This is a genomic window from Microvirga vignae, assembly GCF_001017175.1.
In the GTDB taxonomy this organism is placed as follows: Bacteria; Pseudomonadota; Alphaproteobacteria; order Rhizobiales; family Beijerinckiaceae; genus Microvirga; species Microvirga vignae.
In genome coordinates this window covers 1-53,893 of record NZ_LCYG01000062.1, presented here as the reverse complement: position 1 = coordinate 53,893, position 53,893 = coordinate 1, and the positions used below count along the sequence as shown (strand labels likewise).

At 60.1% G+C, this 53,893-nt stretch carries 64 protein-coding genes and 1 tRNA gene (1 of these 65 cut by a window edge); 24 read left to right on the top strand and 41 right to left on the bottom strand.

What is annotated here, in order from left to right; translation table 11 throughout:
• From rpmA to proB, 4 genes are all read left to right on the top strand, one after another.
• Positions 1–42 carry the final stretch of a 50S ribosomal protein L27 gene (rpmA, locus tag AA309_RS22705; RefSeq protein ID WP_047191304.1) on the top strand. Its footprint begins 225 nt before the window's first position, so the window shows 42 of its 267 coding nt (coding positions 226–267); the start codon falls outside the window, past its left edge; its stop codon occupies positions 40–42.
• A 179-nt stretch (positions 43–221) separates the two neighbouring features.
• Positions 222–872, top strand: a complete 651-nt coding sequence (locus AA309_RS22700; protein WP_047191303.1) for a GNAT family N-acetyltransferase — start codon at positions 222–224, stop codon at positions 870–872.
• A 100-nt stretch (positions 873–972) separates the two neighbouring features.
• Entirely contained in the window at positions 973–2,010 is a 1,038-nt protein-coding gene (obgE, locus tag AA309_RS22695) for a GTPase ObgE (RefSeq protein WP_047191302.1), read from the top strand.
• Positions 2,007–3,122 (top strand): glutamate 5-kinase, encoded by a 1,116-nt coding sequence (proB, locus tag AA309_RS22690; RefSeq protein WP_047191301.1) that lies wholly within the window; start codon positions 2,007–2,009, stop codon positions 3,120–3,122. Before obgE ends, proB begins: the two co-directional genes overlap by 4 nt.
• On the opposite strand, the gene AA309_RS22685 is transcribed toward proB, so the two are convergent.
• Complete coding sequence (locus AA309_RS22685; protein ID WP_084731536.1) at positions 3,092–3,964, bottom strand: DUF72 domain-containing protein; 873 nt, start codon at positions 3,962–3,964, stop codon at positions 3,092–3,094. The two genes, proB and AA309_RS22685, sit on opposite strands and share 31 nt — an antisense overlap.
• A gap of 94 nt (positions 3,965–4,058) precedes the next feature.
• On the opposite strand from AA309_RS22685, the gene AA309_RS22680 reads away from it, so the two are divergent.
• From AA309_RS22680 to AA309_RS37295, 9 genes are all read left to right on the top strand, one after another.
• Positions 4,059–5,300 (top strand): glutamate-5-semialdehyde dehydrogenase, encoded by a 1,242-nt coding sequence (locus AA309_RS22680; RefSeq protein WP_244470454.1) that lies wholly within the window; start codon positions 4,059–4,061, stop codon positions 5,298–5,300.
• A complete protein-coding gene (locus AA309_RS22675; protein ID WP_084731534.1) occupies positions 5,297–5,950 on the top strand; it encodes a nicotinate-nucleotide adenylyltransferase in 654 nt (217 codons plus the stop codon). Before AA309_RS22680 ends, AA309_RS22675 begins: the two co-directional genes overlap by 4 nt.
• A gap of 153 nt (positions 5,951–6,103) precedes the next feature.
• Positions 6,104–6,433, top strand: coding sequence for a ribosome silencing factor (rsfS, locus tag AA309_RS22670; RefSeq protein WP_244470453.1), 330 nt, complete (start codon positions 6,104–6,106; stop codon positions 6,431–6,433).
• A 15-nt stretch (positions 6,434–6,448) separates the two neighbouring features.
• Positions 6,449–6,943 carry a 23S rRNA (pseudouridine(1915)-N(3))-methyltransferase RlmH gene (gene rlmH, locus AA309_RS22665; protein ID WP_047191299.1) on the top strand — a complete coding sequence of 165 codons (495 nt, stop codon included), beginning with the start codon at positions 6,449–6,451 and terminating at the stop codon, positions 6,941–6,943.
• A 3-nt stretch (positions 6,944–6,946) separates the two neighbouring features.
• A complete protein-coding gene (locus AA309_RS22660; RefSeq protein WP_047191298.1) occupies positions 6,947–8,302 on the top strand; it encodes a murein hydrolase activator EnvC family protein in 1,356 nt (451 codons plus the stop codon).
• A complete protein-coding gene (locus AA309_RS22655; RefSeq protein WP_047191297.1) occupies positions 8,302–9,615 on the top strand; it encodes a S41 family peptidase in 1,314 nt (437 codons plus the stop codon). Before AA309_RS22660 ends, AA309_RS22655 begins: the two co-directional genes overlap by 1 nt.
• Positions 9,616–9,843: 228 nt before the next feature.
• Complete coding sequence (locus AA309_RS22650; RefSeq protein ID WP_047191296.1) at positions 9,844–10,383, top strand: RNA pyrophosphohydrolase; 540 nt, start codon at positions 9,844–9,846, stop codon at positions 10,381–10,383.
• A gap of 53 nt (positions 10,384–10,436) precedes the next feature.
• Positions 10,437–10,652, top strand: a complete 216-nt coding sequence (locus tag AA309_RS22645) for a hypothetical protein (protein WP_047191295.1) — start codon at positions 10,437–10,439, stop codon at positions 10,650–10,652.
• A 105-nt stretch (positions 10,653–10,757) separates the two neighbouring features.
• Entirely contained in the window at positions 10,758–11,411 is a 654-nt protein-coding gene (locus AA309_RS37295) for a DUF1236 domain-containing protein (RefSeq protein WP_084731532.1), read from the top strand.
• 93 nt (positions 11,412–11,504) lie between these two features.
• On the opposite strand, the gene AA309_RS34545 is transcribed toward AA309_RS37295, so the two are convergent.
• From AA309_RS34545 to AA309_RS22620, 3 genes are all read right to left on the bottom strand, one after another.
• Complete coding sequence (locus tag AA309_RS34545; RefSeq protein WP_150117696.1) at positions 11,505–11,696, bottom strand: hypothetical protein; 192 nt, start codon at positions 11,694–11,696, stop codon at positions 11,505–11,507.
• Between the two features lie 251 nt (positions 11,697–11,947).
• On the bottom strand, positions 11,948–12,313 hold the full coding sequence (locus tag AA309_RS22625) for a hypothetical protein (protein WP_047191291.1): 366 nt from the start codon (positions 12,311–12,313) through the stop codon (positions 11,948–11,950).
• A 17-nt stretch (positions 12,314–12,330) separates the two neighbouring features.
• Positions 12,331–12,624: a calcium-binding protein gene (locus AA309_RS22620; protein ID WP_047191290.1), complete on the bottom strand. Its 294-nt coding sequence runs from the start codon at positions 12,622–12,624 to the stop codon at positions 12,331–12,333.
• 292 nt (positions 12,625–12,916) lie between these two features.
• On the opposite strand from AA309_RS22620, the gene AA309_RS22615 reads away from it, so the two are divergent.
• Entirely contained in the window at positions 12,917–13,180 is a 264-nt protein-coding gene (locus AA309_RS22615; RefSeq protein ID WP_150117695.1) for a hypothetical protein, read from the top strand.
• 128 nt (positions 13,181–13,308) lie between these two features.
• Here AA309_RS22615 and AA309_RS22610 read toward each other — a convergent pair whose 3' ends face one another.
• From AA309_RS22610 to AA309_RS33400, 4 genes are all read right to left on the bottom strand, one after another.
• The gene (locus AA309_RS22610) at positions 13,309–14,151 is read right to left on the bottom strand and encodes a DUF1194 domain-containing protein (RefSeq protein ID WP_047191288.1); all 843 of its coding nucleotides are present in this window, start codon (positions 14,149–14,151) and stop codon (positions 13,309–13,311) included.
• A gap of 52 nt (positions 14,152–14,203) precedes the next feature.
• Positions 14,204–14,644: a c-type cytochrome gene (locus AA309_RS22605; RefSeq protein WP_160310524.1), complete on the bottom strand. Its 441-nt coding sequence runs from the start codon at positions 14,642–14,644 to the stop codon at positions 14,204–14,206.
• Positions 14,645–14,929: 285 nt separating this feature from the next.
• Positions 14,930–15,280 carry a DUF6894 family protein gene (locus AA309_RS35950; protein WP_200902031.1) on the bottom strand — a complete coding sequence of 117 codons (351 nt, stop codon included), beginning with the start codon at positions 15,278–15,280 and terminating at the stop codon, positions 14,930–14,932.
• A 92-nt stretch (positions 15,281–15,372) separates the two neighbouring features.
• Positions 15,373–16,179, bottom strand: a complete 807-nt coding sequence (locus tag AA309_RS33400; protein WP_084731530.1) for a hypothetical protein — start codon at positions 16,177–16,179, stop codon at positions 15,373–15,375.
• A 699-nt stretch (positions 16,180–16,878) separates the two neighbouring features.
• Here AA309_RS33400 and AA309_RS22590 point away from each other — a divergent pair.
• The 3 genes from AA309_RS22590 to AA309_RS22580 all read left to right on the top strand — a co-directional run bounded on the left by AA309_RS22590 (position 16,879) and on the right by AA309_RS22580 (position 19,796).
• Positions 16,879–17,430 (top strand): transglutaminase-like cysteine peptidase, encoded by a 552-nt coding sequence (locus tag AA309_RS22590; protein ID WP_052954933.1) that lies wholly within the window; start codon positions 16,879–16,881, stop codon positions 17,428–17,430.
• A 120-nt stretch (positions 17,431–17,550) separates the two neighbouring features.
• Positions 17,551–18,120 carry a pilus assembly protein N-terminal domain-containing protein gene (locus AA309_RS32400; protein ID WP_052954932.1) on the top strand — a complete coding sequence of 190 codons (570 nt, stop codon included), beginning with the start codon at positions 17,551–17,553 and terminating at the stop codon, positions 18,118–18,120.
• A gap of 305 nt (positions 18,121–18,425) precedes the next feature.
• Positions 18,426–19,796: a DUF6538 domain-containing protein gene (locus AA309_RS22580; RefSeq protein WP_047191285.1), complete on the top strand. Its 1,371-nt coding sequence runs from the start codon at positions 18,426–18,428 to the stop codon at positions 19,794–19,796.
• 650 nt (positions 19,797–20,446) lie between these two features.
• Here AA309_RS22580 and AA309_RS37290 read toward each other — a convergent pair.
• The 9 genes from AA309_RS37290 to AA309_RS22545 form a co-directional block, all read right to left on the bottom strand.
• Entirely contained in the window at positions 20,447–20,593 is a 147-nt protein-coding gene (locus AA309_RS37290) for an excalibur calcium-binding domain-containing protein (RefSeq protein ID WP_280136920.1), read from the bottom strand.
• Between the two features lie 435 nt (positions 20,594–21,028).
• Positions 21,029–21,883 carry a toll/interleukin-1 receptor domain-containing protein gene (locus AA309_RS32395; protein ID WP_052954931.1) on the bottom strand — a complete coding sequence of 285 codons (855 nt, stop codon included), beginning with the start codon at positions 21,881–21,883 and terminating at the stop codon, positions 21,029–21,031.
• 344 nt (positions 21,884–22,227) lie between these two features.
• A complete protein-coding gene (gene rnhA, locus AA309_RS22570) occupies positions 22,228–22,707 on the bottom strand; it encodes a ribonuclease HI (protein ID WP_047191284.1) in 480 nt (159 codons plus the stop codon).
• 99 nt (positions 22,708–22,806) lie between these two features.
• A complete protein-coding gene (locus AA309_RS22565) occupies positions 22,807–24,171 on the bottom strand; it encodes a hypothetical protein (RefSeq protein ID WP_047191283.1) in 1,365 nt (454 codons plus the stop codon).
• Positions 24,168–24,701: a hypothetical protein gene (locus AA309_RS22560; protein WP_150117694.1), complete on the bottom strand. Its 534-nt coding sequence runs from the start codon at positions 24,699–24,701 to the stop codon at positions 24,168–24,170. The genes AA309_RS22565 and AA309_RS22560 overlap by 4 nt, the downstream gene beginning before the upstream one ends.
• A gap of 390 nt (positions 24,702–25,091) precedes the next feature.
• Positions 25,092–25,511, bottom strand: a complete 420-nt coding sequence (locus tag AA309_RS34540) for a hypothetical protein (protein ID WP_150117693.1) — start codon at positions 25,509–25,511, stop codon at positions 25,092–25,094.
• Positions 25,504–25,839: a hypothetical protein gene (locus AA309_RS22555; protein ID WP_150117692.1), complete on the bottom strand. Its 336-nt coding sequence runs from the start codon at positions 25,837–25,839 to the stop codon at positions 25,504–25,506. Before AA309_RS22555 ends, AA309_RS34540 begins: the two co-directional genes overlap by 8 nt.
• A gap of 139 nt (positions 25,840–25,978) precedes the next feature.
• Positions 25,979–26,536 (bottom strand): recombinase family protein, encoded by a 558-nt coding sequence (locus AA309_RS22550; protein ID WP_047191280.1) that lies wholly within the window; start codon positions 26,534–26,536, stop codon positions 25,979–25,981.
• 552 nt (positions 26,537–27,088) lie between these two features.
• Positions 27,089–28,324: a reverse transcriptase domain-containing protein gene (locus AA309_RS22545; RefSeq protein ID WP_047191279.1), complete on the bottom strand. Its 1,236-nt coding sequence runs from the start codon at positions 28,322–28,324 to the stop codon at positions 27,089–27,091.
• 179 nt (positions 28,325–28,503) lie between these two features.
• Between AA309_RS22545 and AA309_RS37285 the strand changes: the two genes are divergently transcribed.
• Positions 28,504–28,638, top strand: coding sequence for a hypothetical protein (locus tag AA309_RS37285; RefSeq protein ID WP_280136919.1), 135 nt, complete (start codon positions 28,504–28,506; stop codon positions 28,636–28,638).
• Positions 28,639–28,940: 302 nt separating this feature from the next.
• On the opposite strand, the gene AA309_RS22540 is transcribed toward AA309_RS37285, so the two are convergent.
• Positions 28,941–29,025: transfer RNA gene (locus tag AA309_RS22540), tRNA-Leu, on the bottom strand.
• A gap of 152 nt (positions 29,026–29,177) precedes the next feature.
• Here AA309_RS22540 and AA309_RS22535 point away from each other — a divergent pair.
• Both AA309_RS22535 and AA309_RS22530 read left to right on the top strand, forming a co-directional pair.
• On the top strand, positions 29,178–29,759 hold the full coding sequence (locus AA309_RS22535) for a YqaA family protein (protein WP_047191278.1): 582 nt from the start codon (positions 29,178–29,180) through the stop codon (positions 29,757–29,759).
• A 12-nt stretch (positions 29,760–29,771) separates the two neighbouring features.
• The gene (locus tag AA309_RS22530) at positions 29,772–30,272 is read left to right on the top strand and encodes a disulfide bond formation protein B (protein ID WP_047191277.1); all 501 of its coding nucleotides are present in this window, start codon (positions 29,772–29,774) and stop codon (positions 30,270–30,272) included.
• A gap of 7 nt (positions 30,273–30,279) precedes the next feature.
• On the opposite strand, the gene AA309_RS22525 is transcribed toward AA309_RS22530, so the two are convergent.
• The 11 genes from AA309_RS22525 to lptM all read right to left on the bottom strand — a co-directional run bounded on the left by AA309_RS22525 (position 30,280) and on the right by lptM (position 40,390).
• A complete protein-coding gene (locus AA309_RS22525; protein WP_084731522.1) occupies positions 30,280–30,849 on the bottom strand; it encodes an HNH endonuclease in 570 nt (189 codons plus the stop codon).
• A 135-nt stretch (positions 30,850–30,984) separates the two neighbouring features.
• Positions 30,985–31,866, bottom strand: a complete 882-nt coding sequence (locus AA309_RS22520) for a 3-hydroxybutyryl-CoA dehydrogenase (protein ID WP_047191276.1) — start codon at positions 31,864–31,866, stop codon at positions 30,985–30,987.
• Between the two features lie 85 nt (positions 31,867–31,951).
• Positions 31,952–32,893: an electron transfer flavoprotein subunit alpha/FixB family protein gene (locus AA309_RS22515; protein ID WP_047191275.1), complete on the bottom strand. Its 942-nt coding sequence runs from the start codon at positions 32,891–32,893 to the stop codon at positions 31,952–31,954.
• A gap of 15 nt (positions 32,894–32,908) precedes the next feature.
• Complete coding sequence (locus tag AA309_RS22510; protein ID WP_047191274.1) at positions 32,909–33,658, bottom strand: electron transfer flavoprotein subunit beta/FixA family protein; 750 nt, start codon at positions 33,656–33,658, stop codon at positions 32,909–32,911.
• 104 nt (positions 33,659–33,762) lie between these two features.
• On the bottom strand, positions 33,763–34,512 hold the full coding sequence (locus AA309_RS22505; protein WP_047191273.1) for a rhomboid family intramembrane serine protease: 750 nt from the start codon (positions 34,510–34,512) through the stop codon (positions 33,763–33,765).
• Between the two features lie 9 nt (positions 34,513–34,521).
• A complete protein-coding gene (locus AA309_RS22500) occupies positions 34,522–35,097 on the bottom strand; it encodes a cob(I)yrinic acid a,c-diamide adenosyltransferase (protein WP_047191272.1) in 576 nt (191 codons plus the stop codon).
• Between the two features lie 26 nt (positions 35,098–35,123).
• Positions 35,124–35,714: an acyloxyacyl hydrolase gene (locus AA309_RS22495; protein WP_047191271.1), complete on the bottom strand. Its 591-nt coding sequence runs from the start codon at positions 35,712–35,714 to the stop codon at positions 35,124–35,126.
• A gap of 105 nt (positions 35,715–35,819) precedes the next feature.
• Entirely contained in the window at positions 35,820–36,011 is a 192-nt protein-coding gene (locus AA309_RS22490) for a twin transmembrane helix small protein (RefSeq protein WP_047191270.1), read from the bottom strand.
• A gap of 97 nt (positions 36,012–36,108) precedes the next feature.
• Positions 36,109–38,691: a TIGR02302 family protein gene (locus AA309_RS22485; protein ID WP_047191269.1), complete on the bottom strand. Its 2,583-nt coding sequence runs from the start codon at positions 38,689–38,691 to the stop codon at positions 36,109–36,111.
• 177 nt (positions 38,692–38,868) lie between these two features.
• The gene (gene lysA, locus AA309_RS22480) at positions 38,869–40,137 is read right to left on the bottom strand and encodes a diaminopimelate decarboxylase (RefSeq protein WP_047191268.1); all 1,269 of its coding nucleotides are present in this window, start codon (positions 40,135–40,137) and stop codon (positions 38,869–38,871) included.
• A gap of 10 nt (positions 40,138–40,147) precedes the next feature.
• The gene (lptM, locus tag AA309_RS22475) at positions 40,148–40,390 is read right to left on the bottom strand and encodes an LPS translocon maturation chaperone LptM (RefSeq protein WP_047191267.1); all 243 of its coding nucleotides are present in this window, start codon (positions 40,388–40,390) and stop codon (positions 40,148–40,150) included.
• A 124-nt stretch (positions 40,391–40,514) separates the two neighbouring features.
• Between lptM and tlpA the strand changes: the two genes are divergently transcribed.
• Entirely contained in the window at positions 40,515–41,219 is a 705-nt protein-coding gene (gene tlpA, locus AA309_RS22470) for a thiol:disulfide interchange protein TlpA (protein WP_425286899.1), read from the top strand.
• A 41-nt stretch (positions 41,220–41,260) separates the two neighbouring features.
• Here the strand turns inward: tlpA and AA309_RS22465 are convergent, their stop codons facing one another.
• The 8 genes from AA309_RS22465 to purC form a co-directional block, all read right to left on the bottom strand.
• Entirely contained in the window at positions 41,261–41,578 is a 318-nt protein-coding gene (locus AA309_RS22465; RefSeq protein WP_052954930.1) for a hypothetical protein, read from the bottom strand.
• Between the two features lie 201 nt (positions 41,579–41,779).
• Entirely contained in the window at positions 41,780–42,115 is a 336-nt protein-coding gene (gene grxD / locus AA309_RS22460; RefSeq protein WP_047191266.1) for a Grx4 family monothiol glutaredoxin, read from the bottom strand.
• Between the two features lie 104 nt (positions 42,116–42,219).
• A complete protein-coding gene (locus tag AA309_RS22455; protein WP_047191265.1) occupies positions 42,220–42,456 on the bottom strand; it encodes a BolA family protein in 237 nt (78 codons plus the stop codon).
• Positions 42,457–42,468: 12 nt separating this feature from the next.
• Entirely contained in the window at positions 42,469–44,679 is a 2,211-nt protein-coding gene (gene purL, locus AA309_RS22450) for a phosphoribosylformylglycinamidine synthase subunit PurL (protein ID WP_047191264.1), read from the bottom strand.
• 23 nt (positions 44,680–44,702) lie between these two features.
• Entirely contained in the window at positions 44,703–45,401 is a 699-nt protein-coding gene (gene purQ, locus AA309_RS22445) for a phosphoribosylformylglycinamidine synthase subunit PurQ (protein WP_047191263.1), read from the bottom strand.
• Positions 45,402–45,525: 124 nt separating this feature from the next.
• Positions 45,526–45,765, bottom strand: coding sequence for a phosphoribosylformylglycinamidine synthase subunit PurS (gene purS / locus AA309_RS22440; protein ID WP_047191262.1), 240 nt, complete (start codon positions 45,763–45,765; stop codon positions 45,526–45,528).
• 65 nt (positions 45,766–45,830) lie between these two features.
• Positions 45,831–46,343, bottom strand: coding sequence for a hypothetical protein (locus AA309_RS22435; RefSeq protein WP_150117690.1), 513 nt, complete (start codon positions 46,341–46,343; stop codon positions 45,831–45,833).
• 56 nt (positions 46,344–46,399) lie between these two features.
• Positions 46,400–47,194, bottom strand: a complete 795-nt coding sequence (purC, locus tag AA309_RS22430; protein WP_047191260.1) for a phosphoribosylaminoimidazolesuccinocarboxamide synthase — start codon at positions 47,192–47,194, stop codon at positions 46,400–46,402.
• Positions 47,195–47,454: 260 nt separating this feature from the next.
• Here purC and AA309_RS22425 point away from each other — a divergent pair, with 260 nt between their 5' ends.
• Both AA309_RS22425 and AA309_RS22420 read left to right on the top strand, forming a co-directional pair.
• A complete protein-coding gene (locus AA309_RS22425; RefSeq protein WP_047191334.1) occupies positions 47,455–47,778 on the top strand; it encodes a DUF1476 domain-containing protein in 324 nt (107 codons plus the stop codon).
• 64 nt (positions 47,779–47,842) lie between these two features.
• The gene (locus AA309_RS22420; RefSeq protein WP_047191259.1) at positions 47,843–48,616 is read left to right on the top strand and encodes an HpcH/HpaI aldolase family protein; all 774 of its coding nucleotides are present in this window, start codon (positions 47,843–47,845) and stop codon (positions 48,614–48,616) included.
• 139 nt (positions 48,617–48,755) lie between these two features.
• Here AA309_RS22420 and AA309_RS22415 read toward each other — a convergent pair whose 3' ends face one another.
• Positions 48,756–49,403, bottom strand: coding sequence for a DNA-3-methyladenine glycosylase family protein (locus tag AA309_RS22415; protein WP_047191333.1), 648 nt, complete (start codon positions 49,401–49,403; stop codon positions 48,756–48,758).
• Positions 49,404–49,435: 32 nt separating this feature from the next.
• On the opposite strand from AA309_RS22415, the gene gluQRS reads away from it, so the two are divergent.
• Complete coding sequence (gluQRS, locus tag AA309_RS22410) at positions 49,436–50,332, top strand: tRNA glutamyl-Q(34) synthetase GluQRS (protein WP_047191258.1); 897 nt, start codon at positions 49,436–49,438, stop codon at positions 50,330–50,332.
• Here gluQRS and AA309_RS22405 read toward each other — a convergent pair.
• The 3 genes from AA309_RS22405 to AA309_RS36130 all read right to left on the bottom strand — a co-directional run.
• The gene (locus tag AA309_RS22405; RefSeq protein WP_047191257.1) at positions 50,311–51,228 is read right to left on the bottom strand and encodes an AEC family transporter; all 918 of its coding nucleotides are present in this window, start codon (positions 51,226–51,228) and stop codon (positions 50,311–50,313) included. The two genes, gluQRS and AA309_RS22405, sit on opposite strands and share 22 nt — an antisense overlap.
• Positions 51,229–51,233: 5 nt before the next feature.
• Positions 51,234–53,273, bottom strand: coding sequence for a M23 family metallopeptidase (locus AA309_RS22400; protein WP_084731520.1), 2,040 nt, complete (start codon positions 53,271–53,273; stop codon positions 51,234–51,236).
• Between the two features lie 368 nt (positions 53,274–53,641).
• Positions 53,642–53,893, bottom strand: a 252-nt coding sequence (locus tag AA309_RS36130; RefSeq protein WP_047191256.1) for a hypothetical protein, incomplete at its 5' end; no start/stop codon positions are given.

Below are 53,893 nucleotides of genomic sequence, written 5' to 3'. Positions count from 1 at the left end.
GCATTCGTATCGGTCATTCCGGCCCAAGAGGCCGCAGAGTAAACGGCGAGAGCAAAACGAAGGAGCTCCCGCCGGCATCACACCGACCCGGCGGATCTAAAGCTCCAAATAGGCCCAAAAAGCCAAGCTCAGATCCGAAAACCAACAGGGGAGGTGGGATGTCCACCTCCCCTTCGTGTTTTCCGGGCCAGGGAGGCCCAATTCGGATCGGAGCAAGAACCATGTTTCCCGACCTCACCCGTGACGATGTTTTCCGTCTCGAGACTCGCCGCCTGTGGCTGCGTTGGCCTCGCCTTGCGGATGCACAAGCCGTCGTACGCCTTGCCGGTGAGAAAGCTGTCGCGGACATGACGGCCCGAATTCCGCATCCGTACCACCCGGACCAAGCCGAGAGGTTCATCTTCCAGGCCCGGCGGTCCAACGCTAACGGCGAGGGGCTGCAGCTAGCGATCACCCCCAAGGGCAAGCCCAACAGTCTCATCGGCATGGTGGGCATCGGCCCTGACCCCGAGACGGGCAAGCCCAATCTCGGCTATTGGCTCGGGATGCCCTCATGGGGCCAGGGCTATGCCACGGAAGCGGCGCGCGCTTTGATCGATGCCTTCTTCGCCTATGGCGAGGGGGACGAGATCACGGCCTGCGCCCGGGTGATCAACCCGGCGTCCCGGCGTGTGCTGGAGAAGTGCGGCTTTGCCTACCAGGGCGCGGGGCTCTCGCAACTGCCCGCCCGGTGCGGCCTCTATCCGGTCGACCATTTCCGTCTCGACCGGCGAACCTGGGAGAGCCTGAAGGCCTGGGGGCATACGGGCTTCATCCCTGAGCCCGCCTCCGTCGAGGTCGAGATGGACCGCTCCATCTCGCTCGCGAGCTAACCAGGGCTTAAAATCCTGAGGCGCTCCCGAAACCATTCGGGGGCGCTTCTCTTTTGTCTGCGTTGCTCGCGCCCATGTTGTCCCCTAAAGGATACGGGTTATGAAATTTCTCGACCAAGCCAAGATCTATATTCGTTCCGGCAATGGCGGCGCAGGCGCCGTGTCGTTCCGCCGTGAAAAGTTCATCGAGTTCGGCGGGCCGGACGGCGGCGACGGCGGCCGCGGCGGCGACGTGTGGGCCGAATGCGTGGAGGGGCTGAACACCCTCATCGACTATCGCTATCAGCAGCATTTCAAGGCAAAGACCGGCGGTCACGGCATGGGCAAGAACCGCGCCGGCGCCAAGGGCGCGGACGTGGTGCTCAAAGTGCCGGCCGGCACGGAGATCCTGGACGAGGATGGGGAGACCGTCATCGCCGACATGACCCATGTGGGCCAGCGCGTGCTGCTCGCCAAAGGCGGCAACGGCGGCTTCGGCAATGCCTATTTCACCACCTCCACCAACCGCGCGCCGCGCCGGGCCAATCCGGGGCAGGAGGGCATCGAGCGCACGATCATCCTGCGCCTGAAGCTGATCGCAGATGCAGGCTTGGTGGGGTTGCCGAATGCAGGCAAGTCGACATTCCTCGCCACCGTCACCTCGGCAAAGCCCAAGATCGCGGATTACCCGTTCACCACGTTGCATCCGGGCCTTGGCGTCGTGCGTATCCATGGCCGCGAATTCGTGCTGGCCGACATTCCGGGTCTCATCGAAGGCGCGTCGGAAGGCATTGGCCTCGGCGATCGCTTCTTGAGCCATGTGGAGCGTTGCCGCGTGCTGCTGCATCTGGTCGAGGGCACGAGCGAGGATGCGGGCGAGGCCTACAAGACCGTACGCCACGAGATCGAGGCCTATGGCCATGGGCTTGCCGACAAGCCTGAGATCGTCGCTCTCTCGAAGGCCGATGCGCTCGATGAGGAGACGCTGAAGGAGCAGCTCAAGAAGCTGAAGAAGGCCTGCAAGCGCACGCCCCTCGTGGTCTCCTCCGCATCGAGTCAGGGCGTGCAGGAGGTCCTGCAATCTTTGCTTAACGTGATAGACAAGGCGAAGGCCGAAGAGCAAGAAACCGTCGAGACCCAGGAAGAGTGGCATCCGTGAGCCCGCAACTCAGCCAGTTTCGCCGCGTTGTTCTGAAAGTCGGCTCCGCGCTTCTCGTGGACCGCGCGCGCGGCCGCTTGAATCACGCATGGCTTGCGGCCCTCGCGGAGGATATTGCCGATCTTCACGCGAAGGGTGCTGATGTTCTCGTCGTCTCCTCTGGCGCCATCGCCATGGGGCGTACGGTTCTGGGTCTCCCCTCCGGCCTCCTGAAACTGGAGGAGAGCCAGGCGGCTGCTGCCGTCGGTCAGATCGCGCTCGCGCGCACTTGGTCGGAGGTGCTCGCCCATCATGGCATCACGGCGGGCCAGATTCTGGTGACACTCTCCGATACGGAAGAGCGGCGGCGCTATCTCAATGCGCGTGCAACCACGCTGAAGCTGCTCGACATGCGCGCCGTGCCCGTGATCAACGAGAACGACACGGTGGCGACGTCCGAAATCCGCTACGGCGACAATGATCGTCTGGCTGCACGCGTCGCCACCATGATCGGTGCGGATCTCCTGGTGCTGTTCTCCGATATCGACGGACTCTACACCGCGCCGCCTGCGTCCGATCCCAACGCGCAGCACATTCCCGTGGTCGAGCGCATCACCCCTGCCATCGAGGCGATGGCGGGAGGTGCTGCTTCCGAACTCTCGCGCGGCGGCATGCGCACGAAGATCGAAGCGGGCAAGATCGCGACCTCCGGCGGTACGCACATGATCATCGCCGATGGCCGCGCAAAGAATCCACTGAAACGCGTGACTGAGGGAGGACGCTGCACCTGGTTTCTCACGCCATCGAATCCCGTGACCGCGCGCAAGACCTGGATTGCCGGTGCGCTCGAACCGCGCGGTACGCTCGTTGTCGATGAAGGCGCTGCGCTTGCGCTGCAGGGTGGGGCAAGCCTGCTGCCGGTCGGTGTGCGCCGGATCGAGGGGACGTTCCACCGTGGTGACGCGGTGATGATCCGCGACGAGAATCGCGTTCTCGGGCGTGGCCTTGTGGCTTACGACGCGGATGAAGCCGCGCGCATCATCGGCCGTCCGAGCCGTGAGATCGAAACGATCCTGGGCTATGTCGGACGCACCGAAATGGTTCACCGGGACGACATGGCGCTGAGCGACTGACCGTCTTTCAATAGTCTCAACAAAGTTCGAGCGTCGCCAGGCGCGGCGCTTTTGATGTCGTTGTCGAAATAGACGTAAACATCACGCCCCTTCTGCCGCCACTCTGCGATCTGGTGGGCCCAGTTCTGCAGCGTCTCTTCGCTGTAGCTTCCGGCATAGCGTCCGTTGGTGCCGTGACCTCTAACATAAACGAAATCAGCAGTAGTTACCCACGGCGCGGGCGCATCGGCGTGATCGGACAGGCAGAGCGCTGCGTTGTGGTCGTGCAAGATGCGAAAAGTGGTTTCCTCGTACCAGCTCGGATGCCGGAACTCGAAAGCGATGCGCCGATCGGGTGGCACAAGCGACAGGCATCGTGCCACCCGCTCCCGCGTCTCGCCATTGGCCTTGAGCATCGGCGGAAGCTGGAACAGGACAGGCCCGAAGGTGTCGCCCAGGCCCCCCATTCGGCCGAACACGAGATTGATGCTCTCCTCAATGTCTTTGAGTTTTTTCATATGCGTGATGAAGCGTGAGGCTTTCCAAGCGAAGAGAAATCCTTCGGGCACGCTCTTCTGCCACGCTCGGACGGCCTGTTCGGTCGGCAGCCGGTAGAAGGAATTGTTGATCTCCGCCGTATCGAATTGCCCGACATAGTAGGATAGGAAATCCTTGATCTTTAAGTCCTTCGGGTAGAAAGGTCCGTGCCAGGATCGATAATGCCAGCCTGAGGTTCCCACCCGGATCTCGGGGTGCGTTGCGTCAGGTCGTATGGAATAGCTTGGCCCCGGGGCGGCCCGGCGTGCTATGGATTGCGAATGGTAGGTTTCCCTCTGGAGATCAGAGGGTTGGGACTTGGACATGGATGACACTCGAGCCTTGAGCGCAAATTCGCTCGCTGAACATCTCAACGCGTCAGGTGCAGCGTCGGTTGAGCATCCGGATGTCCCGGCTCTTATGGCCGATCTGGGCCGCCGCGCCCGTCAAGCCGCCCGGCGCGTCGCCCTGGCCTCGGACGAGCAGAAGAACACTGCCTTGCGCGCCATGGCCGCACGCATTCGGGCGCGCGCATCAGCCATTCTTGCCGCAAATGCCGAGGACCTCGCCGAGGCCAAAGCCAAGGGGCAGACAGCGGCCTTTATTGATCGTCTCACTCTCAATGGCGAACGTCTCGAAGCCATTGCAGCAGCGGTGGAGAGCGTTGCCGTTTTGCCCGACCCGGTCGGACGCGTGCTGGCGAAGTTCGAGCGCCCCAATGGATTGCAGATCGAGCGCGTGGCAACGCCGCTTGGCGTCATCGGCGTGATCTTCGAAAGCCGGCCGAATGTCACGGCGGATGCGGGTGCACTTTGCTTGAAAGCAGGCAATGCCGCGATCCTGCGCACGGGTTCGGAGAGCTTCCGTTCCGCGCTCGCGATCGCCGAGGCGATGAGCGAGGGATTGGAGAAGGCAGGCTTGCCTGCCGACGCCATTCGCCTCGTGCCGACGCGAGATCGCGCGGCAGTGGGCGCGATGCTCTCGGGCCTCAATGGCAATATCGATGTCATTGTGCCCCGAGGCGGCAAAAGCCTCGTGGCGCGTGTGCAGGAAGAAGCGCGCGTGCCTGTCTTCGCGCATCTTGAGGGCATCTGCCATGTGTTCGTGCACGAGAAGGCCGATCTCGCGATGGCCAAGAGGATCGTGCTGAATGCCAAGATGCGCCGCACCGGCGTGTGCGGTTCGGCGGAGACGCTTCTCGTGGATCGCGCCTGCGCTCCAACCCATCTCAAGCCGCTCGCAGCGATACTCCTTGATGCAGGTTGCGCCATCCGTGGCGATGAGACTGTTCAGGCCGCTGATCCGCGCGTGACGGCTGCGACGGAACAGGATTGGCGCACTGAATATCTCGATGCGATCATCTCCGTGCGTGTCGTTAACGGCTTGGATGAAGCCATCGCACATGTCGAGACTTACGGCTCGCATCACACCGATTCCATCGTCACGGATGATCCGGCCGCTGCGGAGCGCTTCCTGGCGGAAGTCGATTCCGCCATCGTGCTCCACAATGCCTCAACGCAATTCGCTGATGGCGGCGAGTTCGGCTTCGGCGCCGAGATCGGCATCGCCACGGGCCGCATGCATGCGCGGGGACCCGTGGGCGTGGAGCAGCTGACCTCGTTCAAATATCGCATCCACGGTTCGGGTCAGACGCGCCCGTGAGTTCTCCCCCCTCTTTCCGCATCAGGCCTTCGGGTCTTGTTCGCCTGCCGCCGGCTGCGCCCGGCATGCGCATCGGGCTTTATGGCGGCTCCTTCAATCCCGCCCATGCGGGGCACCGGCATGTGAGCCTGATGGCGCTCAAGCGTTTGAGGCTCGATCGCCTCTGGTGGGTCGTGACGCCCGGCAATCCGTTGAAAGATACGGGAGAGCTTGCCTCCACCGCCATGCGCGTGAAGCAGGCAAAGGAAATGGCCGAGGATCCGCGCATCGATGTGACGGCCTTCGAAGGGGAGATCTGCGCGCGCTACACCATCGATACGCTCGCTTATCTCAAGCGGCGTTTCCCGGGTGTGCATTTCGTGTGGGTGATGGGGGCGGATAATCTCGCAGGCTTCCATCGCTGGCGCGGCTGGCGGCGCATCGCCCGGATGATGCCGATGGCCATCATCGACCGCCCCGGCTGGACCCTGAAGGCGATGCGCTCCCGTACTGCCGTTGCCCTATCGTCAGGCCGAATCAGCGAGGGCAGGGCACCGGCTCTGGCAGGTCTCAGGCCGCCCGCCTGGGTCTTCCTGCACGGGCCGCGCTCGCACCTCTCCTCCACCATGCTGCGGCGAATGGGGCGAACTTCTCCTTCCGGGGGACGTTGAAAAATGGGAGCGTTCGATCTTATCTTAAGGGTCGGCGCCATCCTATGAGCGCTGCTTAGAAAGGGCTTGAACCTGAACCGACTGAATTCTGTCGAAGCGGACACGAACACGCTTCCCCCTCTCTCCGGAGCGACTGCTCCGCAGGATGAGGATATCCGGGCCGTCGCCCTGGCTTCTATCGAGGACATGAAGGCCGAAAACACGGTCGAGATCGACTTGGCCGGTAAGACCTCGCTTGCAGACACCATGATCGTTACATCGGGCCGTTCCCACCGTCACGTGGGCGCGATTGCCGACCGTCTGGTCAAGGACCTCAAGGACAAGGGGTTCGGCACTCCGCGCGTGGAAGGCCTGCCTGCCTGCGATTGGGTGCTGATCGATGCTGGCGACATTCTCGTTCACATTTTCCGTCCCGAGGTGCGTGGTTTCTACAACCTCGAGAAGATGTGGGGCGCCGATCGTCCTCAGGACCGCGCGAGCTGAAGAAGGCCTGAACCGTTGCGACTGAGCTTGCTGGCCGTGGGCCGTCTCAAGAGCGGCCCCGAACGGGAGCTGGTCGAGCGATACAGGCAGAGAGTCGAAGGCATGGGCCGGGCCTTGGGCTTGGCCGGGCTCGACATTGTCGAGCTCCCGGAGAGCCGGGCGCGCCGGGATGACGACCGCCGTGCGGAAGAGGCGGCCGCGCTTCTGGAAAAGGCCGAGTCCTCCGTGCTGATCGTCTTCGACGAGCGCGGCAAGAGCCCCTCCAGCGAAGCCTTCGCCGAGCGAATCAGGCAATGGCGTGACGAGGGGCGGGCTGGTGTGGCCTGCGTCATCGGCGGGCCTGACGGGCTCGATCCCAAGATCCGCCAGCGGGCGGAAATGGTGGTTTCCTTCGGTGCGCTCACTATGCCGCACCAGATCGTCCGGGCGCTCGTGGCCGAGCAGCTTTATAGGGCACTGACAATCATTGCCGGACACCCTTATCATCGCGCCGGTCACGATGATTCCTGACGAATGATCTGCTCTCAAACCGTTCTCCCCCGCAGGGCCTTGGGTCTTGCCGTAATGCTCGCTGTGTCCGCCCTGGGTCCCGTGCAGGCCCAGCAGGCGCCTGCGTCTGCGGCCGGGACGCCCCAGGTCGCGCCGGAGACGTTGGAGCAGAGGCAGAAGCGCCAGAACGACCTCAAGGTTCTGGAAGATGCGATGAATGCGAACGCCGAGGCTCAAAAGCGCCTTCAGGCGGAAATCGACGAGATCAGGACGGACCGGGCGAAGCTCAATGCCACGTTGATCGAGACCGCTGGTCGGGTCCGGGACACCGAGGACCGGATTCGTGGCCTGGAGCAGCGGCTTCAGACCCTTACCGCATCGGAAACGGCGATCCGCCGCTCGCTGGAGAGCCGCCGGGGCGTGATCGTCGAGGTTTTCGCCTCCCTTCAGCGCATGGGCCGCCGCCCACCGCCCGCCGTTCTGGTCCGTCCGGAGGACATGCTCGAGGCGGTGCGGGCCTCCATCATGCTGGGGGCGGTGCTCCCCGAACTTCGGGTCGAAGCCGAGATTCTGGCCTCCGATCTTGCCGAACTGGTGCGTCTCAAGGAGGCCATCGCCACCGACCGGTCCACCCTCAACGCCGAACTCGGCGCTCTCAATAGCGAGCAGCAGCGCCTGACGGCTCTCATGGCAGCCCGCCAGAGCCGGATGGTCGAGGTGGAACGCAGCATGGGAGCCGAGCGGGATAAGGCGGCGGAACTCGCCCGCAAGGCCGGCACTCTCAAAGAGTTGATCGACCGGATGGAGGCGGAGATCGCAGGCGCCCAGAGGGCCGCCGAGGAGGCGCGCAAGGCTACGGAAGCGCAGGAACGTGAGGCCAAGGAACGCTTCGCCCAGGCAGCCTTCCGCGATCCGGCGCGGCTCGTGCCCAAAATTCCGTTCTCCGAGGCCAAGGGCCTGCTGCCGAAGCCGGTCAGCGGCGACATTGCGCTGGATTTCGGCGCTGCAGACGGCTATGGCGGAACGACGCGCGGCATTTCGATCACGACCCGTCCGAAGGCGGCTGTTGTATCACCAGCGGACGGCTGGGTGGCCTTCGCGGGGCCCTTCCGATCCTATGGTCGACTCTTGATCATCAACGCGGGCGGGGGATATTATATTCTCTTGGCCGGTATGGACCAAATCAACGTCGATGTCGGGCAATTCGTGCTCGCTGGTGAGCCAGTCGCAATCATGGGAGATACTCCTCTCATGAGTTTGACCGGCGGTGCCATAGAAAAGAACAATCCCGTCCTCTATGTTGAGTTCAGGAAAGACGGCGGTTCGATCGACCCAGGTCCCTGGTGGGCGAAATCGCAAAGCGAAAAGGTTCGCGGATAATGCGCAAAATCTCCCTATTGATTCTCGGTGCGGCTATCGGCGCAGGCAGCGCGACCATGGTGTCGCAGACGAGCCTGATGTCCTCAGGGGCGGTTGCCGCCTCGGCCGATACGTACCGACAGCTGAGCCTTTTCGGAGACGTCTTCGAAAAGGTCCGCACGGATTATGTTGAAAAGCCTGAAGAATCGAAACTCATCGAGTCGGCCATCAATGGCATGCTGACCTCGCTCGATCCACATTCGAGCTACATGGACTCCAAGAGCTTCCGAGATATGCAGGTTCAGACCCGCGGTGAGTTCGGTGGTCTCGGTATCGAGGTCACTATGGAAGAAGGCCTCGTGAAGGTGGTGACGCCCATCGACGATACGCCTGCTTCCCGCGCTGGCGTTCTGGCGAATGACGTCATCACGCATATCGACAACGAGCCCGTTCAGGGTCTCAACCTGAATCAGGCTGTCGACAAGATGCGCGGCCCGGTCAATTCCTCGGTCACGCTGAAGATCCAGCGCAAGGAAGCCAAGGATCCGATCGAAGTGAAGCTCACCCGCGAGACCATCAAGGTTCGCCCGGTGCGTGCCCGCGTCGAGGGCGATATCGGTGTTCTGCGCGTCACGCAGTTCAACGAGCAGACCTATGAGGCCCTGCGCACCGGCATCGACAAGCTCACCCAGGACATCGGTGCGGACAAGGTGGCGGGCTTCGTCATCGACCTGCGCAATAACCCGGGCGGCCTGCTCGATCAGGCCATCATGGTGTCCGATGCTTTCCTCGATCGCGGCGAGATCGTTTCGACCCGCAGCCGCAATGCCGAGGATACGCAGCGCTTCAGCGCCAAGGCAGGCGATCTGACGAAGGGCAAGTCTCTCGTCGTGCTCGTGAACGGCGGTTCGGCTTCCGCGTCCGAGATCGTGGCCGGTGCTCTCCAGGACCACAAGCGTGCGACGGTGCTCGGCACCCGCTCCTTCGGCAAGGGCTCGGTGCAGACCATCATCCCGCTCGGCGGCAATGGCGCTGTTCGCCTGACCACGGCGCGCTACTACACGCCGTCCGGCCGCTCGATCCAGGCCAAGGGCATCGATCCGGATATCGAGGTACTGCAGGACGTGCCTGAGGAGCTGAAGGGCAAGGACGAGACCAAGGGCGAAGCCGGTCTTCGCGGCCACCTGCAGAATGGTGGAGAGAAGGAAGAACGCGGTGGTTCCTCCGCTTACGTTCCGCCGGATCCGACCAAGGACAAGCAGCTGCTGGCTGCCTATGACCTGCTCCACGGTGTCCGCAAGGGTGCCGCCAACACCACGACGTCTCCGAACTAAAGTTTAACGGCTCTGCTGCTCTTCTCAGCGGCATGACGAAAAAGGAAGCCTGGCAGCCCATCAGCCGCCAGGCTTTTTCATTGAGGCTTTGACAACCGCACGTAACGGCTTGTGCTGGCTTTTATGACGCGGCACTCTTTGGCCCTAACCTTTGGAACCATCGACAAAAGCCGACGATACTTGAAATGATCGGCAAACGTGGGGGCGAGGCAAGGGAGTGAGTGTCGGATGAGAAACGCCAAAAGCCCGCAGAGCAGGAAGGAATTGCCCTATCGCTCCTGCGTCGGCGTCATGCTGCTGAACAAGCAGGGCCGGGTTTTCATCGGGCGGCGTCATTCCAATTCCGGCGATCATGTTGCCGACGGCTATGCGTGGCAGATGCCACAAGGCGGAATCGATCCAGGCGAGGATCCTTATCAGGCAGCCCTGCGCGAGCTGTACGAAGAAACCAGCGTGCGCTCCGTGAGCCTCTTGGCGGAAGCGCCTGAATGGTACTCCTACGATCTACCCTCTATGGTGGCAGGTCGCGCTTGGCGCGGCCGCTATCGGGGACAAGTCCAGAAATGGTTCGCTTTTCGGTTCGAAGGCGACGACAGCGAGATCAACATCACGCAGCCCGGTGGCGGTCATCACAAGCCGGAATTCGACGAGTGGCGCTGGGAAGACATGCACCGTCTGCCGGAGCTGATCATTCCCTTCAAGCGTGGAGTTTATGAGAGCGTGGTTGCAGCGTTCAGTCATTTATCCGTGCAGGAAACGAAAGCCTGAGCACGGGCCGAGTTTGCAAAGATTCCCTTCCCCTTTGCAGGAATAAAGTCTGGATGAAGCAGTTATTTCCGGCCTTTCCAGAACTGCCGAGCTCAGCCTTGTCGAAGGCGCCTCTCAACCACGATCCGCGCAATCCTTTGGTCAACGATTTCCGGATCTTTCTTGATCCTGGATCCCTCGTCGCATTGTCTCTCAGCTTGCTGCTGCTCGCTTGCGCGGGCGGCGTCATTCTTTATGCGAACTTCAAATACGGAATTTCGCCGATCTAGTGCCGATGCGGGGCCGTAATAGGAACGGAACCCTCACGAACGCTTCCCGTTGATACGATCACCAGAGGGGCAAGGATCTGCTCCTCGTCAATCGGAGGGTTCTCTATGCGTGTAGCTTTGTTGACGACCGTTGCCGCAGCCGCTTTGTCCTTGAGTATGGCTGCCATCGCACAGACGAGCGGTGGCTCTGGCGGCAGCACGGGAGGAACCTCGGGTGGCACGTCTGGTAGCGTTTCCGGCGGCGCTTCGGGCGGTGCGTCCGGCGGCACTTCAGGTACGACGTCGGGAACCTCGAGCGGTGCGTCGGGGACGAGCTCCGGCACCACGTCGGGCGGAGCCTCATCCGGTACGTCCGGTGGGACTTCCGGCAGCACCCCTAGCGGTGGTACATCAGGCACCTCGGGTGGTGCCGCATCGGGCACGACGAGTGGAACGTCCAGCACGACAGGCGGCTCAGCCAGCACGACCGGCAGCACCTCCAGCTCGACCAATATCAACGTAACGACCGAGCAGCGCACCGAGATTACGCGCGCCTTCAGCAGCGTCAGAACTCAGCCGCTGAACGATGTGAACTTCTCGGTCAGTGTGGGCACGGTGGTGCCTGACACGGTCATCACTCGCCTGGAGGCATGTCCGAACGAGGTCATTCGCATCCTGCAAGGATTGCCTGAATGCCGCTATGTGATCGTTCGCGATCAGGTGGTGATCGTTGAGCCTAAGACCCGGCGGATCGTGACGGTCATCGAGCGTCGCGGCTGAGTCTTTCGAAAGGGCCGATACAGCAGCGCCCGTGGCGGATGAGCGTCACGGGCGTTCTTCTATGGCGGCAAGACGGTTGCGTGTTGCGTGAAATCAGGCTGCGTATGGGAACGCGTGCTTTTGGGCCTCGGGGGCGTCTCGCTCCTGCCGGGGCAGCATCGCAATGGCTGCGCGGGCATAGCGGCGGAACTCCTCTTTCAGGATCTCGGGCTCGGCTTCCCAAATCAACGCATCGTCCTCGGCTTCATAGAGGGCACGAGCGACAAATTCGACTTCTTGGTCCATGGTAATGCCCCTTGTAACAAGGTGATTGATTCTTGCGGCTTCCCTGCGGCCCGCTTCTTGGTCTTGAATGCTAGCAGGGCAGGGGGCTATGCCGTTCGACGGGATCATTTGCGCCAAAGGTTCCCGATTTGGCAAAGGTGCAAAAGGGGTAGCTCAACGGTTCTAGGCCGTTCGGCCGAGGCCCTCTCGGTCTTAGAACGAATTGGGTTTTTCGGATAGGGGCCCGCCGTTAGTTCCAGCGGGGCTCGATATCAAACATGCTTCGGGCCAGAGACGATGATCGGAATCTCACCTCGGATAATGAGATCCGGATTCTGGCCGAAGGTGAGGTTAACGGGGCAATCCTCGTTGCCTCCTGTACTCTCAGCTGGCGGAGTGCCTGCGAAACTAGGCGGCCCGATGATGATGCGGTCAGGGCTCAGTTCCTCATCCTGAATCTGGACGCTGCTATTGATGTCGAGCCAGAGCACGCCGCTATCGGGATCATAGGCGGAGATGACCTCGGCGATTGAGGTGAAGCCATAGATTGTCAGATCGAGACGATCGTCGGCATCGAAGCCTGAGATGGTATCGCGGCCATCACCCGGAGCGAGGAAAACAGGTATCGGCGCCCTCATCGCCGTTCATCTCGTCATCACCGGCACGCCATCATGCAGCTCATCATAACCGCGCCACCTTCGAGGCTGTCATTGTCAGCGCCGCCATAAGGCAGGTCGGAGCCATCCTCGCCACGCAGGCTGTCATCTCCCAGCCCGCCACGAAGGGTATCGGCAAAACGCGAGCCGATATAATCATCATCACCATCAGTGCCGGTGAATGTCACGGCTGCCGTGCGCGAGCCGAAGATCTGCCCGTACACATTCAGGCGGATCGTGACGCCAGGCGGGCCGACATCCGGCCACAAAGCGACGAAGCGCCCATCCGGCAACGCCGTCTTAATGGGAGGAAACTCTGCGCCAACGGTATGAAACAGAGGAGGCGGAGAATGCCACGGTCGGTACCTCATGCCAGTGAGTGGATGAGAACGACGCCTCGGAATCGCAATGCCTCGGGCTGCTTCGTCGAAGGCTTGCACGGTATGCGGAACGCATGCCGGTCCCGCATGTTTGATTCATAAGGCTTCCGAAGTGGGGGCCGGGTTCGCAACGAACTTCGAGAATGACGTGAATGATTGGGCGGGAGGCGGTTCGCGGCCTCTCGTCTGGCTCGGAGGTTCTCCCATGGCGAAAAAATCTCAGGACACAAAACCGCAAGAAGGCGCGGCATCGGAAAGTGCGCCAGCGGTCGATTACGTGCGCACGAAGCAGGAACTGGATGCCGCTGAGGCAAAGCGACAGGCGGAAACCGACCTCGCCGCGGCGCATGGACGAGCAGGAGCCGATCCGTCGTCACCTGCGAAGAGCCATCCGAAAGTGCACAGGAGCGAAGAGGCGGGACCGATAGAGGACACCTCCAGTGAGCCTGTCGTCGAGGACGAGCCGTAGCCGCTTGCGCCTCACAGAAACAGGTTAGGACGCGCTCACATCACCTTTTCGCGGTATTGAGAATGATGCTGCAAAAGGCGTCACGAATGTCGCCCAGCTGCTCATGAGCGCATCCGCGTAACGCTCGCCTACAGTTCCTGTCCGATGCCACCTGCGGGTGGATGAGGCTCGGGGATCAGCTCGTCCCAGAGATCCTCACTGGTGTCGCAGTCGGTTCCCGGTTGTCCCCGTACAGGCTTGATCGGCGCGCCGGGCATCTCCATACCTGCGATCTCACGAACAATCTTGTTCTTGGTCTCTGTCAGTAGCCGCTCGCGCTCGCGGATCGGGATCATGAAAGCACCTGAACCTCCAATCACGCAGTCGCGGTAGTATGCGTCGATCGTAGCGTTCTCCCGCCGATCAGGGGCCTTGAGCAGGATGGGGAGGCCATTGATGGTGACACCTCGCGCAATGGCATTGTCGCGAGCCTCCGTCACGAGGCGTCCCTGGTTGTTTGAACCATCCCCTGAAATGTCGATTACCTGCCGTGCGGCCCGAAAGTGACCGGATGAAAACAGGGCCATGCTGAAATCAATGACCTGTGAGATCGAGGTGCCTGCCGCACGGTGAATAGGGGCGTGGGCCAGCCGGTCGGCGAAGGAGATGCTGTCCTTGGGATCGTCCAAGACGACCCAGGGCACGATAACTCTCTGGAAGTGCGGATGAGCTCCTGCCCATTCCACGTAGGTCACCGCGATGCGTCCGAGCATGCCGGTGCGAATCGCCTGATGGACCAAGGGAGAGCGGAACGCTTCGACATAGCCCTGTCTCTGGAGGGCTTGCTCGTCCGGGTCCATGGAGGTGGAGACATCGACGGCCAGGACAAGAGCGAGATCAACCTCGGTGGGAGCGCGGTGCCAAGCAGGGGTAAGGGTCAGAAGTCCCGTGAGGAGAACGGGGAGCAGCCACAAAGTCTTGGGATGTCGCATGGCGACCTCTCCCAGCAAAAACCCACTGTCTCTTCAGCCCCCACTCGTCTTATCAGGTTTCCTTCTTGCGGTAGGTCTCATGGCAGCCGCCACAATTCTGGCCGACCCTCTGGACTGCACCTTGCAAGCTGGCCTGATCCGTGATCCCGTTCTGAGCCGCCTTGGCATCCTGTCCGAGCTTGGTCGCACGTGCGTCAAAGTCGGCTTTTCGCTCCCAGATGACCGGGAGGGCACTGGTCTTGCCCTGCTGCGAGTTTGCCGGGAACAGCATAGGAATTTGCTGAGCGTTCTGCTCGATGCGTTGGAGAGCGGCTTGGGCCTGCGTCGCGTTGAACGGAACCTGTCCTCGGGACATTCCGGTCAACAAGCGCACCTGCTCCTGATTGCTTTTCATCAAATCTTGGCGCTGTCGGATAGGATCGCCCTGCTGGGCCAAAACCCCAAACCCGCTCACCATCGACACACCGATTGCGGCAATGATTGTTGGTCGCATGATAGCCATCCTTTCTGCCAGGAAGGATGTCTCTCCGCTATCCGCAGGGCCATATGAAACTTAGGGGTAGAGCAGGTTATTCGGCTCAGGTGCCGTGTCCTATGTCTTACCCTGGGCCTCTACCAAGCACACGCTAGGCGGCAATATTTTCGTAAACTGCCACCCTCCTGGTGCAAAGCGTGTATCACCACGAGTGCACCTGTGTAGCTCTAAGGGGCTGAACTTAAATAGAAAACCAGGAAAGTCTTAATCATTTTTCCGCACGTCCGCTCGTTGATGGTTCCATCAATGCCGCAGAAGCAGGTTCAGGTGATCCATCGCGGCACCAATGCCGATCAGCAGGCCGTGGATTTGAGTAGTTCGTCTCAGCGTGGTGTGCTGAAACCTCTTCGGCGACTCCTGCCCCGGCGCGGCATCAAGTGGAATGGACAGGAGGACTTGTCCTGATCTGTCGGTGACATTGAGTTGCCAGTCCTGCCAGTCTTCGTTGGCTGCGCTGTCGTCCTCTCGGAGTTCGTTGATTGCCTTCAACGCTTCAGCTTCCGCTGTCTCGAGGTCCGTGACTTCAATGCCGGTCTCGTCAAAGATGGCATCGTGATAGCTCACGAGATGAAAATAGCAGCGCATCTGTGGCATTTCCCTTGAAGCAAGCCCGCACAATGCTGCTTGCGCCTCTGCTGTTCTATAGAGAAAGCGGGTGGAGGCCCCTCTCCACCCGCTCCGCGTCTCTACCGTGAGGACATTCGGCTCATCAGGTTGCACAGAGCCGTCATGTCCGCCTCGTAATTATCGGGAGACGCAAGCACACTCGCACAACTGCGGCGCAGTTGCTGCCGTTGGGGTTCACTCATACGATTCAGTTCGGCCGTGAGGCGAGCCGTTGTTGCTCGATCAACCGTCCCTGGTGACGCCAGGCCGGGGTTAATGCTGCCTGTCGTGGCGGGATTACGAATGCCTCCGGGCTGCGCAGGAGGGGAGAAGCCGCCCCCACCAACATTTCCCGGCGAAGCTCCGCCGGAACTGCCGCCAATGCTGGCTCCTACCCCGGCAGTCGCACCACTCGCTCCACCGATGCTGGCACCAAGGCCGACGTCGACGCCGCCAGATCCGCCGATATCGGCTCCCACACCAGCGCTGGCTCCATTAGATCCGCCGAGACTGGCACCGCCGCCGGCCGCTACGCCGTCTGAGCCGCCCAGGCTGGCACCTGCTCCAGCGGTGGCGCCGGTGGAGCTACCCAGGCTTGCTCCCCCACCTGCGGAGAGCCCACCCGATCCACCGACATTCGCTCCAGCGCCCGCACTGGTGCCGCCCGATCCGCCAATGCTGGCACCTGCTCCGGCGCTAACGCCATCAGAACCACCGATGTTGGCCCCAGCGCCGGCATTGACCCCGTCGGAGCCTCCAATGCTTGCTCCGCCCCCGACACTGACCTGTCCAATGGAGGGCTCCGAAGCTAAGCAGGCTACGAGGATTACTGCCGCACCATAAATTACTTCTCGGCGATGGCGGCACAGCAACTTAGACGAACTCATTTCCACTCTCCCATGGACAAGCGGTTCAGGGCCCCCGCCCAGGAAAAGTAGGAAAATACGCTGGAAGTTCCGACAAATCTTCACAAGGAAGTAGCCACAAAGTATTACAGGTTGGGAATGGAAGCGGAATGTTGGTCTCTTCGTTAGCCCAGCAAACCTCAACAGTGGCGTTCCTGCTCAACTGAGTATAAGCGACTATTTATTTGTTGTTCGGATCGTGTCCACAAAACTCGACCGGCCGCAGCTCAGTAGTGACCAAGATAAAAATAGTATCGACCCAAACTGCCTTCGCTCGGTCAAGGTGAAACCCTTTCTTCTCTTAGGGGTTAACTCGGCGTAGGTGCGGCTTGCCTGCCCGTACCTGCGAATTGGAAATCCCAGGTAAGTGGTACAGCCATGCTGGTGAAGGAGAGCATTTGGAGCAGACGGCTCTACACTCCCCCGCCCACCGGCTATGGGGATCTCATGGCTCATCTGGGCGAAGAACTCGCGCGGGTATACGAGAACTCGATCCAAGAGGCTTTGCCTGAATATTGGTCGCAACTCCTCACGCGGCTGCCATGACAGCGCAAAGAGCAATGCCCCAGCCGGAGCTGAGGCGCGAGGGCAGATGAGATAAAGCGAATGAGGAATCTCCCGACATCGCGCGATCCTTAATCAATGATTGAACAGTTCCAAGGACGATCAAGGAGGCGGCAAATGGCAATCCCGGGACGGTGCGGATTGGCGATAGCCGCGTTGCTGCTCGCCAATCCCGGGCATTCAGGTTCGCCTCAGGCGGCGACAAAATCCGAGAGGGCGCTGGGACCAACAACACATGTCGTTTTGACGGCGCAGCGCTTGGCTGTGCTGCGGCAGGTCAATCAACATGTGAATCGCACCATAACGGAAGTTTCCGATTGGGAGCAGTACGGGCAAGAGGACGTGTGGACTCTTCCCGCCAGTGGCAAAGGGGACTGCGAGGATTTCGCTCTGCTCAAGCGCAAGCTGCTAACAGAACGTGGCTGGCCCAACGCGACGCTTCTCGTGACTGCTGTCCAAACTGCAGCGGGGGAGCCGCATGCGGTTCTCGTCGCCCGAACGAACAAGGGAGATTATGCTCTCGACAACAAGACGAGCGAGATTCGCCCCCTTGTGGCGACGGGCTATAGAATCCTGTCGCAGCAGTCCCAACAGTCCCCGAGCAAATGGATTTCGGGCAGCACGGGCGAGACAACGGACGGGCCAGTTGCCGATTTCCCGGTGCGGTAGAGGAGGCTCCTCTCATAGCAAGAAGATGGCCGAGGCACATAGGAAGCCCGTAGCAGATCCCGGTAGATCATCGTCTGGTTTTCCAGATGCTGGGCAATATCCATGAAATTGGAGATCTTTATGCTCTTTCGTGCCATTGCGATTTTCGCCCTGTCGTCCACAGTTCTCGCCGCTGATCTATCGCAAGCTCCAGCTGTTCTCGCTGATCAATCGCAGATAGCCGAGGTCGAAACCGACTCGGGCGGCACGATCACGATGGCACCGGGCATCACCAACATCCTGCGCATCACACGTCCTGTGCGCACAGTCCTTATTGGCAATCCTGGCGTTCTCGACACCACCCTGGTTGATGACAAAACACTCGCTCTGACTGCCAAGGCCGCCGGCACGACCAATTTGATCCTCCTCGACGAGAACAATGCCGAGCTTCTGCAGGCCACGGTGCAGGTTGGGCCCCGCGCACACCGGATCCAAGCCTTCTACGGAGACCAAATGCAGACCTACTCTTGCACCCCGGAATGCATCGGAGATCCCAGACCGGTGCCGACCAGTCAATATACGACGACTTATGAGACCCGTGATGCTCAGGGCAACGTCGTCAACACGACGCGGTCAAGTACCAACGTCGCCCCTCCGCCACCTGGCATGCCACCTGTCTCGCCCCCGGCACCCGGAGTTCCCGTCAGGTGATCGACAGGACTGCCCTGCAGGAGTTTGAGAGCCTCTCCCCGCTATCTGCTTGATGCCCTGGTACCATGGCGCCTCGGGCTCGGGGCCAACATCGAGCGGCCCGGGACGAATCAACTTCGGCTCTTTTCCATCTCGTGCCGACATCGTGCCGACACGGGAGGCTACACATAAAAAAGGGCCCACCAAGTGAGGGAAAATCCAGCAATAACATCAGAATGGTGCCCCTGGCCTCTGTCTAACTGAGGTATAGAAGGCTATAAAAATCAACGAGTCCAGAGCTTTGCCTTAATTAGGAGGTACAAAGCATGGTACAAGGTCAAACTCGTAAGCTTTCTCGTGGCAATTTCATAAATATGACTAACATTCAGAAGACTAAGGCTGGAATTTACCGCTACCGTAAGACTGTTCCTGCTGAATTACGTAAGATTATTGGTAAGAGGGAGATTCTGAAGACCCTTAATACTAAAGATGAGCGGATTGCTTTGATGAGAGCTATGCCCTTGGATAAGCAGTACGATGAGCTTTTCCGTAGGCTCAGGTTTGATCAAGCCAAGCTGATTGGTGAGCTTGAGAAGTTTGAAAAGGCGCGGGAGCTGGTGACTGCTCTTGGGCCGTACCCTGACGAACTGAAGATTTGGGCGGGTGATTGGGTGGTTCAGCGTCATGGGTACTCAGACGTTGACGATTGGGAGAGGCGAGCGCCACGAAACATCGAGTTCGATATTGTCAGCAAGGCTGTTGCCCTTGCAGAAGGCAGTAAGGTTACGCCGCGTCTCACGATACGGGATGCTCTCAAACTCTATCTTCGTGATCGCTCCGATAAAGGAAAGGACAACAGGAAAAAGTTCGAGAAAGATCGTGGACGGTCGATTGATCGGCTGATCGCTCACCTTGGAACAGATAAGTTCGTGGGTGATGTGTCCCGTATTGAAGCCCGTGCGTACTTCGATGAGGTGAAGACTCGCTTCAAGCCTGAAACAGTAAACAAGGAAATATATCTGTTCAAAGCTGTGTTTGCCGCTGCTTTCCGTGAGTTGGAGTTGGACAAGACTAATCCTTGGGATGGGTTGAGGGCGCATGATGATGTGCCTGACCGGGATAAGCGAGACTCATTCACCCTTGAACAAGGACGAGCAGTCATTGCTTGCCTTGATACGGCAAACACGGACTTGCAAAGGATCGGGCTTGTCTCAGCCCTTACAGGTGCACGGCTTAAAGAAGTAACGGGACTTCTTGCAGAGGATGTGAACCTGACGTGCGATGTGCCTTCGCTGACCATCTATCCAAACGGAATCAGAACGGTGAAGAATAAGTCGAGCCGCCGGATCATCGCTCCTGTTGGGCCTGCTCTGACGGCGCTCATAGAAGCGAAGGAGGAGAATCCAACCGGGCCGCTGTTTCCTCGCTATGCTGAGGGAGCCAAGGGAGCTACAGCGGCGTCAGCCGCGCTCATGAAGATGCTTCGCGAGAGGGCAGGGATTAAAGATCGTCGTGTGGTTTGGCATAGTTGGCGTCATACGGTGAAAGACCTGATGCGGAACGCTAACGTACCCTCCGACGTACAGGATCGCATCCTTGGTCATTCTGGCGGGGGAGTGAGCGCCAACTATGGCAAAGGGTATGACCTGAAGGTACTTGCCGAGGCGCTACAGCGATCTATTCAGCCGTTGCTCTAACAGTTTGTGATGGTCCTCTGAACTCTTTAAGATGAGGCATTCGGAGGACCACCCCAAGGGGGAACAGCGCTGAACACGGGTTGAGCGATAGGCTCAGAGATTTTTGAAACAAACCTCAGAGCATGGTGGGCTTCATGGGCCGGGTCAAATGGCCAAATGCGGTACAAAGCCATTTTTTTGCCTTGATGTAGGGGGAGGTGCCGCGCGTCGCGAAGGTTAAGCTTGAAACCAATGGCCGCGACTGTCGAATAGGAATCGCCCTTTATGAAAAGAATTGTATTGCTTGCTGCGGTTGCGCTTGGGTCTAGCCTTTGCATCGCATCGCCCTCAATGGCTCAGCCGACACTCCAGTTTGGCATTGGTTCAGACGGTCGCCCTCAGATCGGGGTTCGTGATCCTCAGCAGGAGGAATATGAGCGTCGTGAGCGTTGGCGTCAGCGGCGGGAGGCGGAACGCGCACGGGCATACGAGCAGGGACGGCGTGATGCTGAGCGTGAGCGGCGCTATGGTGCTTATGAAGAACGCTGCCGAAACATCACCATTGAAGAACAGGACCGCTGGGGTCGCACTGTGACGCGGCGGATTCGTCGCTGCAACTAATGGATCTTCAATCCCGCGTGTGATCTTGGAAGTTTGTTACACGCGGGACGCTACCTACGGGGATAGGGCTCACAGGCCCAGCCATCGCTATCCCGGTCATGCTGCGGCCAGTATCCCGGCTGACCCATGTAGGCTGGGGCTAATCCGACTAGACGAGCGGCGGAACAGTTGGGGAAGGCCGCGATGTGCTTCGCCATCATTGCCACAGTCCAAGAGCTAGACGATAGGACTGACCACGGTTTGAAGGTCAGCAAGCCCCAAGTCACGGCGAATGAGCCGACCATAAGCAGTATGGCTAGGGTCGCAAAGCGGTAGGACCGCCGGAGTTTAAGGCTGCGGAAGTAGCGGTTTGATACCTTCTGAAAGCGACCTTTGAGACGGCGTAGCTCTGCCTCAGGATCACGGCCTTGGTGAACGCTCCAAGGACTCGGCGTCTTCTTCATTCAACTCCCCCATACGGGGACTATAGCGTGACCCAAGGGAATGGCTACGCTTGTTGCTTCGTGATTGTCGTCAATGGCAGAGGAGAAGTGAGGCTGAGGAGGTTGAACACGAATGGGTTTAACCGCCGCTATTGCGGATTTTGACAGATGAAATGTGGGTCTGTGTATAAATAGGCTTCTCGTTTCACACTAATTTGGCACTGTTCCTCTACCCAGTCGCGTGACTAAATATAAAATAGCCACACTAAGCATTGAATGGAAGCCGATCAAAATAAAGACAGTCCGCATGACTTGGCTGTCAGTACCTAGATTGTGAAGCATGGCTAAGAATGCGAAAAATATGATGTTAAAATTAACCCATATGCTCATTAGCCCTGGTCGGAATTGATCGAGTCTATGCCTTAGTGCCCATGTTAAAACAAATGATAGGATATTCAATGCAAATCCTATCAATGAAACCAGCACAACTAAGGAATCGTCACTGATATCTGCTTGACTTGCGATGATTAGTGCCACAATAGAAATTAGGAGAAAAGTGATAAACGCTGTAATCAATGGAAGCATAGACATCACTATACTATAATTGTCGTCGTCCATGCTAGTGTAATAATCTTCAGCTCTCGGTTCCGGCAATGGATACGAAGACTTGGATCCACCGCCTAGGAGCCCACTGATGTCTGCGATAAGTTGCTGGCATTCAGGATGATCAGCTTGCCCGTGCCAGTCTGATAGGTTGGCAGATTGGAGTTGACGGAAGCCAAACGGCGGCTCTACCCGATCAAAGAGAACTGGTAACAGGATGTCGCGCTTGCGTCCCTCTCCGGCCTCATCAATAACCCAGCCAGAGCCGAGAGCCTCGGTAGACCAGACGACAATAACGCAGCGGGCTGTGGCAAGCTGTTCTTTAATCACCTGCTCAAAGGTTTTCCCGACTGGAATTTTTCGATCCCACCATACGGTCCATCCCTGGGCTTCAAGGAGGCGAACAAAAGGAATGATCCTATCCCGATCCTCTCTGGCATAGCTGATGAAAATATCCGCCATCCTGGGCTTTCCGAGGGAGTTCTAGCTCAATGAGTGTGCGATGAAGGCAATGCACCTCATGCTTTCCAGCAGATGTTCAGCCAAGAAGTCGCAAATGTGTTGCATTAATGCTAATTATAGCATCGAAAGTGGGATGTAGCGATCATCGTAAGCCACGGGCTAGACTTTACCTACCTACCCGTGGATTCGCAGTGCATAGGCATGTTGGACGAGGACTGACCTGATACTGTCCGGCTTATGGTCACTTACCCCAAGAAAATACCTGGACAAGCCCACAGATCAGAATCCCTCTCGGTTGCGGTGGTTAGCTTCCAAGAGAGTGATCGTTAAGCGGTAGGAAGCCGTTATTGCATCCCTACACCTTGCCTTAGCGCCTCAGCCGCTTTCTCAGCCTCAGCATTAGCAAGTCTATCAACCCGCTCGTTCTGCTCATGCCCAGCATGACCCTTGACCCATTGCCAAGTGATCTGTCGCTCAACGTTGAGCCTATCTAAAACCTCCCATAGCTCACGGTTTGCGACAGGCTGACGTGCCGCATTTTTCCAGCCCTTCGCCTTCCATCCTGTGAGCCATTCGTTCATCCCCTTGATGACGATCTGGCTATCGCTGTGAAGGATCGCTTTCGCGCCAGCAGGAAGGGCCTCAAGCGCCTTGATGGCTGCGGTCATTTCCATGCGATTGTTAGTCGTGGCCGGATCGCCTCCGGTAATAACTTTCTCCTCGCCATCGATAAGGATCAGGGCGGCATAACCTCCTGGTCCGGGGTTCTTCAGGCAAGCGCCATCGGTGAAGACAATGGCTTGTCCAGTTGCTTCTTGTGTCATGTGTTCTCATTGTAAATTGAAGATCAGGGGGCCTTACGACGCCCTATAAAGGAGATGGTTAGATAGGTAGTTATACAGGATGGGTGACTATCCTCTTTCTTATCCCACCTGTAATAGACCATTGATGTTAAACAGTGGGTGACGATCCTTACTCAATTCAACAGATACAGGACAATCAACTCCAACCTCATCCTTGAATGTATCTATCATCACAGCTTTAGCCTCAGCCTCACTTGGTATGACCAACCCGTCATGAATAGGCAAAGCCACGATAGACTGCTCCCTCAGCCTGAGAAGCACCTTCACCATCACCTGACTCTCAATGAACTGAGCCTTGTGTCCAACCTCAGTTCCAAGAAGGTGAGCGATAGCAGGATGGGCTTGCAGGATGAGGTCAACTACCTCCTGAATAGACAAGTCAGGTGGAAGGATGCTCTTAGTCTCCATCGGCTTACGCTTGGGTAAACCATCGGAGAACATCAGGGCGTTCATCACCTTCTTTACGCCTTCCCTGTACGATCGTCCGTTGACCGTGGTTAGGCCGGGAATGTCGTATAGGTCGCCTTCTGGTGGTTGAGCCTTTGCAAGCCCGTACAAGATGCGGGGGGCCATTTGTCCGTAGTCTAAACCCACAACGTTCTCACCATTGATGATGAGTCCTTCAAGGCGCTCCTCCTCGCTCAACCCTTGCCAGAACCCGCCGAACAGTCTTCCTCCACTTTCGAACGACCCTTGGCTGAAATAGCGCCTGAGCGTGAGGTTGCCTGTGTCGATAGGGCGGTCTCGTTCAAGCGCAGCCTCGTCAAACTCAATGCTTGCCCCAGCAAGCCATGAGTTGATGATACGCATTTCCTCACGATAGCGGTTGGTCAGCGCCGTATCATCGTAGGGGAGGTATGCTCCCTTATCCCAATAGTCCTCCTTCTCGGCTTTGAGGATGATGACTTCCTCGGTCTTACAGCGCCCAAGGCCGCGCAACTCGACTTCAAACTCTTTCATGTTGTCGACGAGGCGTTGCGTGGGCTTGATAAGCGTCCGTTGATTGCGCCCAAAGTGATTGATGTACCCACGTTCCTCGACAAGCCATTCCAAGGCATTGCTCCCAAGCGCATCAAGAACGTAAGGAAGCTGACGGTTCTCAGCAGGAGCTTGGTATCGATCACCCCTGCCCAGCACTTGGTTGGACCGTGGGATTGCAATACCTCGCTGATCCTGCATGAGAACGGCGTGCATCAGGTCGCACATCACCGCTGAGACGGTCGCCTCATGTGTCTCCTGATCCTTCCTTCTGCGCTTTCGCTGACGAAGGTTGTAATACTCCTCATAAACTTGGACGTTGCCGATGATCTTGCAGATAAGCGTCTTCGTTCCTTCTGACCGCGGGATTCTCCACGGATCAAAGAACCTGTCCTCATCTTGCTCGTTCGTCTGGGTCTCATCAAACTCGATGGCAGGAAGCGTCATTCCATGCTCCCTAACGCATCACGAAAGGCCAGCAACGCCTCTTGCTTCTTCTCATGATCCTTGCGTTCAAGCCGAGCGAACATGATCCCCGCTGGACCCAAAGCCTCAGCAATCCAGCCACCCATGATGGTCACGGTACGCTGGCCCAGGTCACGATAGACGAGCTTCCTCTTTCCGGTCTTCGCATCAGTCCATGCGTCGGCGTTGAGCCGAGTCAGACCTCGGACTCTACGGACCTTTTGTGTCCTGAACGCCTGATCGCTTTTGAAGCAGCGAGGCTGTTGATCTTGCATCACGTACATTGCCAAGACGGTTTCGATCACATCCCCCGGCTGAACGTTCTTGCCGATCCTCAGCATTTCAATCGCGGCTTCACGTCTATACCGAACCATAGGCTTTCGCCGCGCCTCTTCACGGACACTTTCGGCATAGGTGAGGACTGCTCCCCAACGAGCTTCAAGCTGCGTCAGAAGAGGCTTGTCCTTGTTCTTCTCAAGCCGTGCTGCGACCAAAGCCCGGTAGAGCTTCAAGTCAGCCTTGGTAATCGCTCTTTGGCCGATAGCCCCGTGCCGCCTGAGCTGAGCCTTATGAGAAGAGCAATAAATGCCGTAACGAGTAGCAGCGCGGGAGCCACATCCCGGCGCTTGGCAAATGTAAAACATTATTCCTTTTCCGTATCCACACCCGAACAGACAGAACGAAACAAATGCGGATTGGCACGGAAAGTATTTATTAGTCAATACTTAGTATAAACATAGTTAAAACAATTCGAGAACTTATATTTAAGCATATCAATAAAACTATCCTGACAATTATAGGATATATGCACTAATGAGTTTTTCTATAGGGCGAGGAAAATCATTGGCTTAGTCCTAATAGGAAGCGTCAGGGCCAATGCTAACTGTCATAGTTGCCGTAATTTACCCTGAAGGGCTTGGTCCACCCGGTGCCGCATGGGTAGTTGGAGGAGCTGGTGGCAAGGCACCGGAACCGTGCTGTAGTTTCAACTTCTGAAGTTCATAGCTATGTCGAAGAATCATCATTAGCGAAGCGAATATCCCGCAAGCAACAATTCCAGCAATAGCAGTAAGCCCTGCAAAAGGATCTTGGTCAGCGGAAGAGAATTGACCCGAAATATCTGCCTTGCCGTTAACTCGGAGGTAGAAGCTGATGGCTAACTTTTTTCCCCATGTGGCTACAATGATGTAAAGAGCACCCTCGGTGAACCAAGCGGCTATCGCATAGTTTTTGTCAAATAACATAAGGAGCGAGGTTGCAAGAACCAGAACAATAAAGGCCCATATCGCGGAGGTTGCGAAAGCATTTAGGAAGCTATCCATTGGGATCGCCCCAAATTTCTGCAAGCTGTGGAACAATATACGCTAGTATGCCAACAGCAATGAATCCGAAGCCAACGGCATATTGATGGAATTCTTGGTTCTCGTAGTGGCCATATACAATTAGCAGGGACCCGATGATTGCTGTTGCTGCTCCACCTATCTCGAAGAACCGGAAGATCAGCTTCGGATCAAAGGCATCGCCCGTTACGGCATGTGCAATGCTAGACTTTATGTCAGCGAGGAAGTCGCGCCTTTTCTGCTCTTCTTCATGCTCAATTCCGCCGCCTATTGATCCGGCCATGATCTGCCTCACCAGATAAGCTCTCATCTAACATACCGCGTAACGCTACACAGAACTGCATAGGATTAAGGATTAGAGACGCCACATTCCGAGATGAACCTCCTGAATTAGATCCTATGTCGTAGCGTACGAATACTTGATTGGGCCGGACTTCCGACGGGCACTTTTACTGATGGCGGGTAGATGCCAACACCCGATAAACACTGGCAACACCTATCCCAAGCTCTTTGGCTATCTGCTCACGGCTCAGACCTGTCTCAGCCAAGCGCATAACCTCATCAGCCTTGGCCCTAGCTGTGGGTTTACGGCCCTTGTATTTGCCTTCACCCTTAGCCTTAGCGATTCCTTCACGCTGACGCTCAAGCATCAGCTCACGCTCAAACTGAGCGATTGAGCCAAGCATATTCAGCATCAGCTTTCCGGTTGGGGTTTCAGTGTCCAGATTCAGGTTGAGGACACGCAAGGATGCGCCCTTAGCTTCAAGTTGCTTGGTGATGCTCACCAGTTCAGCGACAGACCGGGCAAGCCTGTCGAGCTTGGTGACAACAAGGGTGTCGCCATGTCTTGCGTAGTCGATAGCCTCAGCCAGCGCCTTGCGCGGCCCTGTGGCGCTTGTCTGCTCCTGATAGAGTCGTTCCACGCCAGCGGCCCTAAGATCGCGCTCCTGCGCCTCTAATCCGGCTTTCTGGTCTGTCGTGCTGGTCCTTGCATATCCAATGATCATGTCAGCCTCTGCCTATCAATAGACTCGAAGAAGATGTGATCGGTGCCTATCAAAATGTCAACATGGATTTATATGATAGGTTATGGACGAGCTTGGATCGGCTATCACTGGGGCAGGACCTATTGAGATGATGAGAAGCTAGAGTCACTAATGGGTTAGGACTCTATTTCCAATGACAGAAGCAAGCTTAGCGGTCAGCTTCTTACACGAACAGTACCATCAGCTGCCCCTAGATGGATCACTGTTCACTACCTTGGGATCAGGAGCTGCCCCCGCTTCTGGTCCCTCTTTTTGACCAAGCCTCAAAGATAGAATGGGCGGCTGCTCCCGATCATTGGCGTCAGACTCTTGAAGAATAGTCGGCCAGATCGTGTTGTGAGGATGAACCGAGTCACCTCAGCGGTTCATTTCCTCGATCACACCGCTGAGCCTATGAAAAGCAGGACCTGGCCACCGGGGGATTCTACTTCAGGGGCCGTTATCGAATAGGCTCACAAATTTTTCGGCAAAATCTCAAGGCATGTTTCAGTGTTGATAAAAAGTGTTCGTCGACTAGAAGCGGCTGATTATCTTCTCTAGTTCCCGCTCAATCCGCCTTGCTTGTCGCCGGACGACCTTGGACCTAAGCTCCTCAGCGGCTCGTCGGGCATATGATGAGAAGTTGCGCAGGGGCAAGGGCGCGAACCTCTTACGTAGCTTCCGTGTATAAATCTTCTTCGCGCGACCAGCGGCGATAGCTTCGTTACCGGCTTTCTCAATCCGTTTTGCGGCTTGTCTTAGCTTCCGCCATTGTCGCGATAGGGAACTTGGGCGGATAGCCGCGCCCTTAGGATTAAGCAAAAACCCGAGGTACTGAGCGCTTCGATAATTAGCGCGGTCAAACAGTGTGCGTTCAATCTTGTCGGTATTGAGCGCCAATCGCTCATTATCAACTGCATCAAGCACAACTGACTCTAACCGTAGTGCATCCTCGGGCTTACAAATGATCAGGATGTCATCTGAGTACCGTCGATAAAATGCTCCGGCCTTCGTGCAAGCAGATGCAATCTTGCGATCAACCTCAATCATATAGAGGTTCGCAAAGGTGCTACTTATCGGGGTACCCTGTGGGATACCATGCTGATTGGGATTTGGCGTGATTGTAATACCCGCGGCTTTGACCTCCGCGACCGTAGCGATGGGCCGACGTGCCTTATCCTTGATCCGCGCCCCAAAGGTGGAATGCGCCTTGAGGTCGTCGAGAGCGATCTTGCGGAACTTAGTGACTTGTCGAAAGACAGCGTACCAGTCGGGAGAAAGTTCAGAGACCTCTAAGATGTCCTTGAGCCGCTGTTTCAGAATGCCGTGATCAAGGCTGTCGAAGAAACCAGATACATCGTACGCAAGTATCATGCAGGGCGCATTCGCCTCTGCGTACCGAAGTGCTTCAGCAGAGAAATGATAGTTCGCCTTTCCGAGAGCACGGTAGGCAATGACATTGTCACCAAGCGCTGACTCTGCGTATAACTTTTCTAGACGTAGCCCAAGCTGCGCGGAATAATACCCAAGAATACAGGCGTCGCGATGGGACGCATACATAATCTCGCGGGTCTTGATCTTTATCTGACGCCCAAGATGCGGATTCTTCGGATCGAGCCGATAACGCTTGTCGCTCTTGATATAGGAGATGTGAGGAGAGAACGGATGCTGGGCTGCGAAGTCAGTTGCAACGACTTTCTCCGCGAAGCCAATCCCCACTGGGACATCAAAGTGCCTGTAATTGCGCGGCTTAAACCAGTGAGGCTTCACAGAAACCTCATAGCAGAGTTCGAGGGACTAGTCCTAGCCCGGGACTTCAGGAAACCCTGAGCGTCCCTCGAACGCACACCATAATCCACCAGATCCTTCCTGACGTGTCGCATCAAGCTCTCACAAGTGCGGGCCTAATAAACGCTATGCGGTATATTGTAACCGAGGAGGTCCGAGCTATGCCCGGCGTCGCATCCCTGCTTCACCTTGTGTCGGCGATCTTCATCGAAGTCGTCGTCACCTGGATCGTCAACGAACTTGACGGTCTCAACAGTCGCACCGATCAGCCAATCCTGACGGCCAAGCTGAGGTAAGTACCAAGCTTAGCGGTTTCAAGGGATGTGCAGAATTTTTTCAGAAGAATTTAGAATTTTTTCTGTGGCATCTCGCTGAACTTGAGCTGGGAACCCAGAAGCTCAGCCCATGTGATTCTCTAAAGGATATTTCCTGGCATGACGGGATGCTGGAGCTAAGCTAAGGAAACAGCATTCGGTGGTACAAAAGGACGTACAAAGATGGGCTTGCCAGTGTCTTGCCATCCGACTAGCCTCTGTAGGCTTAAGCTCTGATTTCGTTGATATTTCTTCGGCTTTCTGCCGTACCATCTGAAAAGGGATGGTGCCCCTGGCCGGGATCGAACCAGCACTCCTTGCGGAACTCGATTTTGAGTCGAGCGCGTCTACCAATTCCGCCACAGGGGCAAGGACCTGCGAAGTACCATGAGGGATGAAGCCCGGTCAATCGGAGAGATGTGAAGCCACGCCGCAAGGCTTGCCTCTCGCTATTCCGGCCGGCTTGTGCTCAAAGAGGCCTTAGCGCGCAGCCCTGTTGCCCATGAAATTGCTGGGATCCTATGCTCAGACGCCTCTACGACTGGACCCTTTCCCTCGCGGCCCGGCCTTCGGCACCCTACGCGCTGGCGGCCGTCTCCTTCGCGGAAAGCTCGTTCTTTCCCGTTCCGCCGGATGTCATGCTCGTGCCCATGATGTTGGCGCGGCCCGATCGGGCCTGGTCTTATGCGCTGATCTGCACGATCACCTCGGTCGTAGGGGGTGTCCTGGGCTATGTGATCGGCTTGGCGCTCTACGATTCCATCGGAGCCTGGCTTTTCCAGCTCTATGGCCTCACGGAGGGCGCGGAGACGTTCCGGCATGCCTACGCCACCTACGGCCATTGGGTGATCCTGTTGAAGGGCCTCACGCCGATCCCCTACAAGCTCGTGACGATCACGTCGGGCTTTGCCGGGTATCATCTGGGCTGGTTCATCCTGCTCTCAATCCTGACCCGTGGCGCCCGTTTCTTCATCATCGCGTTGCTGATGAGCAAGTTCGGGCCGCGCATCAAGTCGATCATCGACAACAACTTCAATGTTGTGGCGACGCTGGCCATCGTTGCCTTCATCGGTGGCTTCGTGGCCTTCCGCTACCTGTTCTAAAGGGAATTGGCGATGAGCCTTCGCCTCAACCTGCGCCAAGCCGCTCTCGCAGTCGTTCTCGGCGCCGCTGCCACGATCGGCGGCGCGCTCGTGTTCGAGCACGTGTTCGGTTATGTGCCCTGCAAGCTGTGCCTCATTCAGCGTAATCCCTATTACATCGCCATGCCGCTGGGGCTCGTGGCGGCCTTTCTGCCGCCGCGCTGGACGCGGGTGGGGCTGTGGCTCATCGCGCTCATCTTCCTCGTGAGCGCGGGACTTGGCGCCTATCATTCGGGCGTCGAGTGGGGTTTCTTCGCAGGGCCTAGCGATTGCGGCGGCGGGGCAGGGGCAGGCGCGGGCAACGTGGGCGATTTCCTCAATCAACTGCAGAACACGCGCGTGGTGAGCTGCACGGAGGCCGCATGGCGGTTCCTCGGGCTGTCGCTGGCTGGATGGAACGTGCTGATCTCGCTCGCGCTAGCCGCTTTCGCGGCCAAGGCTGCGGTGGATAAGGGACTTGCGATCGGCCGGTGAGGGACTCTTACGGTTCCAGCTCGCTGTCCCAGTAGAGATAGTCCATCCAGCTTTCGTGCAGGTAGTTCGGCGGGAAGAGGCGTCCGTTCGAGTGCAGATCGTGGACGGTGGGGGCGAAGGGATGCTGGCGCGGCCACATTTCCACTTCGCGGGGCATCTTGTCCCCTTTTTTCAAATTGCAGGGAGCGCAGGCGGCGACGACGTTTTCCCAGGTGGTCTGTCCGCCCTTGGAGCGGGGGACGACGTGGTCGAAGGTCAGATCATCGCGAGCGCCGCAATATTGGCAGCTGAAACGGTCGCGCAGGAAAACGTTGAAGCGGGTAAAGGCGGGGTGCCGCGAGGGCTGAACGTAGGTCTTGAGAGAGATGACCGAGGGGAGACGGACTTCGAAGCTCGGACTTCGCACGACTTTGTCGTATTCGGAGACGATGTTCACCCGGTCCAGGAACACCGCCTTGATCGCATCCTGCCAACACCAGATGGACAAGGGGTAGTAACTCAAGGGCCGGTAATCGGCATTGAGAACAAGGGCCGGACAGGCCTCCGGCCTCACAACAGGCTGGACGTGGATCGTCACATCACCTCCTCTTCAAGAAGAGTAGTCCCGTCCGATTAGACTATAGGGATCGTGACGCTGTTGTGAAGCGCGCACGCGGGACGTTTGTGACGCACCCGGGCTGATTTCGGTGAACAACCTTTCGGGCAAAGTCCTTTAGCGGGTCGGAACCGGGTGCTCGCCGCGATAATCGTAGAAGCCGCGCTTGGTCTTGCGGCCAAGCCAGCCGGCCTCGACGTATTTCACGAGAAGCGGGCAGGGGCGATACTTGGAATCGGCCAAGCCTTCGTAGAGCACCTGCATGATCGACAGGCAGGTATCGAGGCCGATGAAGTCGGCGAGCTGCAGCGGGCCCATGGGGTGATTCGCGCCAAGGCGCATGGCCGTATCGATGGCATCCACCGAGCCCACGCCCTCGTAGAGGGTGTAGATCGCCTCGTTGATCATCGGCAGCAGGATGCGGTTGACGATGAAGGCCGGGAAATCTTCCGAAGCCGTTGCGGTCTTGCCGAGCTTGCCGATGAATTCCTTGGCGGATTCGTAGGTGGGATCATCAGTTGCGATACCACGGATCAGCTCCACGAGCTGCATCACGGGCACCGGGTTCATGAAGTGGATGCCGATGAACTTTTCCGGACGGTCCGTGGAAGCGGCAAGGCGGGTGATGGAGATCGACGACGTATTGGTCGCGACCATCGCGTCCGGGCGCAGCGAGGGGCAGAGATTGGTGAAGATCTTGCGCTTCACCTCCTCGTTTTCGGTCGCGGCCTCGATCACGATGTCGCAGGTGGACAGGTCGTCATAGCCGAGCGCGGGCTTGATGCGCTCGAGCGCAGCCTGACGGTCGGCATCGGTGATGGCGCCCTTGGCGACCTTGCGGGCCATGTTGCCGGTGATGGTGGCGAGGCCCGCATTGATGCGTTCCTCCGAGAGATCGTTGAGCCGGACGCTGAAGCCCGCGAGCGAACAGACATGAGCAATGCCACTGCCCATCTGTCCCGCGCCGATCACGCCAACCGTTTTGATCTCAATGCCCATCTGACTTCGCCTGACATCCATGCCCAAATTGTCCGGGCAAGCCTTCCCGCCCGGATTGCAATCATCGTACTTATTCCTGGACCGATTAACCGGCCTTGGTCAACTCATCCTTCAGTTCAGGAAGGATCTGGAAGAGGTCGCCGACGAGGCCGTAATCGGCCACCTGGAAGATCGGGGCCTCCTCGTCCTTGTTGATCGCCACGATCACCTTGGAATCCTTCATACCAGCCAGATGCTGAATGGCCCCTGAAATCCCCACCGCGATGTAGAGATCGGGCGCCACCACCTTGCCGGTCTGGCCGACCTGCCAGTCATTGGGCGCGTAGCCCGCATCGACGGCCGCGCGCGAGGCGCCCATGGCCGCGCCGAGCGTGTCGGCGATCGGCTCGATATACTGCTTGAAGTTCTCGGCCGAGCCGAGCGAACGGCCCCCGGAGATGATGATCCGGGCCGAAGTCAGCTCGGGCCGGTCCGACTTGGCGATCTCCTCGCCCTTGAAGCTCGATACCTGAGGATCGCTCGCGGCATTCACGGTCTCGATCGAGGCCGAGCCGCCTTCGCCCGCCGCCGGGAAGGCGGCCGTGCGCACCGTGATCACCTTCTTGGCATCGGTGGCCTGCACGGTCTGGAGGGCATTGCCGGCATAGATCGGCCGCTCGAAGGTATCGGGTGACACCACCTTGATGATGTCGGAGACCTGCATCACGTCGAGCAGGGCGGCCACGCGCGGCATGATGTTCTTGCCGTTCGAGGTCGAGGGCGCCACCAGCGCATCGTAGGAGGAGGCGAGCGACACGATCAGCGCGGCGGTCGGCTCGGCGAGCTGGTGCTCATAAGCAGGGCTCTCGGCCAGCAGCACCTTTTCGACGCCTTCCAACTTCGCCGCGGCCTCGGCGGCCGCACGGGCGTTGGCACCGGCGACCAGCACATGCACGGGCGCGCCGAGCGCCTTGGCGGCCGAGAGCGCCTTGTGGGTGGCGTCCTTCAGGTGAGCGTTGTCGTGCTCGGCAATCAGCAACGTGGTCATTGTTCTTGTTCTCCCTTAGAGCACGCCGGCTTCGGTCTTGAGCTTCTGCACGAGTTCGGCCACCGAGCCGACCTTCACGCCGGCCTTGCGGCCGCCGGGCTCGGCGGTCTTGAGCACCTTCAGGCGCGGCGAGACGTCGATGCCGAGCGCCTCGGGCGAGGTCTCGTCGAGCGGCTTCTTCTTGGCCTTCATGATGTTGGGGAGGCTGGCATAGCGCGGCTCGTTGAGGCGCAGGTCCGTGGTGACGATGGCGGGCAGCTTGAGGCCCACCGTCTGCAGGCCGCCATCGACCTCGCGGGTGACATCCACCGCGCCCTCGCCCACATTTACCTTGAAGGCGAAGGTGCCCTGCGGCCAGCCGAGCAGGGCGGCGAGCATCTGGCCGGTCTGGTTGGCATCGTCGTCGATGGCCTGCTTGCCCATGATCACGAGATCGGGCTGTTCCTGCGCGATCACGCCCTTGAGGATCTTGGCCACGGCGAGCGGCTCGACAGCCGCATCGGTCTTGACCAAGAGGCCGCGGTCGGCGCCCATGGCAAGCGCCGTGCGCAGCGTCTCAGCCGCTTGGCTCGGGCCAATGGAGACGGCAACGATCTCGGTGGCCTTGCCCTGCTCTTTGAGGCGCACGGCCTCCTCGACGGCGATCTCGTCGAAGGGGTTCATCGACATCTTGACGTTGGCCAGCTCGACCCCAGACCCGTCACCCTTCACGCGGATCTTCACGTTGAAATCAACAACCCGCTTCACACACACAAGAAGCTTCATTCGTCTGTCCTCAATTGAAGGTCAGGTCCGGATATGGCCCATGACAAGCTCTCCGGACAGATAGGAAAAAGGCGGATGGGACCGTAGCCTCAAGCCTTCGAAAGTCAACGCGGCGTCTGCAATTCTTGCGCCGCGGCGCGGGCCAGAACCGGATCGTAGCGGTGACGCATGAGGGGAATGAGGATAGCGCCCGCAACGAACCCGCCAAGATGGGCAAACCAGCCCACCCCGTCGTCGCTGCCGAGAATGGCGGAGGCAAGCTGCACGGCCAACCAGAAGCCGATGGCCCAGTAGGCCGGAAGCCGCAACGGAATTCCGCCGAGGAAGAGAGCCCAGATCCGCACGCGCGGATAAAGGATCACGTAGGCAGCTACGACTCCCGCCACGCCACCGGAGGCGCCGATGAGAGGACGTTGCGGTGTCGGCAGCATGAAACTCTCCGGCGTGCCCGCACCCACGATGGTGAAGGAGGCGACGGCGTGCACGAAACTGGCGATGGCGCCGCAGAGCACGAAGAACACGAGAAAGCGTAAGTGCCCCATCGCGTCTTCCACGTTGTCGCCGAACACCCAGAGGAACAGCATGTTGCCGATCAGGTGAAACCACGATCCGTGCAGGAAGATGTTGGTGAACAGCGTCATCCACACCGGCACGAAGGGATAGCCCTCGGGCAGGAACTCGAGGCCGAAGAGAACGGCGGGGATGAGACCGAGACCACCCACCATTTCATCCTGACTCAACGGCCCCAAAACGAAGACGAGATGGATGAGCGTGCAGGCCACGATCAGGGACCGCGCCACGACCGGCGTCTTCATATGCTGGAGAGGAACGCCGTCGTGAAGCGGAAGAAACATGGCCCGTCCTCAACGGTTCTGGCCAGGAATCCAGAGAACGTCCAAGGCGCCCTTGTCGTTAACGTAGCGTGAGGCGACGAAAAGAAAATCGGAGAGCCGGTTGAGGTATTTCACCGCCTCGGGAGACACCTTCTCGTTCGGCTTACCGGTGAGCTCCACCACATTGCGCTCGGCCCGGCGGCAGACAGTGCGGGCGAGATGCAGGGCGGTGGCGGCGGGCGTTCCGCCCGGCAGGACGAAAGAGCGGAGGGGGCTAAGCTCAGCATTCAACTCGTCGATCTCCCGCTCCAGGCGGTCCACCTGACCTTGCGTGATTCGCAAAGGCTCATAGGGAAGGGGCTTGTCGGTCTCGACGGTGGCAAGATCGGCGCCGAGATCGAAGAGATCGTTCTGAATCCGGTTCAGCATCGCATCGATGGGCAGGTCTTTCGTGTGCAGGCGAACCATGCCGATGCAGGCATTGGTTTCGTCCACCGTGCCGAAGGCTTCGATGCGCAGGTCGTGCTTGGGGCGGCGTCCGCCGGCGGCCAGGGCTGTCGTGCCCTTATCCCCGGTGCGGGTGTAGATGCGATTGAGAACGACCATGAAGGGCCCGGGTTTCGAGGATTAGATCAGAACGAATACCCAACCCGTGCGCCGACATTCGTCAAGCCCCGATTGTCGGAGCAGGTACCGGCATTGGAGAGATGCTCGATGGTGGCCATTACGCTCCAGTTGGCGGAGAGACGCACGCCCACGGAGCCGGATTCACGAAACAGGGGCGAGCAGCCCAGGGCCTGACGGTCCGAGAAGGGGTCGTTGACCTTGTCCTTGCCGTTATGGAAGGCGCCACCCACGCTGCCTTCCACGAAGACATCAGGCGTGACGTCAATCGTCCAGGTGAGGCCCGTATAGGCGAAGCTTGTCCGACCATCGAAGTTCAGGCTTCCGCCGAAATGGGGGCGGGGGATGAAGTAGCTCGTGAACAGATCCGAGGCCGTGAAGGGCTTTGCGAGGAGAATTTCGCCGGTGAGATTGGCCGACCCGTCCTCGCCCTCGGGACCCCACGGGTCCTGCGCAGAAAAGCCGATGCGGAATTCCGAGAGAAGGCTCGGCTGGGCCGAGGCGGCGGAGAGGGGCTTCTTGGCATCGGCAGCAAAAAGGCTCGTCGATCCTATGAACAGGACCAGAAGGCTAAAGCCTAAGGCTTTGCTGACGCGCATTTAAGAGAATCCACCGCTCAATGAATGAGGCCACCAGGCTACGCCCGCTATGGCTAATGTTCTCTTAATACAAACCGTGGCGAAAAAGTGTCAATACAGGGACGGCTAAGCTGCTCTCCACCAGATCACGCCCATGATGACGATGATGGCGAGAAATTGAAGCAGCACACGCATTCTCATGAGGTGCTGCGACCGGTTGGCGCTGCCGCCACGAAGCATGTTGATGAGGCCGAGAAGCAGCACGAAGGCAACGGCCAGAACGGCAATCGGGACAAGGAGGTCGGCAAAGCTGGTCATCGGGATTCCACAGGCGGAGAAAGGGGCCGGCGATTCGGACCCTTTGGACGGGAAAGGAGCTTACTCGCGTGAAGCCGATCCTGTCTTAACCCTAAACCTAGTTCCTGCGAAGCAGGCGCTCGAAGTAGTCGAGCTCCTCCTGCGGCCGCATCGGGTCGCCGAGCTTGCGTCGAAGCTCTTCCAGGATGCGCTGAGCCCGCTGGGCAGGCGATTCATTGACGTTAGGGACGCCGTCCCGCGTATTGTCCACGTAGCCCCTGTTCCGGGTGGGACGGCCTAAAGGATCGTTGTTCTGCTGTCCGGCCTGATTCTGACCCTGCGGTTCGCCCTGACCGGGTTGATCGCCCGCCTGCTCGTTGCCCTGGCCTTGCTGCATTTGCTGCATCTGTTGAGCCATGCCCTGCATGCCGCGTCGAAGATTTTCGAGGGCGCGCCCTTGCGCATCGACGGCAGGTCCGTCCTGTCCTTGGCCGAGAGCTCCTTCAGCCTCGCGCATGGCTTCTTCAGCCTCGCCGAAGCCCTGCTCGCTCTGCATGCCCATGCCCTCCATGCGCCGCTGCAGTTCCTGAAGCCGCTCGCGCAGCGCCTGCTGCCTCTGCTGAAGGCCTTGCTGGTCCGGGGTGCCGTTTTCGCCCTGCTCCTGGCCTTCGCCCTGCTGCCCCCGTTGGCCTTGCTGGCGCTGTCCCTGCTGACGCTGGCCTTGTCGCTGTCCCTGGCGGGGAGCGTTGCGGTCGCCTTGCTGCATGCGCCGGTTCTGGCCCTCGCGGAACGTTTCGTCACGCAGGTTCTGCTGCTCGCGCGCCATGTCTTCGAGATCGCGCATGGCCTGGTTCATCTCCCGCGAGAGCGGGTCGGTCATGCGGCTGTTGGGCTGCGCCGTCTGGAGATTTTCGAGGATGTTGCGCAATTGCTCAAGGAGCCGCTGCGCCTCCGCCATGTCGCCGCGGCGCATGGCGTCCTCCATCTGCTGCAGCATGCGGTTGAGATCATCCTGCGTGATCATCCGATCGGGGGCGCGCTGGTTCTGGTTCTCGGTCTGCTGGTTCTGCTGCATCCGCTGGGCGAACTCGCGCAGGAACTTGTCCATGGCCTGACGCAATTCGTCCGTGAGGCGCCGGATCTCGTCGTCCGTCGCACCGCGCTCCATGGCCTCTTTCAGGCGTTCTTGGGCAGCACGCAGTTCCCGCTCCGCATCGGAGAGGTTCCCGTCCTCGATCTGCAGTGCCATGGACCAGAGCCAGTCGGCGACTTCAATCAGCGCCTCGTCGGTCTTCGCGACACGCAGACGCTCGGCGGCGGTGCGCAGACCCATGAACACGCCCCATTGCGGCGTGAATTCCTCAGGGGCGATCAGAAGGGCATCGAGGGCGATCTGCACACGCTTGCGGTCATCGGGAGCAAGCACGAGATTGCGTCGTTGCTCGACGAGGGCTTTCGCGAGCGGATTGGTGAAGGGACGCTGCGGCAGGGTGAGGGTGATGGCCTCGCTCGTCGCTTCCTGGCCCGCTTCGTCCTTGGCCTTGAGCCTGATGGTCACCGGCGCGCCGGCCCAGGGATGGTTCGTGAGATCGACCGGAGAGCGGGTGTCGGGCGCATTCTCCTCGTGACTCGGGAGGGTCAGCGTGAGCGAGGGGACCGGAACCAGGGAGCGGCCCTTGCTGCCGTCGGCCTTCTCCACCAAGCCTTCGAGGGAGGTAATGCCGTAATCGTCCCTGCCCTTGTAGACGAGGGTGAAGGTGCCGCGCACATTGATCTCGGGCGGGCCGGTGAAGGCGATCTCAGGCATGCGGTCGGGAATGGCTTCCAATTTAAGCGTCACGCTGTGGGCAAAGCCTGTGCTGACGGTCAGCTCGGTGCTGCCGTCGAGCGTATAGCGCTCCTCGCGCAGATCCGCGCGCTGGTTGCCCTTGGGGGGCAGAGGAGTAAGGCCCTTACCAGGCTTGATTTCCGCCGTGCCGTCGCCAGCGACGCGAATGACGACGGTGGAGCGGATCGGCGCGCGGAGGTCCTGGCCCTTGGCCAGATCGATCATGAGCGGGGGCGTGCGAGTGTAGAGCGGCGGATCGATCCAACCGTCGATGCGGAAGGCGGGCGCCGAGGCCGATGCTTCCCGCCAGTCGAAGGCCGCCTTGAGGCGCGAGCCGATCTCGGGTCCTGCCACGAAGGCGCTCGTCACGAGAGCAAGAATCCCCGCCGCCCGAAGCGCATAACGGTCGCGCCGGGGCATGTCCGGGCGGGGCGGGGCAACCCGCATCCGGCCGATAGCCTCTTCAGCCCGCTTGCGATGAAGGGACCAGAGGGCCCGCGTGCCGGGATCGGTTGAGCCGAGCGCCAGGGTATCGTCGAGCACGCGCGCGGGGCCGTGGCTCAGACCGGTGTCTCGGTCGAGACGGTCGAGAGCGCGCGTGCGGCTGGGCATGCGCAGGCGCAGCAGGGGCCACAGAGACAGGAGAAAAGCGGCGGTGAAGAGGCCCAGCCCCACCGAGCGCCAGAAAGGCGCAATATCGAGCCAGAGGCCGAACCAGGACAGCGTGAGGAAGAGAAGAACGATGGCGAGCGGCAGCCACAGCCGGGGCCAGGCATCCTCCCACCACAGCGACCAGCGCGCATGCGTGATCAGGCGCCCGAACCTCTTGCTCAGGTTACTCTGCGCAGGCGACGGGTTCGGGCCTTCGCTCATGCCAAAAGTCTCCGTAGCACGTCTGTGCTAACGCCCCCGTCGAGAAGCTAGCACGACATGCCCGGATGACCAGCCGTCAAATGGGCATAAAGCGCCGCAAGGGGATTTTCCCGCCTCACATCCTCGTCAGTGCCAAGACAACGGCGGAGCCTGATCCCCGGTTCGAAGCCAAGAGCCTTAAGCCAGCCAATCGGGAACCCGGTCGAGACCGATCAGATCCTCGTAGGACGGACGGGGCCGCACCACAGCACTCTCCGCGCCGCGCACCAGAACTTCCGGCACGAGCCGACGCGTGTTGTAGGTGGTAGCCTGCACAGCACCATAGGCGCCTGCGGTCATCACGGCGATGAGATCTCCCGGCTTCACCGCCGGCATGTCACGGGAAAGCGCGAGATAGTCGCCCGTCTCGCACACGGGGCCGACCACATCGGCGACGATGTGTGGCGTGTTGGGCGAAGGCTCCACCACGGGCTTGATGTTATGGAAGGCATCGTACAGCGTCGGACGAATGAGATCGTTCATCGCCGCGTCGACGATCACGAAGGTGCGATCCGCACCTTCCTTCACGTAGACGACCTGGGCGATCAGCACGCCCGCATTGCCCGCGATCAGACGGCCCATTTCGAAGACGAGCCTGAGGCCGAGATCCTTCGTGTGGCGCTTGATGATCTGCGCATAGGCTTGCGGGTCCGGCGGAGGCGCATTGTCCTCGCGATAGGGCACGCCGAGACCGCCGCCGAGATCGATGTGATGGAGCTTGTGCCCATCTGCCATCAGGTCGCGGGCGAGTTCGGCGAGAAGCGCGGTGGCGTTGTCGTAGGGCGTAAGATCCGTGATCTGGCTGCCGATATGCATGTCGACGCCGGTGATCTCGAGGCCCTTCAGCTTGGCGGCGCGGGCATAGACTTCGCGGGCGCGGGAGATCGGAATGCCGAACTTGTTCTCGGACTTGCCCGTCGAAATCTTCTTGTGCGTCTTGGCATCCACATCCGGGTTGATGCGGATCGAGATCGGCGCGCGCCGCCCCTGGGAGAGCGCGACCTCGGAGAGAGCTTCCAACTCAGGTTCGGATTCGACGTTGAAGCAGAGAATGCCGCTGTCGAGGGCAAAGGCCATCTCAGTCTTCGTCTTGCCGACGCCGGAGAACACCACGCGTTCGCCCGGTACGCCAGCGGCCAACGCGCGGCGCAACTCGCCTTCCGAGACGATGTCCATGCCGGCACCCAGGCGCGCCAGCGTCTTCAGCACCGCCTGATTGGAATTCGCCTTCATGGCGTAGCAGACGAGAGCGTCGGTGTCCGCGAAGGCTTCGGCAAAGACCCGGTAATGGCGCTCGAGAGTGGCGGTGGAATAGCAATAAAATGGGGTTCCGACCTCATCCGCGAGGCGGCGCAGGCTGACATCCTCCGCGTGGAGGACGCCATCGCGATAAGCAAAATGATGCATCGGGCCAGCCTTACAGCAGCGGGTCGAGGATAAAGGGCTCTTTGGGGATGGTATAGCCGCGATTGGGCCTTGAGCGGGGCGTGCCGACGGGGGACGGGAGGGTGGCCTGATCGGCGGCTCCCTGCGGCTGCGCCTGGGGAGCGGACCCATCCGGCGGCGGCTCGAGCGCGCCGCGACGGCCGCAAGCCGAGAGGCCGAGGACGATGAGGCCAGCAACCAGGGCCGCCCGGGAGAAAGAAACGCAGGTGGACATTCAAAGGCTCCGAAACGTGGCCGCACCATAACGGGAAGCGTTGGCCAACGCGAGAGGCAAGGTGAGGGGACGTAGTCCTGTCCCGTCCTTGTAGCGTTCCACGGCATCGTGATGGGAGATTCCCATGCCGGGGCTTGAGGCTTGGCCGAAAAAGGGCCAAATCGGGCCCATGTCGCATGCACCGGAAACCCCGAAAACCCGCAACCGCTTCTGGCTCGCCGGCCTTGCCGTCCTCGCTGTTTTAGGCGCAGGCGCTGCCTGGTACGGCGTCTCCCGGACCGGAACCGATCTTGCTCAGGCTGGCGAATGTCGCGCCTCCAAGGCTGTTTCGGAGCGTCTCAAGCCTCTGGCGAGGGGAGAGTTGGCTGCCGTCGGTGTCAGCAATGCACCGAAGCCGCCGCCGGTGATCGCTTTTGCAGGCACTGACGGGCAGCCGATGGGCCTTGCCGACTTCAAAGGCAAGACGATCCTCGTCAATCTTTGGGCGACCTGGTGCGTGCCCTGTCGCGAAGAAATGCCGGCTCTCGACAAGCTCCAGGCGGAGCTGGGCGGCGCCGATTTCCAGGTGGTCGCCATCAACGTGGATACGCGCAATCCCGACAAGCCGAAAGCTTGGCTGCAGGAGAACGGCATCAAGAACCTGGCTTACTATGCCGATCCGGCAGGCAAGCTGCTCCAGGTCCTGCAGAGGTCGGGCCATGTGGTCGGCCTGCCGACGACTCTTGTCGTCGATGCGACGGGTTGCGAGATCGCGCTCCTGAAAGGTCCGGCGGAATGGGCCTCGCCCGATGCGCTGGCCTTTATCCGCACGGCGCTGGGACGCTCTTAGCGCGTCATGCGGAAAAATGAGCCGGTTTTCCGCATGAAGCTCTAGCACCGGAAAGCGCCTTCGCCGTCAGGGAGACCAAACTCGCCGGAAAAAGCGGGCTTCGAAAGACGCCACGGCCGCTCCATGGCTTTCCGGGCTTCACCCTTCTGCAGCAAGCGTGGAGTGCCGTCGGCGAAAATTTCCTCGATCACGAGAAAGCCGAGACGTTGCAGCATCAGGCATGCCATCTTGGTGGCGACATCGTCCGCCCGCACAGCGATTGAACCGGCTGCATAGACCCGCTCCAGAAGGGTTTTGGGATGATGCGTCACCGCCGCGCGCGGCTTGAAGGCGACGACATTCGTCTCCGGCTCGAACATGAAATTGGCCCCCGTCTCAAGCCGCCGCATTCTGTTGTTATGGCCGCGGCCTTCGGAAAAGAACGAAGAGCCATTGTGCCGGAAACGTGGCTGTTGAAGGAATGCGACAAAACACGCTCCCGTTCGGGAGAGCGTGGCGATTGAGGCAACAAAAAAGCGGGGCTAGGCCCCGCCTTCATGTGTTGGTCCCATAAGGACCGATCAGGCGCTCTGCTGAACCTGGATGCCCTTGTCGGCGAAGAGCTGCTGCAGCTCGCCGGCCTGGAACATCTCACGGGTGATGTCGCAGCCGCCGATGAACTCGCCCTTCACATAGAGCTGGGGAATGGTCGGCCAGTTGGAATAGTCCTTGATGCCCTGGCGGATGGTCTCGTCCTCAAGCACGTTGATGCCCTTGTAGGGCACGCCCAGGTAGTTGAGGATCTGGACCACTTGGCTCGAGAACCCGCACATGGGGAATTGCGGCGTGCCCTTCATGAACAGCACGACGTCGTTGGACTTCACTTCGTTATCAATGATCTGGTTGGCGTCAGCCATGGACTTCTCCTGTCTCATAGCATTTTCCGCAAAAGTGGTCCCGGTTTTGCGAAGAAAATGCGAGTAAAAAACACCTTGGGCGGTCAAGGCGCCGGGTTCGTGTCTCAATTGTCGGGTGCCAGCGTCGTCAATGCAAGGGCATGGAGCGCACCACCCATGCGGCCCTGCAGCGCTGCATAGACCATCTGGTGTTGCTGGACCCGGGATTTTCCCTTGAAGGCCGACGACGTGACGGTGGCGGCATAATGGTCGCCATCACCCGCCAGATCCTTGATCTCGACGATCGCATCCGGCAGGGCAGCCTTGATCATGCTCTCGATATCGCGTGCATCCATTGCCATGGATCAAACTCCTTAAGCCTTGCCGGCCATGTAGTCGGGCAGCCAGGATTCGTGAGCAGTCTTCAGCTGCTTCACGGATATGGCCTGCTGACCCGGCAGAATCAACGAATCGCCGCCCGTCACGCCCAGCGTCACGGCGGGAATGCCGACAGCGCCGGCCTCGTAGAGAATGTCGGCGGCCGCATCCTCATCGATGGCGATGAGATAGCGCGCCTGATCCTCGCCGAAGAGGAAGGCGTGGAGCGGCATGCCTTCCGGCACCGCCGTGATCTCCGCGCCGACATTGCCTGCCATCGCCATCTCGGCGAGCGCGAGCGCAAGGCCGCCGTCGGAGCAATCGTGCACCGTCTTCACCTGACCGGAGCGGACGAGCTGGCGGATGAAGTCGCCGTTGCGCTTTTCCGCAGCGAGATCCACCGGCGGCGGAGCCCCTTCCTCACGGCCGCAGACGTCGCGGAGGTAGATCGACTGACCGAGCCAGCCCTGCGTGGCGCCGATCAGAATGATTGCCTCGCCCTCGTTCTTGAAGGCGATGGAGGCATTCACCGTCACGTCGTCGATGAGGCCAACGCCGCCGATGGCAGGGGTGGGGAGAATGCCCTGGCCGTTGGTCTCGTTATAGAGCGAGACGTTGCCGGACACGACGGGGAAGTCGAGAGCACGGCAGGCCTCGCCGATGCCCTTCAGGCAGCCCACGAACTGGCCCATGGATTCCGGCCGCTCGGGGCTTGCGAAGTTGAGGTTGTCGGTGAGCGCAAGCGGCAGGCCACCGACCGCCGTGATGTTGCGCCAGGCTTCCGCCACCGCCTGCTTGCCGCCCTCGAGGGGATCGGCCTCGCAATAGCGCGGGGTCACGTCGGTGGTGAGCGCAAGGCCCTTCGGCCCGTCCTCGATGCGCACGATGGCGGCATCGCCGCCTGGCGTCTGCACCGTGTTGCCGAGGATGAGGTGATCGTACTGCTCCCATACCCACCGCTTCGAGCACTGGTCCGGCGAGCCCACGAGCTTCAGAAGCGCTTCCGCTTCCGACATCGGAGCCTTCACGCTCGAAGGTTCGATCACGGGCTGCTTCGGGCTTTCCACCCACGGACGGTCATAGACCGGAGCCTCGTCGCCGAGCTCCTTGATCGGAAGATCAGCCTTCACCTCGCCCTGGTGCTTGATGACGAAGCGCAGCGTGTCGGTGGTCTTGCCGATCACCGCGAAATCGAGACCCCACTTGTGGAAGATGGTCTCTGCTTCTTTTTCCATGCCGGGCTTGAGCACCATGAGCATGCGCTCCTGACTCTCGGAGAGCATCATCTCATAGGCCGTCATGCCTTCTTCGCGGCAGGGCACCTTGTCGAGATCGAGCTCGACGCCGAGATTGCCCTTCGCGCCCATCTCGACCGCGGAGCTGGTGAGACCGGCCGCGCCCATGTCCTGAATCGCGATCACCGCACCGGACTTCATGAGCTCAAGGCAGGCTTCGAGCAGCAGCTTCTCGGCGAAGGGATCGCCCACCTGCACGGTGGGGCGCTTCTCCTCCGACGCATCGTCGAATTCGGCGGACGCCATCGTCGCGCCGTGGATGCCGTCGCGGCCGGTCTTGGAGCCGAGATAGACGATCGGATTTCCGACCCCGGTGGCCTTTGCGTAGAAGATCTCGTCCGTGCGCGCGAGGCCGACCGCCATCGCGTTGACGAGGATGTTGCCGTTGTAGCGCTTGTCAAAGCCGACGCTGCCGCCGACGGTGGGAACGCCGAACGAATTGCCGTAGCCGCCGATGCCCGCAACAACACCGGACACGAGGTGCGGCGTCTTCGGATGATCAGGCTCGCCGAAACGCAGGAAGTTGAGGGATGCAATCGGCCGCGCACCCATGGTGAACACGTCGCGAAGAATGCCGCCGACGCCCGTCGCCGCGCCCTGATAGGGCTCGATGAAGGACGGATGGTTGTGGCTTTCCATCTTGAAGATGCAGGCCAGCCCATCGCCGATATCGATCACGCCTGCATTCTCGCCCGGGCCCTGGATGACCCACGATGCCTTCGTCGGCAGGCCGCGCAGATGGATGCGCGAGGATTTGTACGAGCAGTGCTCGTTCCACATGGCGGAGACGATGCCGAGCTCGGTGAGCGTCGGCTCGCGGCCGATCAGCTTCACGAAGCGGTCGTATTCGTCAGGCTTCAGCCCGTGCTCCTTGACCAGCTCCGGGGTGATGGCGACGTCGTTGCGGATCATCAGTGTCTCGTCTCTTGAAGAAATCAGGCAGCGCGGGGGAAAGACGACACGAGGCTCTCGAACAGGCCACGCCCATCGGTGCCCCCCACGAGATCTTCGATCAGGTTTTCCGGATGAGGCATCATGCCGAGCACGTTGAGGTTGTCGGAATAGATGCCGGCAATCGAGTTCATCGAGCCGTTGCGATTGGCATCGGCGGTCACATGGCCGTGGGCATCGCAGTAACGGAAGGCGACGAGGCCTTCGCCTTCGAGCCGCTTCAGCGTCTCCACGTCCGCCGTGTAATTGCCCTCGCCATGCGCGACGCAGACATCGATGGCCTGATCCTGCACGTAAGCCTTGGTGAAGGCGGTGTCGTTGCGCTCGACCTTCAAGAACTGGCGATGGCAGATGAATTTGAGGTTCGCGTTGCGCATCAGGATGCCAGGCAGAAGCCCCGACTCGCAGAGGATCTGGAAGCCGTTGCAGATGCCGAGCACCAAGCCGCCGCGCGCCGCATGGGCGCGAACTGCATCCATGACCGCTGCGCGGCCCGCGATGGCGCCGCAGCGCAGATAGTCGCCATAAGAAAAGCCGCCCGGCAGGACCACGAGATCGGTGCCCTTGGGCAGCTCGTGTTCGGCATGCCAGACCTTCTGGACGTCGGAGCCGGCCTGCTTGAGGGCCCGCACCACATCGCCTTCGCGATTGGAGCCGGGGAAGACGATGACAGCGGATCTCATCTTTTCATCCTTCTATCGTCATGGCCGGTCTCGTCCCGGCCATTTACGCCTTGAGGCGCGGGAAAACGTGGAAGTCACGCCTTTGGCGCGCCCTTCCGGTCCGGAACAAGTCCGGGCATGACGGTCAGATCAGTTCGACGCGGTAGTTTTCGATGACGGTGTTCGCGAGCAGCTTCTCGCAGGCCGCCTTCAGCGAGGTTTCGGCCTGGACCTTGTCGGCGGTTTCCAGCTCGATGTCGAAGACCTTGCCCTGGCGCACACCGGCGATGCCGTCCACGCCGAGGGACTTCAAGGCCCCTTCGATGGCCTTGCCTTGGGGGTCGAGAACGCCGTTCTTGAGGGTGACGGTGACGCGAGCTTTCATGGGAGGCCTCAGGCTGTTGAGATGTGCCCCACGCCATAAAGCCATTGGCCGCAAGAAACAACGGGTTAGGAGCCCAATTCACGGGCAGCGACTTCACGGACAGTCTGTTGCACCACCTTGGAGGAGAGGCCGATCACCAGGACGACCTCCAGATCCCTGCCGGAGCGGCGGCCCAGGGCAGCGCCGAAGGCGGGGGGCTTTTTGCCGTCCACGGGGGCCAGGCTGATCGTGAAGCCGGGATAGGGAGCATTCTCCAGGCGCTCCACGGAAACCTCCGTCTGCACTGGTTTCTCCCGGTCGGCAGGGGAACGGAGGGCGCGCGCGAGGCGCTCCGGGTCCTTGAGGATTGCCTCCGTCACTTGCGCGTCCTTTCCCTTCAGGCGGATGACGCTGACGGCCAGCCCCGGGCTGCATTGGGGCGGAGCGCAGAAGGAGAGCGCGATGGGCTCCGCCCGGTCCTCGGCGAGCCACTTGCGTAAAGGGAGGGCATCCCAGGAGGTGTCGGACGGCAGGCCTGCGACAGTGCGGGGAATGTAGTCGCAGCCTACGAGGCCGATGCCGAGGCCTAACCCCAACAACAATGCCCGGCACGGAGCCGGGCATTGGATCATCTTCTTTATAAGAGCCAGGGCGCTCACTGCACGAGGCGCGGGCCGCCGGTGATGATGCTCTCGTTCTCGGCCAGGATGCCGAGGCGGCGAGCGACCTCCGTGTAGGCCTCCACCAGCCCGCCCATGTCGCGGCGGAAGCGGTCCTTGTCGAGCTTGTCCTTGGACTTGATGTCCCAGAGACGGCAGGAATCGGGGGAGATCTCGTCGGCAACGACGATGCGCATCAGCTCGCCCTCCCAGAGGCGGCCCGTCTCCAGCTTGAAGTCGACAAGGCGGATGCCGACGCCGAGGAAGAGGCCGGACAGGAAGTCGTTGACGCGGATGGCGAGCGCCATGATGTCGTCGATTTCCTGGGGCGAGGCCCAGCCGAAGGCGGTGATGTGCTCTTCCGAGACCATCGGATCGCCCAGCTCATCGTTCTTGTAATAGAATTCGATGATCGAGCGGGGGAGCTGCGTACCCTCCTCGAGACCGAGCCTCTTGGCGAGCGAGCCTGCCGCCACGTTCCGCACGACGACCTCAAGAGGAATGATCTCCACCTCGCGAATCAGCTGCTCGCGCATGTTCAGGCGGCGGATGAAGTGGGTGGGGACGCCGATCTCGTTCAGATGCTGGAAGAGGAATTCCGAGATCCGGTTGTTCAGCACGCCCTTGCCGTCGATCACTTCATGTTTCTTGGCGTTGAAGGCGGTCGCATCATCCTTGAAGTGCTGGATGAGCGTTCCGGGTTCGGGGCCCTCATAGAGGACCTTCGCCTTGCCCTCATAGACGCGACGGCGACGATTCATAGGCGTGTACCGTGGTTTGAGAAAATCCATTGTGCCGTGGGCTCTCCTGGCTAGACATGGTGCAGATCCGCGGCTGGCGTAGGCGCGGCTTTAGACCAGCGCTCCGCTTGAGGGCAACCTATCCGATCAAGGGGACGAGCACAACGCGCAGAGGAGGGATCAGGGCCTGGAGCCCTTTTTGAACACCTTCCTTTAGATATGGATGGCATGCCTTTAGATGTGGATGACATGGCGGCGGCGCGAGTGCGCCCATATATCGCATGAAGGGGGCAGCCACGGGAGGATCCTTCATGACCCTTTTCAACGAGCGCGAAAACGCTTTCGAGAAGCAGTTCATCCATAACGAGGAGCTTCGCTTCAAGGCCGCGGCCCGCCGCAACAAGCTCTTGGGCCTCTGGGTCGCCGAACGGCTGGGCAAGACCGGACCTGAGGCTGAGGCCTATGCCAGAACCGTCGTCCAGGCCGATTTCCAGGAGCCGGGGGATGCCGACGTGCTGCGGAAGATCCGGCAGGATCTCGAAAGTGCCGGCAAAGCCATAGACGAAGCCGAGCTTAGAGCTAAGGTGCAGCAGCTGACGGACCGTGCCATTGCGGAGATCAAGGCGGGGTCATAAGCCCCGCCTGCCGTTCAAGCTACGCTTCGGCCGAACAGAAACGCCATTGCAAGAAAAGAGCATCATGCTGACAAATCCATCCTTTCCCGACCTCCTCAAAGGGGGCACGCCCCTGCTCACCGCCTGGTGCGGCATTCCGGAGCCCTCCATTCCGGGGCTTCTCGCGCGGGAGGAGTTCGATGCGGTGGTGATGGACATGCAGCACGGCACCATCGACTTTGCCGCCGCTCTCCGGGCCGTGCCGCTGATCGCAGCGGTCGGAAAGCCGGCACTCGTACGGGTTCCGGTGGGCGAGTTCGCCTCTGCCTCGCGCTTCCTGGACGCCGGGGTCTCGGGGGTGATCGCGCCTATGATCAACACCATAGAGGATGCTCGGCGCTTCGCCTCCTTCATGAAGTTCCCGCCCGTGGGCGCGCGGAGCTGGGGCGCCTATGGGGCGATCTCCCTCTCAGGGCTGGAGCCGGCGGAGTACCTGCGCCAGGCCAATGATCTCACCGTCTCCTTCGCCATGGTGGAGACTCGGGAGGCGCTCGCCATTCTCGACGACATCTTGGAGGTCCCCGGTATTGACGGCGTCTTCGTCGGCCCGGCGGACCTCTCTATCGCGCTGTCGGGCGGCAAGGGCGTGGACCCGGCCAGTGCCGAGGTCGACAAGGCCCTGGACCACGTGCTCGCCCGGGTGAAGGCGGCCGACAAAATCGCCGGCATCTATGCATCTTCGGGCGCACGCGCCGGGGAACTCGCCCGTAAAGGCTTCAACATGGTCTCCATCGGCAGCGACAGCAGCATGCTGCGGGCCGGCGCCCAGGCCTCGCTGGCCGCGGCCCAGCAGGGCTAGAGCATCAATCCCAAAAGTGGACTTGCACTTTTGGGGCTCGTCCGATGCTCCCTTCTTAACTGGCGCATCGTTTGGGGCGGAAAACCGGGTCCGCTTTTCGCTGACGCGGCCCTTCGGGTCCGCACGATGCGCTAGCGCATTACGTGACGGGGCTGCCCTCTCGCGCCTTGGCCACGCGGTAATAGGCCCAAAGCACCTTGGCGGCCACACCCCGCCAAGGCCGCCAGCGCTCCGCAAGATCTGCCAACGCCCTCGCATCAGGCCGCACGTCCAATCCATACGCGATCCGGGCAGCCTCCTGAACGGCGAGATCCCCACCCGGAAAGGCGTCGGGATGGCCGAGGCAGAAGAGCAGGTAGATGTCCGCCGTCCAGGGGCCGATGCCTTTCACCTGAGTGAGGATGTTATGAGCCTCATCAGCAGGAAGCTCATGCAGCCGATCAAGTGGCAGTGATCCCTCCACGATTGCGGTGGCGGTTGCACGGATCGTTCTGACCTTCATGGCCGAGAGGCCTGCCGTACGCAGCTCTTCGTCCGAAAGGCTCAAGAAACTTTCCGGGCTCGGTGGATCGAGGATCATTCTCAGCCGGCCCCAGATCGCCGCGGCGCTCGCCGTCGAGACCTGCTGTCCGACGATGATCCAGGCCAGGCCCTCGAAACCCGGCGGGCGCTTGCGCAGCTTCGGGGTGACGCCATCGGCGACAAGTCCTGCCATGACGGGGTCGGCCTCGGCGAGCGCCTTCAGTCCCCTCTTGAGAACCGCTTCCGTTTCGAGGAGGGTGGCCACCAATTCTGTTCCTTGCTTCTTGAAGGCCGTCCGTGACGAAGCCCGTATTCCGATTTGCCCCTAGCCCCAACGGACGGCTTCATCTCGGCCATGCCTATTCGGCCCTGCTCAACGATGCGCTCGCCCGCCGGTTCGATGGCCGCTTCCTGCTGCGCATTGAGGATATCGATATCGCACGCTGCCGTCCGGAATACGAGAGGGCGATTTACGAGGATCTCGTCTGGCTCGGTCTGGAGTGGGAAAAGCCGGTCCGCCGCCAGGCGGAGCATTTTACGGATTACCGGACCGCCTTCCAGACGTTGAAGGGGAGGGGGCTCGTCTATCCGTGCTTCTGTTCCCGCAAGCACATTGCGGATAAGGTTGAGGCAGTCGAGGCGCAGAGGGGCAAGGCTTGGCCGCGTGATCCTGACGGCGCTCCCCTTTATCCGGGCACCTGCAAGGGGCTTTCTCCTGAGGACGTCGCGGGAAGGATCAGCGCTGGCGAGCCGCATACGTTGCGTATTGACAGCGAGGCCGTACGTAAACTTTTTCCCGGTCCTTACCCCTTCACGCGTTTTTCTCTCGATGGCGACGAAGAGATTGTCGAAGTCGATCCCTGGCGCTGGGGCGATGCCGTGATCGTGCGCAAGGAGGTGCCGACGAGCTATCATCTCTCCGTTGTCGTGGACGATGCGCTGCAGGGCGTCACTCATGTGGTGCGCGGGCAGGACCTCGAGGCCGCAACCGATCTGCACGTGCTCCTGCAGAAACTGCTCGGCTTGAGTACGCCGCTCTACCACCATCACGGGCTGATCCTCGATCCGGGCGGGGACAAGCTCGCAAAGAGTAGAAGGTCGGAAGCCTTGTTCGAATTGCGGGCGCGAGGTGTGTCGGCTGCCGAGATCAGGCAAAAGCTCGGCTTTGCGCCTCAGCCCACACCGAGCACGTAGAGCCATAGGAGCGTGGTGCCCAGCGCCAGCACGGTGGAGAGCGTGACGGCACTGGATGCCAGAGCCACGCCTTCGCCATAGCGTTCGGCGAACAGATAAGCATTGATGCCTGAAGGACATGAGGCGAAGAGCACGGCCACACCTGCCCAGACAGGCGGCATCTCGAAGACCTGCGTGGCCAGCATCAACACCACGAGCGGGTGTACCACGAGCTTGAGAACGGAAATAGCGGTCGGCAGCTTCCATCCCATCTTCAATCCGTAACGGCGAAGCGCGATGCCCATGGAGATCAGCGCGCAAGGAACGGCCGCGCTCGCAAGCAGGTCCATGATCTGCCAGATCGGTGCAGGGACGACGGGAGCAATGGGGCGGAAGGCCGAACCAGCCAGAATGCCGATGACGATGGGATGCGTTGCAAGACGGCGCAGGATGATGAGAGGGGAGGCCTGCCTCCCTTCCGCCAGCACCGTCGCCAGGGTCATGGTCACGGGCAGATGCACCGCGATCAGCATGAATAACGGAACCGCGCCCTCGTCCCCATAAGCCTTGAGGATCATAGGCACGCCGACAAAGATGGTATTGGCCTGGCCCGCCGAGAAACCGGCCACCACGCCGGACACGCCTTTGATACCGAAGAGGCGTTTGCCGATGAAGGTCGCCAGGACCCACACCACGGCCACGCCTGCGAAGTAGGAGATCCAATACCCCCAGGGCTGCACCGCGGGAATCTCGGCCTTCACGAGAGTGCGGAAGATCAGGCATGGCACGGAGAGGGTGAAGACGAATTCGGAGAGACCCTCGCCCATGCGCTCGGACACGAAGCCCGTCTGGCGCGCGATATAGCCGATCCCGATCAAGCCGAAGACCGGGAAGACGATCATAACTGAGTCAAGCATGAGGTTCAGCGTAGGTCTGCGCGCTGGGAGAGGCTCGCCGATGCGCCCGCATGGGCCATGAGCTCGTCCACCTGCTCGCGTTGGCGCTTGAAATCGGCAAGGCTGCGGCCATCGAGCTCACGCCCTTGAGGCAGGCGGATCTTCAGCGGATCGACGAAGCTGCCGTTGATAATGACTTCGTAATGGAGGTGCGGTCCCGTGGAGAGGCCTGAGTTACCCAGGTACCCGATGACCTGACCCTGCCGCACCTTTCTGCCGGGTGCGATTTCCTTGGCAAAGCCCGACATGTGGGAATAGGCGGTCACGTAGCCGTTGGTGTGCTGCAGCTCCACGCGGCGGCCATAGCCTGAATCCCACTCGGCCTTGATGACCGTGCCATTGCCGGCGGCGAGAATGGGCGTGCCGATCCTGTTGGCCCAGTCGACACCCGTATGCGGGCGCGAATAGCCGAGGATCGGATGGAAGCGCGAGCCGAAGCCCGAACGCAGGATGCCATCGGAGATGGGTTTGCGGATCAGGAACTTCTTGAGGGAGCGTCCGGTCGTGTCGAAGTAATCGATGGTGCCGTCATCGCCTTGGTAGCGATAGACGCTGCGCGGTTCCCCGCCCACTGTCAGCGAGGCATAGAGAACTTCCGGCGACCCGCCATCGTCATCCGTACCGAAGAAGACCTCGAAGGTGTCCCCCTGTGAGACGCGGCGCTGGAAATCGATGTCGTAACCGAAGATGCGCACGAGCTCGTCCACGGTTTGGCGCGGAAGGTCGTTCTTGAGGGCGGTCTCGTAGAGGCTCTCGTAGAGGCGGATGCCGCCGCGTTCCTCTTCCTCGCCTACATCGTCCTCCTCGGGGGCCTCGTTGCTCTTGCTGTCGGAGGGATCCACCGGAGGCGTCACGGATACGAAGATGCCGCGGTCATTCGTGGCGGCAATTCCTTCGATCCCTTTTTCGCCAAAGGCGATGACGCGCACGATCTGCCTCGGGTCGCCCAGGCGCGGACCGGGCGCGATGAGAATGCGAAGGCGCTGTCCTTCCGCCATCGCCGCAACCTGCATCCGTGCCGACAGAGCCGTGGTGATCGCCGCGATCTGCTGCGGGGTCGCTCCGTAGCTGCGCAGGACCGTCTCCAGCGTCTCGCCCTTCCGGAGAACCACATCGCGCTCCTCGATCAGGGGCGCGATGGCCTTCTGTTCGATCTTGGGCAACTCGGTGACGTTCTCCGGCATGACCCGGACTTCGATCGTGCTGAAGGCGGTATCGACGACGCGGGCATAGCCCAAAGCATCGCCGAGCCCATCGGGCTGGCGCAAGGTACGCGACAGCATCTGCTGAGCCGGGATCGGAACGGAGGTGCGGCGCCCCGTTTCGCCCGCAACGCGGCGCTCCTCTTCCAGAATGGCCATGACATCGTTGTCGGTCAGAGACGGCGCGCTGGCCTCAATGGCTATGGCAGCCAGGTCCCGCCGGACCACGGAGACATCCGCGTCCGAGATTTCAGGCACCTGGTCAATCTTTTCCTGCACATCCTCAGCAAAGAGGCGAAGAGGATTGAAAGGAGGAATGTCGGAGGCGTAGGTGCCGGCCGTCAGGGAGAGATTGGTGGCAACCCGGACGAACTGCCGAACCTTGATGGCCTCGCGATCACCATTGCGGATCGTCATGGGAGCCTTGAAGCTCTGCTTCGCGGACGCCGTCAGCTCCGTCATGTTCAGCTTGTCGCCCTTGCGGGCAACATTTGAGGCGCGCTCTTCTCCCGTATCGGACTGAGGCCGAGCATTCAGGGCCGCACGCTCGGGAGGCTGAGCGGATGTGGTCGCGGCCTCGATCGCAACATGGATCGAAGCGCCAATCAGAACTGCGCCGGTGATACCCGTCAGGATACTGGCGCCGAGCCAGCGCAGGTTGATGTCCCACTTGTCCAGTTCTGGAGCCGTCGCACCGTTGGAGCTCAAAGCGGGCTCATGGCCGAGTTCAATCCCGGACGACAGGCGCAAGACTTCCCGTCGGGAAGCCCTCGGCAGGCTGTCATCTGGAGGAACATGGCTCATGACAATCTTTATCGCGGTCGACTGGTTATCTTACTGCATAGGTGCCGAAGGCGCTCTAGCACAACAGAGGTCGCCGGCACAGGCTTAACAGGAGAAGCCTGCGCGGGACTGTCTCTCTGAAATGAGGCACCGTCGGGAGCGCTGCTTCGATCCTCACTGTGTCCGCAGTGAGGCAAGGCCTACGAAATCATGTGCAGTAGTCCTGGTAAAGGCCGAGCTTGAGCGTTTTCCGGAGGCCGTCAAAAAACTTTCATAAGCGTGTTGACAGCCGAAAGAGCACGGGCTTATAACCCGCCCATCGACGCGGCCGCTGATTGCGGACGGCGTCAAGACCCCTTCGGAATGCAGGCTGTTTGGTCTGACGCAAGTCAGGGCAAAAGCAGGTTCCCCGGAGGCCTCATCTTCGGGTGAGGTTTGGCTCGGTTCTCGGGTTTCTCGAAAACGGGGTTGACAAAGAAGACGAATGATCCTAAATCAGGTTCATCGCGACGCTGCCAGGGAATGGCGGCTCCGATGTTTCCCTGACAGGCTGGCGGCTCAAGCCGGGTAAAACCGGACTGAGGCGCTGTTGTCTTCGGAAACTGCATCTTGTGATGCTGCTCTTTGACAAGTGAAGAAAG

Excerpts from the sequence above, each read along its gene's own strand:
- AA309_RS22700 (WP_047191303.1), top strand. The coding sequence starts at position 222 with ATGTTTCCCGACCTCACCCGTGACGATGTTTTCCGTCTCGAGACTCGC.
- obgE (WP_047191302.1), top strand. The coding sequence starts at position 973 with ATGAAATTTCTCGACCAAGCCAAGATCTATATTCGTTCCGGCAATGGC.
- AA309_RS22685 (WP_084731536.1), bottom strand. The coding sequence starts at position 3,964 with ATGTCCAAGTCCCAACCCTCTGATCTCCAGAGGGAAACCTACCATTCG.
- AA309_RS22680 (WP_244470454.1), top strand. The coding sequence starts at position 4,059 with ATGGCCGATCTGGGCCGCCGCGCCCGTCAAGCCGCCCGGCGCGTCGCC.
- AA309_RS22660 (WP_047191298.1), top strand. The coding sequence starts at position 6,947 with ATGATCTGCTCTCAAACCGTTCTCCCCCGCAGGGCCTTGGGTCTTGCC.
- AA309_RS22655 (WP_047191297.1), top strand. The coding sequence starts at position 8,302 with ATGCGCAAAATCTCCCTATTGATTCTCGGTGCGGCTATCGGCGCAGGC.
- AA309_RS22650 (WP_047191296.1), top strand. The coding sequence starts at position 9,844 with ATGAGAAACGCCAAAAGCCCGCAGAGCAGGAAGGAATTGCCCTATCGC.
- AA309_RS22645 (WP_047191295.1), top strand. The coding sequence starts at position 10,437 with ATGAAGCAGTTATTTCCGGCCTTTCCAGAACTGCCGAGCTCAGCCTTG.
- AA309_RS37295 (WP_084731532.1), top strand. The coding sequence starts at position 10,758 with ATGCGTGTAGCTTTGTTGACGACCGTTGCCGCAGCCGCTTTGTCCTTG.
- AA309_RS34545 (WP_150117696.1), bottom strand. The coding sequence starts at position 11,696 with ATGGACCAAGAAGTCGAATTTGTCGCTCGTGCCCTCTATGAAGCCGAG.
- AA309_RS22625 (WP_047191291.1), bottom strand. The coding sequence starts at position 12,313 with ATGAGGGCGCCGATACCTGTTTTCCTCGCTCCGGGTGATGGCCGCGAT.
- AA309_RS22615 (WP_150117695.1), top strand. The coding sequence starts at position 12,917 with ATGGCGAAAAAATCTCAGGACACAAAACCGCAAGAAGGCGCGGCATCG.
- AA309_RS22610 (WP_047191288.1), bottom strand. The coding sequence starts at position 14,151 with ATGCGACATCCCAAGACTTTGTGGCTGCTCCCCGTTCTCCTCACGGGA.
- AA309_RS22605 (WP_160310524.1), bottom strand. The coding sequence starts at position 14,644 with ATGCGACCAACAATCATTGCCGCAATCGGTGTGTCGATGGTGAGCGGG.
- AA309_RS35950 (WP_200902031.1), bottom strand. The coding sequence starts at position 15,280 with ATGCCACAGATGCGCTGCTATTTTCATCTCGTGAGCTATCACGATGCC.
- AA309_RS33400 (WP_084731530.1), bottom strand. The coding sequence starts at position 16,179 with ATGAGTTCGTCTAAGTTGCTGTGCCGCCATCGCCGAGAAGTAATTTAT.
- AA309_RS22590 (WP_052954933.1), top strand. The coding sequence starts at position 16,879 with ATGGCAATCCCGGGACGGTGCGGATTGGCGATAGCCGCGTTGCTGCTC.
- AA309_RS32400 (WP_052954932.1), top strand. The coding sequence starts at position 17,551 with ATGCTCTTTCGTGCCATTGCGATTTTCGCCCTGTCGTCCACAGTTCTC.
- AA309_RS22580 (WP_047191285.1), top strand. The coding sequence starts at position 18,426 with ATGGTACAAGGTCAAACTCGTAAGCTTTCTCGTGGCAATTTCATAAAT.
- AA309_RS37290 (WP_280136920.1), bottom strand. The coding sequence starts at position 20,593 with ATGGCGAAGCACATCGCGGCCTTCCCCAACTGTTCCGCCGCTCGTCTA.
- AA309_RS32395 (WP_052954931.1), bottom strand. The coding sequence starts at position 21,883 with ATGGCGGATATTTTCATCAGCTATGCCAGAGAGGATCGGGATAGGATC.
- rnhA (WP_047191284.1), bottom strand. The coding sequence starts at position 22,707 with ATGACACAAGAAGCAACTGGACAAGCCATTGTCTTCACCGATGGCGCT.
- AA309_RS22565 (WP_047191283.1), bottom strand. The coding sequence starts at position 24,171 with ATGACGCTTCCTGCCATCGAGTTTGATGAGACCCAGACGAACGAGCAA.
- AA309_RS34540 (WP_150117693.1), bottom strand. The coding sequence starts at position 25,511 with ATGGATAGCTTCCTAAATGCTTTCGCAACCTCCGCGATATGGGCCTTT.
- AA309_RS22555 (WP_150117692.1), bottom strand. The coding sequence starts at position 25,839 with ATGAGAGCTTATCTGGTGAGGCAGATCATGGCCGGATCAATAGGCGGC.
- AA309_RS22550 (WP_047191280.1), bottom strand. The coding sequence starts at position 26,536 with ATGATCATTGGATATGCAAGGACCAGCACGACAGACCAGAAAGCCGGA.
- AA309_RS37285 (WP_280136919.1), top strand. The coding sequence starts at position 28,504 with ATGCCCGGCGTCGCATCCCTGCTTCACCTTGTGTCGGCGATCTTCATC.
- AA309_RS22535 (WP_047191278.1), top strand. The coding sequence starts at position 29,178 with ATGCTCAGACGCCTCTACGACTGGACCCTTTCCCTCGCGGCCCGGCCT.
- AA309_RS22530 (WP_047191277.1), top strand. The coding sequence starts at position 29,772 with ATGAGCCTTCGCCTCAACCTGCGCCAAGCCGCTCTCGCAGTCGTTCTC.
- AA309_RS22520 (WP_047191276.1), bottom strand. The coding sequence starts at position 31,866 with ATGGGCATTGAGATCAAAACGGTTGGCGTGATCGGCGCGGGACAGATG.
- AA309_RS22515 (WP_047191275.1), bottom strand. The coding sequence starts at position 32,893 with ATGACCACGTTGCTGATTGCCGAGCACGACAACGCTCACCTGAAGGAC.
- AA309_RS22510 (WP_047191274.1), bottom strand. The coding sequence starts at position 33,658 with ATGAAGCTTCTTGTGTGTGTGAAGCGGGTTGTTGATTTCAACGTGAAG.
- AA309_RS22505 (WP_047191273.1), bottom strand. The coding sequence starts at position 34,512 with ATGTTTCTTCCGCTTCACGACGGCGTTCCTCTCCAGCATATGAAGACG.
- AA309_RS22500 (WP_047191272.1), bottom strand. The coding sequence starts at position 35,097 with ATGGTCGTTCTCAATCGCATCTACACCCGCACCGGGGATAAGGGCACG.
- AA309_RS22495 (WP_047191271.1), bottom strand. The coding sequence starts at position 35,714 with ATGCGCGTCAGCAAAGCCTTAGGCTTTAGCCTTCTGGTCCTGTTCATA.
- AA309_RS22490 (WP_047191270.1), bottom strand. The coding sequence starts at position 36,011 with ATGACCAGCTTTGCCGACCTCCTTGTCCCGATTGCCGTTCTGGCCGTT.
- AA309_RS22485 (WP_047191269.1), bottom strand. The coding sequence starts at position 38,691 with ATGAGCGAAGGCCCGAACCCGTCGCCTGCGCAGAGTAACCTGAGCAAG.
- lysA (WP_047191268.1), bottom strand. The coding sequence starts at position 40,137 with ATGCATCATTTTGCTTATCGCGATGGCGTCCTCCACGCGGAGGATGTC.
- lptM (WP_047191267.1), bottom strand. The coding sequence starts at position 40,390 with ATGTCCACCTGCGTTTCTTTCTCCCGGGCGGCCCTGGTTGCTGGCCTC.
- tlpA (WP_425286899.1), top strand. The coding sequence starts at position 40,515 with ATGCCGGGGCTTGAGGCTTGGCCGAAAAAGGGCCAAATCGGGCCCATG.
- AA309_RS22465 (WP_052954930.1), bottom strand. The coding sequence starts at position 41,578 with ATGTTCGAGCCGGAGACGAATGTCGTCGCCTTCAAGCCGCGCGCGGCG.
- grxD (WP_047191266.1), bottom strand. The coding sequence starts at position 42,115 with ATGGCTGACGCCAACCAGATCATTGATAACGAAGTGAAGTCCAACGAC.
- AA309_RS22455 (WP_047191265.1), bottom strand. The coding sequence starts at position 42,456 with ATGGCAATGGATGCACGCGATATCGAGAGCATGATCAAGGCTGCCCTG.
- purL (WP_047191264.1), bottom strand. The coding sequence starts at position 44,679 with ATGATCCGCAACGACGTCGCCATCACCCCGGAGCTGGTCAAGGAGCAC.
- purQ (WP_047191263.1), bottom strand. The coding sequence starts at position 45,401 with ATGAGATCCGCTGTCATCGTCTTCCCCGGCTCCAATCGCGAAGGCGAT.
- purS (WP_047191262.1), bottom strand. The coding sequence starts at position 45,765 with ATGAAAGCTCGCGTCACCGTCACCCTCAAGAACGGCGTTCTCGACCCC.
- purC (WP_047191260.1), bottom strand. The coding sequence starts at position 47,194 with ATGGATTTTCTCAAACCACGGTACACGCCTATGAATCGTCGCCGTCGC.
- AA309_RS22425 (WP_047191334.1), top strand. The coding sequence starts at position 47,455 with ATGACCCTTTTCAACGAGCGCGAAAACGCTTTCGAGAAGCAGTTCATC.
- AA309_RS22420 (WP_047191259.1), top strand. The coding sequence starts at position 47,843 with ATGCTGACAAATCCATCCTTTCCCGACCTCCTCAAAGGGGGCACGCCC.
- AA309_RS22405 (WP_047191257.1), bottom strand. The coding sequence starts at position 51,228 with ATGCTTGACTCAGTTATGATCGTCTTCCCGGTCTTCGGCTTGATCGGG.
- AA309_RS22400 (WP_084731520.1), bottom strand. The coding sequence starts at position 53,273 with ATGAGCCATGTTCCTCCAGATGACAGCCTGCCGAGGGCTTCCCGACGG.